Here is a 55,873-nt window from a genome sequence, read left to right on the forward strand (position 1 = left end):
GGGTACTGCATGCACGAGGGTACCTAGACACGGTATGTTTGAACCCAGCAGGGTCGGGGGGCAACCTTCGAAACTGTGGATGCCCCGGTAGCCCAGTGGTGAGAGGCACGGCGCTCAAACCGCCGACAGCGTGGGTTCGAATCCCACCCGGGGTACCTTCCTTCGATTTACAAGCCACTTAGGGCAACCTGATGGTTGGCGATCTTCATCCGTTCGGGCGGTAACCATCCCATTCGCCTGCGCGTTCGGCGCAGGGCGCTCAAGATCGCCCACATGGCAGTCCGATCCACCCGTGACGAGGCCGTTCACCTGCTGCGCCGAGGCGTTCGCAATGCCGACGTGGCCCGCCGGCTCGGAGTACCTCAGGGCACGGTCGGTGCGTGGAAGCACAAGGACCGGGCAAAGCGAGGCGAACTTCCCGGACGCAGACGCTCCACCTGCCCGCACTGCTACGGCGACCAACTGAACCGCCCGATGTACGCCTATCTTCTCGGCCTCTATCTCGGTGACGGCCATATCCTGTTGCCCAACGAATACCGCAGGACCCAGAGTCTCCAAATCACCTGCGACGAGAAGTGGCCCGGCATCATCGACTCCGCCGAACAGGCCATGCGCCAGGTCCTCCCCCACAACACGCCCTGCCGAGTCCGCCGAACCGGCTGTCGCGACGTGAAGGTCTACTCGAATCATCTGACCTGTCTCTTCCCCCAGCACGGCCCCGGCAAGAAGCACGAGCGCACCATAGCCCTGGCCCGTTGGCAGCAGGAGATCGTCGACGCCCACCCCTGGGAGTTCCTGCGCGGACTGATCCACTCCGACGGCTGCCGCATCACCAACTGGACGACCCGGGACGTCGGCGGCACCAAGAAGCGCTACGAGTACCCGCGCTACTTCTTCACCAACACCTCGACCGACATCATCGGCCTCTTCACCGCCACCCTCGACGCCGTCGGCGTCCAGTGGAAGGCCGCGGTACCCCGCCCGACCGGCCGGGTCAACATCTCCGTCGCCCGCAAGGACTCCGTCGCCCTGATGGACGCCCACATCGGCCCCAAGTACTGACGGCGGCGCGGCCCCCGGGAGGGCCGCGCCGCCGAAGGGCGGTCAGACGTCCAGCGTCCCCACGTGATGGACGCGGACGAGGTTGGTGGAGCCCGCCAGGCCGGGCGGGGAGCCTGCCGTGATGACGACGATGTCGCCCTTCTGGCAGCGGCCGAGCGACAGCAGGGCCGCGTCGACCTGCTCGACCATCTGGTCCGTGGTCGGGGCGAACGGGCCGAGGAAGGTCTCCACGCCCCAGGTGAGGGCGAGTTGGCTCCGTACGGCCGGCTCGTAGGTGAAGGCGAGCACCGGGATCGGCGAGCGGTAGCGGGTCAGCCGGCGCGCGGTGTCGCCGGACTGGGTGAAGGCGATCAGGTACTTGGCGTGCAGGAAGTCGCCGATCTCGGCGGCCGCGCGGGCGACGGCGCCGCCCTGGGTCCGCGGCTTGCTGCCGGTGGTGAGCGGCGGGAGGCCCGCGGCCAGGATGTCGTTCTCGGCGGCCTCGACGATCCGGGCCATGGTCTTGACCGTCTCGACCGGGTACTTGCCCACCGAGGTCTCCCCGGAGAGCATCACCGCGTCCGTCCCGTCCAGCACGGCGTTGGCGACGTCCGAGGCCTCGGCGCGGGTCGGCCGGGAGGTGTTGATCATCGAGTCGAGCATCTGGGTCGCCACGATGACCGGCTTGGCGTTGCGGCGGGCGAGCTTGATGGCGCGCTTCTGGACCAGCGGGACCTGTTCGAGGGGCATCTCCACGCCCAGGTCGCCGCGGGCCACCATGATCCCGTCGAAGGCGTCGACGACGGACTCCAGCTCGTCCACCGCCTGCGGCTTCTCGATCTTGGCGATGACCGGGACGTGACGCCCCTCCTCCGCCATGATCCGGTGGACGTCCTCGATGTCCCGCCCGCTGCGGACGAAGGAGAGGGCGATCAGGTCGGCCCCGGTCCGCAGCGCCCACCGCAGGTCGGCGACGTCCTTGTCGCTGAGTGCGGGGACGGAGACGGCGACGCCGGGGAGGTTGAGGCCCTTGTGGTCGGAGACCAGGCCGCCCTCGATGACCAGGCAGCGCACCCGCGGCCCGTCGACGGCGACGACCTCCAGGGTGACCCGGCCGTCGTCGACCAGGATGCGCTCGCCGCGGCTGACGTCCCCGGCGAGTCCGGCGTAGGTGGTTCCGCAGCCGTCCTTGTCCCCCACGACGCCCTTGTCGGTGGAGATGGTGAACTCGTCGCCGCGTTCGAGAAGTACCGGCCCGTGGGCGAAGGTGTCGAGCCGGATCTTCGGGCCTTGAAGGTCGGCGAGGATGCCGACGCTGCGGCCGGTCTCGTCGGCGGCCTTGCGGACGCGGCGGTAGCGTTCCTCGTGCTCGGCGTGCGAGCCGTGGCTGAGGTTCAGTCGGGCGATGTCCATCCCGGCGTCGACCAGGGACTTGATCTGGTCGTACGAGTCGGTGGCGGGCCCGAGGGTACAGACGATTTTTGCTCGGCGCATAGTGCTGAGACTAGGCATTACCGGCGCGTAACCACGACGCGGGTCCGGACTGCGGGATGACCGTTGCCGTAAGGCGAGTTGAACAATCTGACACATCCTCGGACCACCGTGCGAGCGCCCCGTTCCACGCCCCCGCCGCACCACTCCCGCGCCGCTCCCGGAGCCGCGGTCGATGCGATTCCGTGAAGGGGTGTTCACCCCCGGTTCACCGGTGCTTCCGTCACCGCTCCCCGCCCGGCGAGACGCTCGTCACCCACGGGTGACTGCCCGGGCTCGCCGGGCGACCACCCGGACGAAGTAGCGGACGAGGGGGAAGCGTTCGGCATGAAACGCGCACTGAGCGTGGTGGCGGCCCTGGCCCTGCTGGGCGGGGTGGCCTACGCGCTGATCCCCGACCCGAAGGACACCAAGACCGTCACCGTCACCGGCCTGATCGGCTCGGAGAAGCGTGACTTCTTCGACAACCCCGACGTCAAGGCCGAGTTGAAGAGGCAGGGCCTGGTGGTCAAGGCGGTGCCGACCGGCTCCTGGACGATGGACGAGCAGGCGAGGAACACCCCGAACCTGGACTTCGCCTTCCCGGCGAGCAGCGCGCCGGCGCTGGCCATCCAGCGGGACTGGCAGCAGAAGGACTCGCCGCGGGTGCAGTTCTACTCCCCGCTGGTGATCGTCACGCACCAGTCGGTGGCGGACGTGCTGAAGGCCAACGACCTTGCCGCCGTGAACGATTCGGGCGTCTGGACGTTCAACATGGACAAGTACGTGGAGGCCCTGAAGCAGGGCGGCCGGCAGTGGGAGACGCTGACGGACGCGGCCAAGCACCCGGAGCTGGCCGGCACGATGTACGTGTCGACCACGGATCCGGAGAGCTCCTCCTCGGGCGCCCTGTACCTGGCGGTCCTGTCCTACCTCGCGAACGGCAAGAAGGTGGTGTCCGACGACGCGGGCCTGAACGCCGTCAAGGGCGTCGTGTACGACGCGAACCGGTTCCAGGGGCTGCAGAAGGTCAGCAGTGACGGGCCGTTCCGGGAGTTCGGCGCGGGGGTCAACACGATGGTCTTCGCGTACGAGTCGCAGGCGGCCGCCCTGCCGATCCAGGGCAAGGAGATCGGGGACATGGTGGTGATGTACCCGACCACCACGATCAAGACGGACCACACCCTGGTGGCCAGGACGCCCGACGGCCAGAAACTGGCCGACGCGCTGGTGAACAGCCCTGAGCTGCGCAAGCTGGAGGCCAGGTTCGGCCTGCACCCGGACACCGAGCCCGACCTGTTCTGGAACGAGGTGCGGGGCAAGCAGCCGAAGTTCGTCCAGGACGTCCGGTCCGCGGGGCTGGCCCTGGCTCCGGTGCCCTCGCTCGAGTACATGAAGAAGCTCACCACCGCGGCGAAGACCGGGAGTGTGAAGTGACCCTCCGCACCAAGCGCCACAGCCGGCTCGCCGTGGCCCTGACGGCCGCTCTCGCCGCCGTGACCGCCTGCACCTCCGGCGGCGACGACCCCCGCCCCGGCCCCAGCGACCCGCCGGCCCCGACGGCCCGCGCCGGGGTGCTGCGCGTCCTGGCCGGCAGTGAACTCCAGGACCTGGCACCGGTCCTGGAGGACGCCAGGAAGGCCACCGGGGTGACGGTGCAGTTCTCCTGGACGGGCTCCGTCGACGGCGCCGACACCGTCTCCTCGGGCCGGGCCGACGGCAAGTACGACGCCGTGTGGTTCCCGTCCAACCAGTACCTGCGGCTCGATCCGGCCGGCCGGTCCAAGGTGGTCTCCGAGACCCCGGTGATGGTCTCGCCGGTGGCGATCGGGGTGCGCTCCTCGGTGCTCGGGGAACTCGGCTGGGGCGACGGCTCCAAGGTCACCTGGGCGCAGGTCGGCGAGGCGGCCGCGGCCGGCAAGCTGCCGTACGGGATGGCCGACCCGTCGCGTTCCAACTCGGGCTTCTCCACCCTGGTCGCGGTGGCCTCGGCCTTCTCCGGCGCCGGCGCGGCGCTGTCCGACGCGGACGTGCAGAAGGCCACGCCGCAGCTGAAGGAGTTCTTCAAGGGCCAGAAGCTGACCTCGGGCTCCTCCGGCTGGCTGGCGCAGGCGTACACCCGGGCCGAGTCGGGCGTGGTGGGCGCGCTGGTGAACTACGAGTCGGTGCTGCTGTCGCTGAACAGGACGCTGCCGCCGCAGCAGCAGCTGACGGTGGTGCGGCCGCTGGACGGCGTGGTGTCCGCGGACTACCCGCTCTCGCTGATGTCCGCCGCGTCGGCGGACCAGCGCGACGCGTTCCAGCGGCTGACCTCGTACCTGCTCAAGGAGGACGTGCAGAAACGCATCTCCGAGACCACGCTGCGCCGCCCCGCGACGGCGGGCGTCGCCCCCGCCGCCGGGCTGCCCTCGGACCGCCGCAGGGAACTGCCGTTCCCCGGCACCAGGCAGGTCGCGGACGGGCTGCTGGCCGCGTACCAGAACGAGCTGCGCCGCCCGTCCAGGACGGTGTACGTGCTGGACACCTCGGGCTCGATGGAGGGCTCGCGGATCGCCGCCCTGAAGTCGGCCCTGGGCCGGCTGACCGGGGCGGACGACACCCGCGGGGTGCGCCGCTTCCGGGACCGCGAGGAGATCACGCTGCTCTCCTTCGCCTCCGCGGTGAAGTGGACCAAGACCCACGTGGTGCCGCCCTCGGGCAGCCGGCCGGGCCCGGAGGCGGAGCTGGCGTCCATCGACGCGGACGTGCAGTCGCTGGCCGCCTCGGGCGGGACGGCGGTGTACTCCTCGCTGGAGGAGGCGTACCGGGTGATCGAGCGCCAGCAGGCGGCGGCCGGTGACGACCGGTTCACCTCGATCGTGCTGATGACCGACGGGGAGAGCAACGCCGGTGCCTCGGACGGCGACTTCAAGCGCTTCCACGACGCGCTGCCGGCCGCGGAGAAGCGGATCCCGGTGTTCCCGATCAAGTTCGGGGAGGCGGCGGTGGGCCAGCTCCAGGGGATCGCGGACCTGAGCGGCGGCAAGCTGTTCGACGGGACGGGCTCGCTGGACGGGGTGTTCGAGGAGATCCGTGGCTACCAGTGACGGATTCGGCTCCCGGCTGCTGCGCTACCTGGAGTCGCCCAAGAACCTGGTCGGCTGCGCGGGTGGCGCGGCCGGGCTGGGGCTGCACTTCGCCGGCCTGGGCGGGGCCTGGTGGCCGGGGGTGGTGGCCGCGCTGTACGGGGCGGGCGCGCTGCTGACGCCAGGCCCGACGCCCCCGCGGCCGCTCCCGGCCGGGCGGCCCGAGCCGCCCGAGGCCCCCGTACCGCCCGTACGGGAACCCGTGGAGCCCCCGCCTCCTGCGCCCGTTCCCGTGCCGGACCCGGAGCTGGAGGCGCTGGCCGCCTACCTGGAGACCGTGCCGCTGCCGCCCTCCGCCGAGGTGGACGCCCTGGTGGCGGCGCTGCGCGCGGCCGGCCCCGGGCCGGTGGCCGAGCGGATCGTCCGGCACCGGCTGCCGGTCGCGGTGGCCGGCTACCTGCGGGCGCGGACCTGGCAGCCCTGGGCGGGCCCGGGCACGCCGGACCCGGCGGCCGAACTGGCCGCGGAGGTCGGCCGGCTGGTGGGCGACCTGTCCTGATCCGTCGCCGGCGGGCCGGCCCATTACCACCGCGCACCTCCCCCGCCCCCGTCACGAACGAGTCGCCAAGATCTCACCTCCTGGACACGTTCGGGGGCTACCCAGCGGCCCGGCCCGCACGGCACACTTCTACGCGCGTCCTTCTACGCGCGTCGACGCGTCGCCGCGTGCACGCGCGCAAGCTCACGCGCACCTGCTCACGAACACCAGTTGACGGCCCATCCGCCGTCGCCCCACTCGGGAGAGTCGTCCATGCCCCTGAACCGCCGTGACTTCGTCACCCGGTCCGCCGCCACCGCCGCCGGCGCCGCCCTGGCCGGTGGCGCCGCCCTGGCCGCCGCCCCCTCCGCCGCGGCCGCCCAGCCGGACACGGCGGCCGCCAAGGGTCCGCAGCGCAAGCCGCGCACCCAGGCCTTCACCGTCATGGGCACCACCGACCTGCACGGCCGGGTGCTCAACTGGGACTACTTCACCGACGCCGAGTACACCGACAAGGCCCACAACGCGGTCGGCCTCGCCAAGATCTCCACCCTGGCCAACCAGGTGCGCGAGGAGAAGGGCTGGAACCGCTGCCTGCTCATCGACTCCGGTGACACCATCCAGGGCACCCAGCTGTCCTACTACTACGCCCGGATCGAGTCGATCGACACCGAGGCCGACACCGTGCCGGACCACCCGATGGCCGTCGCCATGAACCTCATGGAGTACGACGCCGCCGCGCTCGGCAACCACGAGTTCAACTACGGCATCCCGCTCCTGAAGGCCTACCAGGACCAGCTGGAGTTCCCGCTGCTGGGCGCCAACGCGCTGAACGCGAAGAACGAGAAGCCGGCCTTCAAGCCGTACGTGATCAAGGAGCTGCGGCTGGGCGAGGGCCGGCCGCTGAGGGTCGGCATCCTCGGCCTCACCAACCCGGGCATCGCGATCTGGGACAAGGCCAACGTCAGCGGCAAGATGGTCTTCCCCGGCATCGTCGAGACCGCCGCCACCTGGGTGCCGCGGATGAAGGCTGCGGGCGCGGACGTCATCGTGGTCTCCTCGCACTCGGGCTGCGACGAGGCGACCACCTGGGGCGACCAGCTGCCCTGGGCCGAGAACGCCTCGGTGGCCCTGGCGGAGACCGTCCCCGACATCGACGCGGTGCTGGTCGGCCACGCCCACAAGGAGATCGCCCAGCGCCTGGTCGTCAACAAGAAGACCGGCAGGACGGTCGTGCTCTCCGAGCCGCTCTGCTACGGCCAGCGGCTGACCTGCTTCGACTTCGAGGCCGAGTTCGCGGGCGGTGCCTGGAAGGTCTCCTCGGTCTCCTCCCGGCTGCTGAACTCCAACACCGTGCCGGAGAACCCGGAGATCACCGACGCGATCGCCGGGCAGCACAAGAAGGTCGTCGCGTACGTCAACCAGAACATCGGCAGCAGCAAGATCGCACTGTCGATCGCCGAAGCCCCCTTCAAGGCCACCCCGATCATCGACCTGATCGGCAGGGTCCAGGCCGACGCCGTCAAGACGGCACTGGCGGGCGGGCAGTACGCCGGCCTCCCGGTGCTGGCCCAGGCCGCCCCGTTCAACCGCACCGCCCTGATCCCGTCCGGCCAGGTGAAGCTGCGCGACGCCGCGGGCCTGTACATCTACGAGAACACCCTGGAGGCCCGCATCCTGACGGGCGCCCAGCTCAAGGACTACCTTGAGTACTCGGTGAAGTACTACAACCAGCTCGCCCCGGGCGCCCCGGTCGACAAGGACACCCTGACCGGCGCCGAGGCCACCCCGGACTACAACTACGACTCGGTCTACGGCCTGAGCTACGACATCGACATCGCCCAGCCGAAGGGCCGGCGGATCGTCAACCTGTCCTTCCAGGGCAAGCCGATCGACCCGGCCGCCGAGTTCGTCCTCGCCGTCAACAACTACCGCGCCAACGGCGGCGGCAACTTCCCGCACGTCGCCAAGGCCAAGATGATCTGGTCGGACTCCGACGAGATCCGCAACACCATGATCGCCTGGGTGAAGGCCAAGGGCACCATCGACCCCGCCGACTTCTTCACCGACTCCTGGCGCCTCGTCCGCGCCGGCCAGCCGGTCTTCTGACCGACGCTCCCACCGGAAGGCCGTCGCCCCCGTCGGGGCGGCGGCCTTCCGGCCTGTCCGGTGGAAGAATGGCTCCATGAGCGAGTTGCAGATCCCGGAGCGCCACGCGCGGCTGCTGGCCTACGCGCAGAGTCTGACGCCTCCCAGCGGTTGGAAGATCGAGATCTCCGGCGACGAGATCATCATGATGGCCGGCCCATCGGTGATCCATCAACGCAACCTGCTGCTTGTGCGCGAGCAGTTCGACGCCCACCGCCCCGCCGACCTGATGCCCAGCGAGAACACCGACCTCGCCTCCCCGAACGTCGGCAAGCTGCGCAACCCCGACCTGACCTACATCCCGCTTTCGGCGCTCGAGGAGGGCGGCAACCAGGTCCCCGCCGAACAGGCCGCCATCGCCGTGGAGATCGTCTCCCCGTCGAACCCGGAGAACGACCTGGTCGGCAAGGTCCGCGACTATCCGCTGATGGCCATCCCGCTGTACCTGCTGATCGACCCTCGCGAGGGCGAGCTGACGCTCTACTCCGAGCCGTCCGGCAGCGGCTACCACCGTCAGTGGAGCGGCAGGTTCGGGGACCCGGTCCCGGTCCCGGCCCCCTTCGACTTCACGCTCGCCACCGACGCCCTGGTCCGCTACCCGGCCTGAACGGTCGAGTGCCACGGGCCTCCCGGCGGCACCCGCCGGGAGGCCCGCACATTCGACGTCCCCGGATCGGAACCGGATCGGAACCGGATCAGAAGGGGAAGACCGCGCGCTCGTGCTGGACGGAGATCCACTTCACGGTGGTGAAGGCGTCCACCGTGGCCTCGCCGTTGAGGCGGCCGACGCCGGAGTTCTTCTCGCCGCCGAAGGGCACGCCCGGCTCGTCGGCGATGGTGCCGCCGTTGACGTGGATCATGCCGGTCTCGACCCGCTGGGCGACCTTCACGCCGCGCTCGACGTTGCCGGTGTGCACCGCCCCGCTGAGCCCGAACGGCGAGTCGTTGGCGAGCCGCACGGCCTCGTCCTCGCCGTCGAAGGGCACCAGCAGCACGATCGGGCCGAAGAGTTCGTTGCGCAGGATCGGCGCGTCCTCCGCGAGGCCGGTGAGCACCGTCGGCGCCATCAGGCTGCCGACCGTGGTGCCGCGCAGCAGCGCGGTGGCGCCGGCCGCGACGGCCTGGTCGACCTGGGCGTCGAGGGCGTCGGCCTGGACGGGGTTGATCAGCGGGCCGATGTGGGTGGCCGGGTCCCTCGGGTCGCCGACGACGAGCGAGGCCACCTTGGCGACGAACTTCTCGGTGAACTCGGCCTCGACGGCGCGGTCCACCAGCACCCGGTTCGCCGACATGCAGACCTGCCCCTGGTGGACGAAGCGGCTGAACACCGCCGCGTCCACGGCGTGGTCCACGTCCGCGTCGTCCAGCACGATCAGCGCGCTGTTGCCGCCGAGCTCCAGGACCGTCCGCTTGAAGTGGCCTGCGGCGACGGTGGCGACGTGCCGGCCGACCTTGTCGGAGCCGGTGAACGAGATCACCTTGGGCACCGGGTGCTCCAGGAAGGCGTCGCCGACCTCGGCGATGTCCGTGATCACCACGTTCAGCAGGCCGGGCGGCAGGCCCGCCTCCTCGAAGAGCTTGGCGATCAGCCCGCCGCCGACCACCGGGGTCTCCTGGTGCGGCTTGAGGACGACGCCGTTGCCGAGCGCGAGCGCCGGGGCGACGGCCTTGAGCGCCAGGTACAGCGGGAAGTTGAACGGGCTGATCACGCCGACCACGCCGACCGGCAGCCGGTAGAGCCGGTTCTCCCGGCCCTGGGCGGGCGAGGTCAGCAGCCGGCCCTCGGGGGCCACGGACTGGTACAGGCAGTCCCGCAGCAGGTCCTTGACCAGCGACAGTTCGAAGCCCGCCTTCAGCGCGGTGCCGCCGAGCTCCGCCATGATCGCCCCGACGATCTCCGGCTCCCACTCCTCCAGAAGCCGCAGCGCCCGCTCGAAGACCAGCCGCCGCTGGTACGGGTTGGTGGCGGCCCACTCCTTCTGGGCGCGCTGGGCCGCGCGGTAGGCCAGGTCGACCTCGGCGACGGTGGCGACGGTGATGGTGGCGAGCTTGTCCCCGGTGTAGGGATCGACGTCGACGATGTCCCAGGAGCCGCTGCCCGTGCGCCACTCGCCGTCGATGTACTGCAGCGCCAACTCGGAGAAGTACGACATCTGATCCCTCTCATGCACCGACCTGATGAGACATCATCGTACTGACGTATTACAGCTCCTGGCGCACCGCGTACAGAAGATCGCGGGTCAGTTCCGGGCTCAGGCTGTCGGCGACCAGGTCGTCCATCGCCTGCCGGTACTCGGCCACCTCGGTCGGCTTGTCGAGGTAGAGCGCGGTGGTGAACTGCTCCAGGTACACCACGTCCGCCAGCTCGGCCTCGGCGAAGCCCAGGACGGTGAACGCGCCGCTCTCCGCGCTCAGTCCGGCGTTGCCCAGCGGCAGCACCTGGAGCCGGACGTTGGGCAGCTCGCCGAGCTCCAGCAGCCGGTCCAGCTGGCCGCGCATCAACCCGGGACCGCCCCAGGGCCGGCGCAGCGCGGCCTCGTCCAGCACGGCGACCAGCCGCGGCGCCCGCTCCCCGGTGAGCACCCCCTGCCGCTTGAGGCGTACGTCGACCCTGCGCTCGATCTCCTCCGGACCGTTGGCGTGGCAGCCGGCGGTGACCACGGCCCGGGCGTAGTCGGCGGTCTGCAACAGCCCGTGGACGAACTGGACCTCGTAGCTGCGGATCTCGGCCGCGGCCTCCTCCAGCCCGAGGTAGTTCTGGAACCAGCCGGGCAGCACGTCCCCGTACTCGTGCCACCAGGAGCTGGCGTTGGCGTCGCGCAGCAGCCCGAGCACGGTGGCCCGCTCCGGCTCGGCCTCGACCCCGTACAGGGTCAGCAGGTCGGCCACGTCACGCTCCTTGAAGCCGACCCGGCCGAGTTCCATCCGGCTGATCTTCGACTCGGAGGCCCGGATCGAGTACCCGGCCTCCTCCCGGCTGACGCCTCTGGCCTCGCGGAGCTTGCGCAGCTGGGTGCCGAGCAGCAGACGCCGTACGGTGGCGCCCCCGCCTGCCTGAGTCGTGCCCATCGAAGTCACCCTCCGCACTCGCCCAGCCCCCCGGCCGTCGGCCGCAGTCTGCCACCTGGCACCGACGAACAACAGCCCGCTGCCGGGGAACCGCCGGGGCCACGGACGACTCCGGCCACTGCCGGCCACCGTACGTCCGGGCCCCGCAGCTCAGGGCCCCGAAAGTTCCCGGCCCCGAAGTTCCGGGCCTCGAAGTCCCGGACCCCGAGGTGCTCGACCGCTCCCGGCGCCGCCACCGTCAGGGCACGCGACGGCGCCCGCCCTCCAACTGGTCGGGGAAGAGGGCAGGCGCCAGGAGACCGCGTTGGCCCGGCGACACTGGCGGGGGCAGCGGGTTGAGCTCCCGGCGATGCGGCGCCGGGGGTTCGGTGGGGCCGGTCGGACCGTCGGCCGTCAGACCACCAGGGGGCGGTCCGTGGGTCGGATCGGAGCGGGAAGCGGGGTCTTGCCGCCCAGGTACGAGTCCACCGCGGCAGCGGCCGAACGGCCCTCCGCGATGGCCCAGACGATCAGTGACTGGCCACGGCCGGCGTCTCCGCAGACGTACACGCCATCGACATTGGTGGCGAACCGGCCATCGCGGGCAATGTTACCGCGCGCGTCGAGGTCCGCTCCCAGCTGCTCGACCAGCCCGTTGCGCACGTCCGTCCCGGTGAAGCCCATGGCCAGGGTGACGAGCTGGGCGGGGACGGCCCGCTCGGTGCCCGGGACGGGCTCGAACCGGCCGTCCCTGAACTCGACCTCGACCAGGTGCAGTTCCTGGACGTTGCCGTCCTCGTCACCGGCGAAGTGGGTGGTGCTGACGGAGTAGATCCGCTCGCCGCCCTCCTCGTGCGCGGAGGTGACCTTGTACGTCATCGGCATGGTCGGCCACGGCTGGTTCCCGGGCCGGTCCTCGCCGGGCCGCGGCATGATCTCCAGCTGGGTGACGGAGGCCGCCCCCTGCCGGTGGGCGGTGCCGACGCAGTCCGCGCCGGTGTCGCCGCCGCCGATCACGACCACGTGCTTGCCCTTGGCGCTGATCGGCGACTCCACGAAGTCGCCCTCCTGCACCTTGTTGGCCAGCGGCAGGTACTCCATGGCCTGGTACACACCCTTGAGCTCGCGCCCGGGCACCGGCAGGTCGCGGGCCGTCGTGGCGCCGGCCGCGACCACCACGGCGTCGAAGCGCTCGCGCAGCTGCTGCCCGGTGATGTCCTCGCCGACGTGCACGCCGGTGCGGAACCGGGTGCCCTCCGCCCGCATCTGCTCGACGCGGCGGTTGATGTGGCGCTTCTCCATCTTGAACTCGGGGATGCCGTAGCGCAGCAGCCCGCCGATCCGGTCGGCCCGCTCGTACACCACCACGGTGTGCCCGGCCCTGGTGAGCTGCTGGGCGGCGGCGAGGCCGGCCGGTCCCGAGCCCACCACGGCGACGGTCTTGCCGGACAGCCGTTCCGGCACCTGCGGGATGACCCCGCCCCGGTCCCAGGCCTTGTCGATGATGGTGACCTCGACGTTCTTGATGGTCACCGCGTCCTGGTTGATGCCGAGGACGCACGCGGACTCGCAGGGAGCCGGGCACAGGCGGCCGGTGAACTCCGGGAAGTTGTTGGTGGCGTGCAGCCGCTCGATGGCACCGGTGAAGTCGTCCCGGTAGGCCAGGTCGTTCCACTCGGGGATGAGGTTCCCGAGCGGGCAGCCGTTGTGGCAGAACGGGATGCCGCAGTCCATGCAGCGGCCGGCCTGCTTGGTGATGATCGGCAGGAGGCTGCGCTCGACGTAGACCTCGTTCCAGTCCTTGATCCGCACGTCGACCGGGCGGCGCTCGGCCAGCTGCTTGGGCGTGGTCAGGAAGCCCTTGGGGTCAGCCATTTGCCGCCTCCATCATCTTGCGCGTGGTCTCGGCCTCGGAGAGGCCGTCGCGCTCGGCGGCGTCCTTGGCGGCGAGCACTGCCTTGTAGTCGGTCGGCATGATCTTGGAGAAGCGGGAGACCCCGCTGCCCCAGTCCGCCAGGAGCTCGGCGGCGACGGTGGAGCCGGTCTCCTCGTAGTGCTGCTGCACGGTCTCGCGCAGCCAGTCGCGGTCAGCGGCGGTGGGGGCCTCGATGCCCACCATCCCGTCGTTGACGTTCGCCGGGCGCAGGTCCAGGACGTACGCGATGCCGCCGGACATGCCGGCCGCGAGGTTGCGTCCGGTCTCGCCGAGGACGACGACCCGGCCGCCGGTCATGTACTCCAGGCCGTGGTCACCCACGCCCTCGACCACCAGGGTGGCCCCGGAGTTGCGGACGGCGAAGCGCTCGCCGGCCTTGCCGCGCAGGTGGACGCGGCCCGAGGTGGCGCCGTAGCCGATGGTGTTGCCGGCGATGACGTGGTTCTGCGCGTCGTTGCCGATGGCCGCGGCCTCGCGGGCCGGGCGGACGACGAGCACGCCGCCCGAGAGGCCCTTGCCGACGTAGTCGTTGGCGTCGCCCTCCAGCCGCAGGGTCACGCCGCGCGGCAGGAACGCGCCGAAGGACTGCCCGGCGGAGCCGGTGAAGGTGACGTCGATGGTCCCCTCCGGCAGGCCCTCACCGCGGTACCGCTTGGTCACCTCGTGGCCGAGCATGGTGCCGACGGTGCGGTTGACGTTGCGGATCGGCAGCTGCACCCGCACCGACTCGCCGCGCTCCAGGGCGTCCTCGGCCAGTGCGATCAGCTGGTTGTCCAGGGCCTTGTCCAGCGCGTGGTCCTGGGTGGTGGTGCGGTGTCTGGCGGCGCCCTCGGGCAGCGCCGGCACGTGGAACAGCGGAGCCAGGTCGAGCCCGGCGGCCTTCCAGTGGTCGATCGCGGCCCTGGCGTCGATGTGCTCGGCGTGGCCGACGGCCTCCTCGATCGAGCGGAAGCCCAGCGAGGCCAGGATCTCCCGGACCTCCTCGGCGATGAACTCGAAGAAGTTGACCACGAATTCGGGCTTGCCGGAGAACCGCTCGCGCAGCACCGGGTTCTGGGTGGCGACGCCGACCGGGCAGGTGTCCAGGTGGCAGACGCGCATCATGATGCAGCCGGAGACCACCAGCGGGGCGGTCGCGAAGCCGAACTCCTCGGCGCCGAGCAGCGCGGCGATCACCACGTCGCGGCCGGTCTTCAGCTGGCCGTCGGTCTGCACCACGATCCGGTCGCGCAGCCCGTTCAGCAGCAGCGTCTGCTGGGTCTCCGCGAGCCCCAGCTCCCAGGGGCCGCCGGCGTGCTTCAGCGAGGTGAGCGGCGAGGCGCCCGTCCCGCCGTCGTGGCCGGAGACCAGGACGACGTCCGCGTGCGCCTTGGACACACCCGCCGCGACCGTCCCGACGCCGACCTCGGAGACCAGCTTCACGTGGATGCGGGCCGCCGGGTTGGCGTTCTTGAGGTCGTGGATCAGCTGCGCCAGATCCTCGATCGAGTAGATGTCGTGGTGCGGCGGCGGCGAGATCAGGCCGACGCCCGGGGTGGAGTGCCGGGTCCTGGCGACCCACGGGTACACCTTGTGGCCGGGCAGCTGGCCGCCCTCGCCGGGCTTGGCGCCCTGGGCCATCTTGATCTGGATGTCGTCCGCGTTGACCAGGTACTCGGAGGTGACGCCGAACCGGCCGGAGGCGACCTGCTTGATCGCCGAGCGGCGCTCCGGGTCGTACAGCCGGTCCGGGTCCTCGCCGCCCTCGCCGGTGTTGGACTTGCCGCCGAGGCGGTTCATCGCGATGGCCAGCGTCTCGTGCGCCTCGCGCGAGATCGAGCCGTACGACATGGCTCCGGTGGAGAAGCGCCTGACGATCTCGGAGACCGGCTCGACCTCCTCGACCGGGATCGGCTCCTGCCCGAGCCCGTTCAGCCGGAACAGGCCGCGCAGCGTCATCAGCCGCTCGGACTGCTCGTTCACCCGGTCCGTGTACTGCTTGAAGATGTCGTACCGGCGGTTGCGGGTGGCGTGCTGGAGCCTGAAGACGGTGTCCGGGTCGAACAGGTGCGGCTCGCCCTCGCGGCGCCACTGGTACTCGCCGCCGATCTCCAGCGCGCGGTGCGCGGCCGGGATGCCGGAGGCGGGGTACGCCTTGGCGTGCCGGGCGGCGGTCTCCCTGGCGAGCTCCTCCAGGCCGATGCCGCCGAGCTTGGTGGTGGTGCCGGCGAAGTAGCCGTCGACGAGGTCCTGGGAGAGGCCGATGGCCTCGAAGACCTGGGCGCCGCGGTAGGAGGCGACGGTCGAGATGCCCATCTTGGACATGACCTTGAGCACGCCCTTGCCGAGCGCCTTGATCAGGTTCTTGATCGCCTTCTCGGGCTCGACGCCCTCGATGAAGACCCCCTGGGCGACCAGGTCCTCGACCGACTCCATCGCCAGGTACGGGTTGACGGCACCCGCGCCGTAGCCGATCAGCAGCGCGACGTGGTGCACCTCGCGGACGTCGCCGGCCTCGACCAGCAGCGACACCTGGGTGCGCTGCTTGGTGCGGATGAGGTGGTGGTGGACGGCGGAGGTGAGCAGCAGCGAGGGGATCGGCGCGTGCTCGGCGTCCGAGTGCCGGTCGGAGAGCACGATGATCCGGGCGCCGTCGGCGATGGCGGCGTCGGCCTCGGCGGCGATCGCGGCCAGCCGGGAGGCCAGGCCCTCGCCGCCGGCGGCGACCTTGTACAGACCGGAGAGCGTGACGGCCTTGAGGCCGGGCTGGTCGCCGTCCGCGTTGATGTGGACGAGCTTGGCCAGCTCGTCGTTGTCGATCACCGGGAAGGTGATGCCGACGGAGCGGCAGGCGGCGGCCTCGGCGGCCAGCAGGTTGCCCTCCGGGCCGAGGTTGGACAGCAGCGAGGTGACCAGCTCCTCGCGGATGGCGTCCAGCGGCGGGTTGGTGACCTGCGCGAAGAGCTGCACGAAGTAGTCGAACAGCAGGCGCGGCTTCTCGCTCAGCGCGGCGATCGGCGAGTCGGTGCCCATCGAGCCGAGCGCCTCGCCGCCGGTCCGCGCCATCGGCGCGAGGATGACCCGCAGCTCCTCCTCGGTGTAGCCGAAGGTCTGCTGGCGGCGGGTGACGGAGGCGTGGGTGTGCGCGATGTGCTCGCGCTCGGGCAGCTTGGCGAGCTGGATCTGCCCGCCGTCCACCCACTCCTCGTACGGGTGCTCGGCGGCGAGGGCGGACTTGATCTCCTCGTCCTCGACGATCCGGCCCTCGACGGTGTCCACCAGGAACATCCGGCCGGGCTGGAGGCGGCCCTTCCTGACGACCTTCTCCTGGTCGATGTCGAGCACGCCGACCTCGGAGGAGAGGACGACCAGGCCGTCCTCGGTGATCCAGTACCGGGCCGGGCGCAGGCCGTTGCGGTCGAGCACGGCACCGATCCGGATGCCGTCGGTGAAGGTGACGCAGGCCGGGCCGTCCCAGGGCTCCATCAGGTTGGAGTGGTACTGGTAGAACGCGCGGCGGGCCGGGTCCATGGTGGCGTGGTTCTCCCACGCCTCCGGGATCATCATCAGCACCGAGTGCGGCAGCGAGCGGCCGCCGAGGTGGAGCAGCTCCAGGACCTCGTCGAAGGAGGCGGAGTCGGAGTGGTCCGGGGTGCAGATCGGGAAGATCCGCTCCAGGCCCTGCCCGTTCCCGTTGGCGGGGATGAGGTCGGTGGCGAGCTGGGACTCCCGGGCCCGCATCCAGTTGCGGTTGCCCTTGACCGTGTTGATCTCGCCGTTGTGCGCGACGAAGCGGTACGGGTGGGCGAGCGGCCAGCTCGGGAAGGTGTTGGTGGAGAACCGCGAGTGCACCAGGCCGATCGCGGACGCGTAGGTGCGGTCCGACAGGTCGGGGAAGAAGGGCTCCAGCTGGCCGGTGGTCAGCATGCCCTTGTAGACGATGGTGCGGGCGGACAGCGACGGGAAGTACACCCCGGCCTCGCGCTCGGACCGCTTGCGGGCCACGAAGGCGACCCGGTCCAGCTCGATGCCGGCCAGGCCGGCCTTCGCCAGGAAGAGCTGCCGGAACCGCGGCATCACGCTGCGCGCGGTGGCCCCGAGCAGGTCCGGGGTGACCGGGACGTCGCGCCAGCCGAGGACGGTCAGCCCCTCCTCCAGCGCGATCGCCTCGATCCGGGCGACGGCGGCCGCGCAGGTCTCGTCCTCGTCCGGCAGGAACGCGATGCCGACGGCGTAGGACCCGGCCGCCGGGAGCTCGAAGGCGACCTTCCCGCGCAGGAAGGCGTCCGGGATCTGGGTCAGGATGCCCGCGCCGTCACCGGAGTCCGGATCGGCGCCGGTGGCGCCGCGGTGCTCCAGGTTGCGCAGGACGTTCAGCGCCTGCTCGACGATGGTGTGGTCGGCGATGCCGGTCAGCGTGGCGACGAAACCGACGCCACAGGCGTCGTGCTCGTTTCGCGGGTCGTACAGGCCCTGAGCAGCAGGTCGCGCATCCGGCACGAGCGCGTACGGCCGGCGGGCGGCGCCGGCCTGGTGCTCGTTGGCGGAGTGCATGGATGCAGACAGCATCGGCTCTCCCGTCGTCGTCTTTCGGCAAGTTGATGCAAGGAGGGACGACGTTGGCCCTGATGCGATGGTGCAAGTTACATGATGCCCGTGATCCTGAGAAGCGAAATATCCCGTCCACATGGCGGAATGACGCGCAGGTCAGAGGGTGTGTGAGGGGACGCGCCACAGTGCGCGTCCCGACGATTGTGCCCAACCGTCCGCGGCCTGAAACAGCGGCGAAACCGGATCGTCATGGAAGCCGATCATGGTTGCCTGCGAATCCATCCCGGGAGCCCGTCCGCGGATGCGAATCCGCGGCGAAGGGGCTCGAATGATGAGACAGTGCCAGGCCCCGCTCGCCGTCCATGTGTGAAACGTCACGCACTGACCAGCATAGTCATGCACGCCCGCGGTTAGCCCACATGGCCGCCGATCAGCAACCCGAGCAGGTAGGTCACCCCGGCCGCGGCGCCGCCCAGCACCAGCTGCCGCAGCCCGCTGAACCACCAGCTGCGCGCCGTCACCCTGGCCACCACCGCACCGCACAGGAACAGCCCGGCGCCCGCCAGCAGCATGGCGGGCAGCAGCGTGGTCGCCCCCAGCAGGTACGGCAGCAGCGGCAGCAGCGCGCCGAGCGCGAAGCACAGGAAGGACGAGCCGGCCGCCACCAGCGGCGAGGGCAGGTCGGTCGGGTCGACGCCCAGCTCCTCGCGGGCGTGCACCTCCAGGGCCAGCTCCGGGTCCGCGGACAGCTGCCGGGCCACCTCGTGGGCCAGCTCCGGGTCCACCCCGCGCGAGACGTACAGCTGGGCCAGCTCGGCCAGCTCCCCGTGCGGGTTGCGGCTCAGCTCCAGCCGCTCGACCTCGATCTCGGCCTGGACGAGCTCCCGCTGCGAGGCCACCGAGGTGTACTCCCCCGCCGCCATCGAGCAGGCGCCGGCCGCCAGGCCCGCCAGCCCGGTGAGGATCACCGTCCCGTTGGAGGCCGCACCGCCGACCACACCCGTCATCAGCGCGAAGTTGGACACCAGCCCGTCCACCGCCCCGAACACGGCCGGCCGCAGCCAGCCCCCGTTGACGTCCCTGTGGTGGTCGGCCGCGGGTATCCGGGGCTGGTGTCCGGCGTCGGCCTCCACGGTGATCGCACTCATCGTCATTCCCCTCCGTCGTCGTTCGTCAGCCCTGAACGTAGCCCTTCTGACCTGGGCATTTCCAGCAAAGTAAGGCTGTCCGAACACCACTGAGGCCACCCTTCGCAAACCTCGCGAAGGGTGGCCTCAGTGCGGAGAAGTCCCAGGTCAGATCGGGTTCTTGGCGTCCTCGCCGGCCGTCTCCCCGTCCACGGGATCGGCCTGCTTGCGCAGAACCGGCTTCCCGTCGGCCTTCTCCTCGACGCTCTTGCCGTTCTTCTCCCCCACCGGGGCGTCCTCCGCCGGGGTGCCGTCCGCCGGCGCGCCCTCCACCACGTGCGCGGCCGGATCGACGCCCGCCGGGTCCTCCCGGCCGGGCCGGGTCCTGCCGACGATCACGAAGTACGCGACCGCGCCGAGGAACACCGCGATGGACACCCAGTCGTTCAGCCGCAGGCCGAAGTAGACGTGCGCGTCGTCGATCCGCAGCCACTCGATCCAGAACCGGCCCACCGTGTACGCGGCCACGTACAGCGCGAAGGCCCGGCCGTGGCCCAGCCTGAACCGGCGGTCCGCCCAGATCACCAGCAGCGCGACACCGACGCACCACAGCGACTCGTACAGGAAGGTCGGGTGGTAGACGCCCTTCACGACCTCGCCGTCGGGCAGCGTCTTGTCGATCTCCAGGCCCCACGGCAGGGTGGTCGACCGGCCGTACAGCTCCTGGTTGAAGTAGTTGCCCCAGCGGCCCAGCGCCTGGGCGAGCGCGATGCCGGGCGCGATGGCGTCGGCGTACGCGGGCAGCGGCACGCCCCGGCGGCGGGCACCGATCCAGGCGCCGACCGCGCCCAGCGCGACCGCGCCCCAGATGCCGAGGCCGCCCTCCCAGATCTTGAGGGCGTCCCAGGGGTTCTTCCCGTCGGCGAAGTACAGTCGGCCGCCGTCGGTGATCACGTGGTACAGGCGGCCGCCGACCAGGCCGAACGGCACGGCCCACACGGCGATGTCACCGACCGTGTGCTTGGCACCGCCCCGGGCGACCCAGCGCTTGCTGCCGAGCCAGACGGCGACGACGACACCGAGGATGATGCAGAAGGCGTAGGCGCGCAGCGGGATCGGTCCGATGTACAGGACGCCCCGCGACGGGCTGGGAATGTAGGCGATATCCATGGCAGTTCCGACGCTACAGGGTCCGACGGCCCCGTCGGACACCCCTGGGGTCACAGAAACCGAACAACGGGCCGCGCCGCCCCCTCCGGACGGGGAGGGGACGGGCGGGACCGGGATCGCGCTCAGCCGGCCGTCGGCGACGGGTTGTTGGCCTCCGAGGCGGTGCTGGTCGGCGCCGGGGTCTGCCCGTGCGAGCCCGCCGTACCCAGCTGCTTGCCCTGGTTCGCGGCGTCCACCCACTTCACCAGGTTCGCCGGGGTGATCTCCTCGCCGCCGTTCTTCGGGTAGATCGGCTGGCCGTTGAGCAGCACCGTCGGGGTGGACTTGAAGCTGGACTTGTCGAAGTCCTGCTGCACCGCGGACACCCACCCGCCGAACTTGTTGTCCTTCACGCAGGACTGGAACTCGGGCGTGTCCAGGCCGTTGACCTGCTTGGCCAGGCTGAGCAGGACGGCCTTGTCGCCGAAGGCGTCGTTGGTCTCCTCCGGCTGGTTGCGGTACAGCACGTCGTGGAAGTCCCGGAACCGCCCGGCGTCCTGGGCGCAGCCCAGCGCGTTGGCGCCCGTCCTGGACCCCTTGCCCGACACGGCCCGGTCGATGAACGACACGATGTGGTAGTTCGTGAAGATCTTCCCGGCGTCCTCCAACTGGTCGATGGTCGCCGAGAACTCCCGCTCGAAGGTGCCGCAGGCGGGGCAGCGCGGGTCCTCGTAGATGGTGAGGACGGAGGGCGCGTTGCCGGCGCCGACCGGGATGACCAGGTTCTTGTCGCCGATCGTCCCGGCCGGTACGGCGGTCGGGGTCTCCGGCTTGGAGCGCTGGTTCTGCACCACGACGCCGACGATCACCGCCGCGGCGATCACCGCGAGCACGGAGCCGCCCACGATCAGCTTCTTCCTGCGCCGGGAGGAGGCCTCATCGGCGGCCCGCTGTTCCTGCATCCGCTCGCGGGCGGTGCGCTTGCCTTCTCGGTTCTTATCGCTCATTGCCTTGACATCCACGGTCGGGGGCCTTCGTCGGGTGCGGGGATGTGGGGGTCAGCTCGCCAGCCAGCCGTCTGCCGACAGCCGGGTACGGGGCCGCCACAGCAGCCACCCGGCCAGCAACAGGAATCCGGTGTCGCGCAGGATCTCCTGGAGGTACTCCGTCCGGGACTCGTCGACGTGCCCGCCGCCGCCGAAGCAGCCGCAGTCGATCGAGATGCCACGGGCCCAGGCGGAGGCGATCCCGGCGATGAAGACCAGCAGCAGCAGCGCGGAGACCCCTGCCACCAGCCGGACACCGAGGCCCACCACCAGCAGCAGGGCCAGCGCCAGCTCCAGGAACGGCAGGCCGTAACCGATCGGCTTCACCAGGCCCTCGGGCAGGATCTCGTACGCCCGCACCGCCTGGGCGGCCTCCGCCGGATCGGAGACCTTGGCCAGTCCGGCCCACCCCCAGACCACCGCGAGACCGAGCCGGACGACGGTGCCGAGCCACTCGCTCCAGACCGGCACCGGCCGCCGCGCCATCGGCGCGGGCGCGGAACCACCGGGCTGCGCGGCCATCAGGGAACCCCCCTCGGGAAACTCGTTCACTCCCTGATGAACCGTAAGGGACGAAGGCCGGTTCCTCCGTATTCAGGAATTAAGCCGGATGAGTGACGTTCTGTCCGATAACTCGAACACTCACGCGTCACCGGCACCCCGCCCGCCACCCGGAATCGAACAGATCGGGATGCCGAGCCGCCTCCGCACAAGCCACCGCCTCCCGCTCCGCCCGCTCGGCCCCCCGCTTCGCCAACGCGTGCCCCACCTCGACATGCACCCCGACCGCCGCCCCCAGCGCCAACGCGGCCACCACCGCCCGCAGCAGAACGGCCCGCTGGAGACCCCGCACCGGCTCACCCCTTCCGCTCACCCCACAACCCCGGCACACCTCGTTCGTGCACTCCTCCCTCCACTCAACGCCGCCCACCCCCACCCGATGCGTCCCCCCACCCCCAGTTCACCCGTTCGGGTCCACCCCCACCCCCGACACCCCCTCACCCTCACCCTCACCGCGCCACCCCACCCCCAGCCCCCACCCTCCCGAAAGCCCCCCGACCACACCCCCACCCCACCCTCCCGAAAGCCCCCAGAAAACCCGACGACCCCCCACTCCCCAAGGAGTGAAGGGCCGTCAGCCACCCGCTCTACCGCGCGTCAGCGCCTCCGCACGCCCCCAGCCAACTCCCCCGCCAGCCCCCGCACCGCGTCCAACGCCCCCGCCTCATCCTGGCCCGCGGCCAGGATCCGCTTCACGAACGCCGACCCCACGATCACCCCGTCCGCGAACCGCGCGACCTCCGCCGCCTGCACCGGGTCCGAGACCCCGAGCCCGACACAGACCGGCAGGTCCGTCGTCGCCCTGGTCCGGGCGACCAGGTCCTCGGCCATGGAGCCGACCGCCGACCGCGTCCCGGTCACCCCCATGACGGCGGCCGCGTACACGAACCCGCTGCCCGCCGCGGTGACCTCCGCCAGCCGCGCGTCCTTGCTGCTGGGGGCGACCACGAACACGGTGTCCAGCCCGTGCTCGTCCGCCGCCTTGCGCCACTCCTCGGACTCCTCCACCGGCAGGTCCGGCAGGATGCACCCGGCCCCGCCCGCGGCCGCGAGGTCGGCCGCGAACCGCGCCACCCCGTAGCGGTCGACCGGGTTCCAGTACGTCATCACGAGCACCGGCGCCTCGGGGTGCGCAGCGGCGACCTCCTGGACGGTCCTCAGCACGTCCTTGATCCGCACACCGCCCCGCAGCGCGATGTCGTCGGCGGTCTGGATGACCGCGCCGTCCAGCACCGGGTCGGAGTGCGGCAGCCCGACCTCGACCACGTCGCAGCCGCCCTCGATCAGCGCGTTGATCGCCCGGATGCCGCCGTCCACGGTCGGGAACCCGGCCGGCAGGTACCCGATCAGCGCGGCCCGGTCCTCCGCCTTGGCCGCCGCCAGGACACCACTCAGCTTCGAAGTCATGATCACTTACCCCCCTCGGCGGAGCCGTTGCCGGCACCGTTCCCAGCGCCTTCGCCCGCGGACCCCGCACCCGGCTCGTCGTACAGCCCGAAGTACTCCGCCGCCGTGTGCATGTCCTTGTCCCCGCGCCCCGACAGCGAGACCAGGATGGTCGCCTCGGGCCCGAGCTCGCGCCCCAGCTCCAGCGCCCCGGCGAGCGCGTGGGCGCTCTCGATGGCCGGGATGATGCCCTCGGTGCGGGACAGCAGCCGCAGCGCCTGCATCGCCGCGTCGTCGGTGACCGGACGGTACTCCGCCCGCCCGGTGTCCTTCAGCCAGGCGTGCTCGGGGCCGACCCCGGGGTAGTCCAGCCCGGCCGAGATCGAGTGCGACTCGATGGTCTGCCCGTCCTCGTCCTGGAGGACGTACGTCCGGGAGCCGTGCAGCACCCCCGGGTCCCCCTTGGTGAGAGTGGCCGCGTGCCGCGGCGTCTCGGCCCCCTCGCCGGCGGCCTCGCAGCCGACCAGCCTCACCCCGGCGTCCGGGATGAACTCGTGGAAGATCCCCATCGCGTTGGAGCCGCCGCCGACACAGGCCACGACCGCGTCGGGCAGCCTGCCGGTCCGGTCGAGAACCTGCTGCCGCGCCTCGACCCCGATGACCCGGTGGAAGTCGCGGACCATCATCGGGAACGGGTGCGGCCCGGCGACGGTGCCGAACAGGTAGTGGGTGGAGTCGACGTTGGCGACCCAGTCCCGGAACGCCTCGTTGATGGCGTCCTTGAGCGTCCGGCTGCCGGACGTGACGGCCACCACCTCGGCGCCCAGCATCCGCATCCGGGCGACGTTGAGCGCCTGGCGCCGGGTGTCGACCTCGCCCATGTAGATGGTGCAGTCGAAGCCGAACAGCGCGCAGGCGGTCGCGGTGGCCACGCCGTGCTGGCCGGCGCCGGTCTCGGCGATGATCCGGGTCTTGCCCATCCGCCTGGTGAGCAGTGCCTGGCCCAGCACGTTGTTGATCTTGTGCGAGCCGGTGTGGTTGAGGTCCTCGCGCTTGAGCAGGACACGCGCGCCGCCCGCCTCGGCGGAGAAGCGGTGCACGTCGGTCAGCGGGCTCGGGCGCCCGGTGTAGTCCTTGAGCAGTGCGTCGAGCTCGGCGGCGAAGGCCGGGTCGGTCTTGGCCTTCTCGTACTCCTCGGCGACCTGCTCGACCGCGGCGACCAGCGCCTCGGGGATGAAGCGGCCGCCGTACGCGCCGAAGTAGCCGCGCGCGTCCGGCACCTGGGCACCGGGCAGGTAGTCCTTCTCGGACATGGTTGTTTCCCTTGACGAAGACGGAGATGAACGACGATGACGTCCGATCGGCTGGTTCAGCCGGACGTCACGCGCCATCGCCGCCCCGGCACCTGCCCGGGCTCGCAGCCGATGACGTAGCGCACCCGCCGCCCCAGCACCCGGCGTGCGGGCGCGCGGCAGCCGCGCGGGCGGCAGCCGGGGGCGAGTCGGGCGGCGATCTTCATCGGGTGGTGTCAGTCCTTGTGCCGGACGGCGGGGTGGGCCCCGGCGGCGACCAGGTCGGCGACCGCGGCACGCGGGTCCTTGCCGGTCACCAGGGATTCGCCGACCAGCACCGCGTCGGCGCCGAGGTTGGCGTAGCCGATCACGTCCAGCGGGCCGCGCACGCCGGACTCGGCGATCTTGACGATGCCGTCCGGGATGGTGTGGGCCACGTTCTCGAAGGTGTTGCGGTCCACTTCGAGGGTCTTGAGGTTGCGGGCGTTGACGCCGATGATCCGGGCGCCGGCGTCCGCCGCGCGCTTGATCTCCTCCTCGTCGTGCACCTCGACGAGCGGGGTGAGGCCGATCGACTCGGCGCGCTCGATCAACGACACCAGGGCCGACTGGTCGAGGGCCGCGACGATCAGCAACGCGAGGTCGGCGCCGTGCGCGCGGGCCTCCCACAGCTGGTAGGCGGTGACGATGAAGTCCTTGCGCAGCAGCGGGGTGTCCACCGCGGCGCGGACGGCGTCCAGGTCGGCCAGCGACCCGCCGAAGCGGCGCTGCTCGGTCAGCACGCTGATCGCGGCGGCGCCGCCGGCCGCGTAGTCGACCGCCAGGGCGGCCGGATCGGCGATCGACGCCAGGGCGCCCTTGGAGGGGCTGGAGCGCTTCACCTCGCAGATCACCCGGACCCCGTCGCCCTTCAGGGCGGCGACGCCGTCCTTGGCCTCCGGTGCCTTGGCGGCGAGCGCCTTGAGCTCGTCCAGGGAAACCCGGGCCTGCCGCTCGGCGAGGTCCTCGCGGACCCCTTCGATGATCGAGTCGAGCACACTCACTCAGGAGCCCCCATCTTTTCTGCCAGTTGGCCGGCACGAGCCGGCGGGCGACAGCCCACCGGTTCTTCGATGGTATCGGCACCCGGCGGCGGGGGGCGCACCAGTCCTCCCGGCGTCTCGCGGACCGGACGCCCGCTCCAGCGGTCCCCAGCTGCGGGTTCACCGCTTCTGCACGGCTTTCCGGCCGGCCCTCGGGCCCGGTCCCGGCGCCGGCGCGGCAGGGCGACCCAGGTGGCCGGCAGGAGTGGCACGGGTGGCACGGCGGCCGGATCGGACCGGTCCGCTCAGACCAGCGGCGGTGCCAGCCCCGCCCCGACCGACGAGTTGCGCACCACCGTGAACACCAGCACCAGCAGGCCGATCAGCACCCAGCGCCTGGCCCCGACGGTGGTCCTCGGCGGTGGCCCGCCGGTCAGCGCGGCCCAGCCCCAGCGCAGCCAGAGCACCGCCAGCACGCCGAACAGCAGGACGGCGACGGCGTTGTCGTGCAGGGCGCCGGTGAGGTCCCCGTGGGTCAGCGCGTGGACGCAGCGCAGCCCCCCGCAGCCGGGGCACCACCAGCCGGTGGCGGTCAGGAACGGGCAGTCGGGGTAGTGCCCGGGGGTGTTCGGGTCCACCACGGCGACGTACGCGGTGGGGACGGCCACCGCCGCCAGCGCGGTCAGCGGCGGGCTCAGCCGGCGCAGTACGGGCGGCGGGGCGGGGGCGGCGGGGGCGGAGGTCACGCCCCGATTCTGCCCGGGGCGGGCCCGGACACGACGGAACGGCGGGCGTGGCGCGCCCGCCGTTCCGATGTACGACAAACGTGTGGTGCGACGAGCTCGCCGTCAGGCGGTGACGGCGGCGGCCTGGCGGGCCGCGGTCTGCTCCTCGACCGACTTGTAGACGTTGGCGCTGGCCTGCTGGCCCATGCCGGCGAGCGACATCGCCTTGCCGACCACGCCGCCGGCCAGGATGACCGCCAGGCCGACCCAGACGAGCAGCACCGACGGCAGGATCATCGCGACGCCCGCGACGCCGAAACCGACGAAGGAGATGACGACGCCGGTCCAGGCGGCGGGGGTGTGGCCGTGTGCTGCTGCTGCCATCGGTGGTGCTCCTTGGCTCTCGGGGCCCGGCCGGGCCTGCGGGGCCGCCGGCGGGTTGACGGGTTCCATTGTGCCGGGCCACACACCGGTGGCCCAAAGCGGGTGGCGGGTCTATCGCGTCACACGGACGCGGCTCACACCGCGGTGGGGTCCTCGCCGCGGTCCAGGGCCTTCCACAGGTCGCCCGGCGTCTCGGTCTTCGCGGGCGCCTTGCGGGTCGGCGCCTCGTAGCGGCTGCCCATGGCCGGCCAGCCGCGGCCGTAGCGCAGGGTGAGCAGCCCGGCCAAGGCCAGCAGCAGCCCGCCGGCCAGCGCGACCCAGGGCCAGCCGGTGTGCGCGACCTCGGTGGCCGCCGAGCCGGTCAGTGCCAGCTTTCGGGCGGCCTCGGCGTCCAGCGCGGCGGTGTCGCCCGCTCCGGCCACCGAGGCGGCCGCGGCGCCGAGCCCGGCCAGCAGGGTCAGCGCGCCGACCGCCAGCCGGCCGGCGCCGCGCACCGCGAACACCGCGACGGCCGCGGCGAGGCCCACCAGGGCCAGCCCGCCCGGGAGTTCGGAGATCCTGCCGCCGGTGACGGACACGTCCAGGGTGCCGGCCCGGCCCTCGGCCCAGGTCCGCCCGGCCGCGGTCAGCACCAGGACGGCGCTCAGCACGGTGAGCAGCAGCATCACGCCGAGGGTGCGGCGGCTGGGGGTGGCGGGGGCGGGGGTCTGCTCAGCGGTCACCCGTCCACTATCCCCCGGCCGACACCTCAGGCCGTACCCGGGGTCGGGAACGGGGCCGGGTCGGGCAACGGGAACGGGGCCGGGTCGGGGAGTGGGGACGGGGTGGGGAACTCGTCGGTCCGCAGCACCACCGTGCGGCCGCCGAGCGGCAGGAACAGGTCGTTGCCGAAGGGCACCCGCTCGGCCTCCCGGTACACCCCCTCGGGGGACGGCGCGGTGTGCACGGTGCAGACCGCCGCCGCCGGGTCGACCACCACGTACAGCGGGACGCCGCTGCGCGCGTACGCCCTCGCCGCCTCCGCCAGGCCGGGCCTGGCCACCTCCAGCACGGCCTCGACCCCGGCCGCGCCGAACCGGCCCCGGGCGCCGCGCACCGCGTCCCCGGCGAGCACCGCCAGGTCCGGGGCCAGCACCGCCGCGTCCGGGGCCGGCACGGCCAGGTCCGGGGCCAGCACCGCCGCGTCCGGTGTCAGCACCGCCGGGTCCGGGGCCGGCACGGCCTCCGGCCCGGGGCCGCCGGGTGCCGCCGGGAAGTCGACCGCCACCCCGGACAGCACCCGGCCGTGGCCGGCCGGCTGCTCGCCGAGCTGTCCGGCGGCGCCGAGCACGACCGCCCAGCGCAGTTCGTCGTACGGCACCTCGGGCATCCCGGCCGCCTCCTCGCGCGTTCCGGCAGTCACCGCACCGGCCCCGCGACCGCTACGACGGTTCCGGCGTCCGCAGCGTATTGGCGGTGGCGACGGCCCGCAGCACGGCGGCTGCCTTGTTGCGGCACTCGGTGTCCTCGCCGTGCGGGTCGGAGTCGGCGACCACGCCCGCACCGGCCTGCACGTACGCGGTGCCGTCGCGCAGCACCGCGGTGCGGATCGCGATCGCGGTGTCCGAGTCCCCCGCGAAGTCCAGATAGCCGACGCAGCCCCCGTACAGGCCGCGGCGGGTGGGCTCCAGCTCCTCGATGATCCGCATCGCCCGCGGCTTGGGCGCGCCGGAGAGGGTGCCGGCCGGGAAGCAGGCGGTCAGCACGTCGAAGGCGGTCCGCCCGGGGGCGACCTTGCCGGTGACCGTCGACACGATGTGCATCACGTGGCTGTAGCGCTCGATCTGCATGAAGTCGACCACCTCGACGCTGCCCGGCTCGCAGACCCGGCCGAGGTCGTTGCGGCCGAGGTCCACCAGCATCAGGTGCTCGGCCCGCTCCTTGGGGTCGGCGAGCAGCTCGGCGGCCAGCGCCGCGTCCTCGTGCGGGGTGGCGCCGCGGTGCCGGGTACCGGCGATCGGGTGCAGCATCGCCTCGCCCTCGGTGACCTTGACCAGCGCCTCGGGGCTGGACCCGACCACGTCGAAGCCGCCCTCGGCCCCGCCGTCCGGGCCGGGGAAGCGGAACAGGTACATGTACGGGCTGGGGTTGGTGGTGCGCAGCACCCGGTAGACGTCCAGCGCGGAGGCCGGGCAGGGCGCCTCGAAGCGCTGCGAGGGCACCACCTGGAAGGCCTCGCCGGCCCGGATCCGCTCCTTGATCTCCTCCACCGCGGCCCGGTACGGCTCGCCGCCGAACGGCGAGTGCACCTCGCCGGGGCCGGCCGGGGTGAAGGTGGCCAGGCCCGGGTCGACCGGCTTGGACAGCTCGGCCTCCATCGCGTCCAGCCGGGCCACCGCGTCCGCCCAGGCCTCGTCCACGCCGCTGGCCAGGTCGTTGTGGTTGACGGCGTTGGCGATCAGCAGCACCGTGCCGTCGACGTGGTCGAGCACCGCGAGGTCGGTGGCGAGCAGCATGGTGAGCTCGGGGAGCCGCAGGTCGTCCGGGTTGAGGTCGGGCAGCTTCTCCAGCCGGCGGACGATGTCGTAGCCGAGGTAGCCGACCAGGCCGCCGGTGAGCGGGGGCAGGCCGTCGTCCTCCTGGCGCGGGGTGTGCAGCGCCTGGAGCGCGGCCCGCAGCACCTCCAGCGGGTCGCCGGTGGTGGGGATGCCGACCGGCGGGGTGCCGAGCCAGCGGGCCCCGCCGTCCGGGCCGACGGTGAGCGAGGCGGCGCTGCGCACCCCGACGAAGGAGTAGCGCGACCAGCTGCGGCCCTGTTCGGCGGACTCCAGCAGGAAGGTGCCGGGGCGCTCCTCGGCGAGGCTGCGGTAGAGGCCGATCGGGGTGAGGCCGTCCGCGAGGAGCCTGCGGGTGACCGGGATGACCCGGGTGTCGACGGCGAGCTTGCGGAAGGCTTCGAGTTCCATGACGGGCGGCACCTTCTGGAGTTGTGGGCGGAGTGGGGTCAGGACAGCGGGAGCACGTCGGCGTCGAAGCAGGTGCGGTCGCCGGTGTGGCAGGCCGCGCCGGTCTGGTCGACCTTGACCAGCAGGGTGTCGCCGTCACAGTCCAGGGCCACCGACTTGACCACCTGGACGTGGCCCGAGGTGTCGCCCTTCACCCAGTACTCACGGCGGCTGCGGCTCCAGTAGGTGCAGCGGCCGGTGGTGAGGGTGCGGTGCAGCGCCTCGTCGTCCATCCAGCCGAGCATCAGCACCTCGCCGGTGTCGTACTGCTGGGCGACGGCCGGGATCAGCCCGTCCTCGGTGCGCTTGAGGCGGGCGGCGATCCCGGGGGCGAGGGCGGTGCTGCCGGGAGTGGCGGGTGTGGTGGACATGGGCCCCATTGTGTCAGCCCGGCCCGCCGCCGCCGCGGCGCCCGCCCGCGCTACCACCTGCGGGGCGGCGCTCCCCTCGGCTTCCGCGGGACGAACCGGATCGCACCGGGCCCGCTACGGGCGCAACTGCCCGGTCAGCTTGGGGCCGCCCTGCTTGTTGCTCACGGTCAGGGTGCAGGTGTAGTCCCGCCAGCCCTGCTGGTAGTTGGCCATGGCCGGGCCGAACTGGCGGCCGTAGTAGGTCTTTCCGTCGCCCTGGCGGGCCTTGGCGGCGGCTTCGGCGTCCTTGCAGCCCTCCCGCATGGCGAGGGCGAGCGGGATCTCCCCGGTGAGGCCGTCGGCGAGCTGGAGGTCGGCGATCACCTCGCCGTCGTGCTCGCCGGCGCACGGGCGCTCCTCCGCCTTGGTGATCACCGGGCTCAGCTGGGGGTGGTCGAAGCAGGCGCCGACCGGGAAGAAGGCGTACGGCGGCGGCGGCTTGGTGGGGGTGGGCGTCGGCGTGGGGGTCGGCGTCGGCGTGGCCGTGGGGGTGGGCGGCGGCGGCGCGGCGGCCGGCTTCTTGTCGTCCGGCCACAGCACCGCGGTGGCCACCACCGCGAGCAGGACGACCAGCACGGCGGCAACGGTGAGGACCAGGCCGCGGGACGGACGGGAGTCGGCTGCGGGCGGCGGCTGCTCGGAGGTCATGGCCACGAGGATGGCCCACACCGGCCCCGCTCGGCAGCCGCTTCGCCGAACTCACCCGTACGGGCTGCCGGACTCCACGCACCGTCGCAGGCATACCCGCGGAGGGCAGCGTCTTCGTCAGGCCGCTCGCCCGGGGGCCGGGCGGGGCAGGCGGCGGCGGACCGCCCAGACGGCCGCGGCGAGGGCGAAGCCGTAGACGGAGACCAGCCCGTGGCCGTTGTCCTGGGCGATCCACATCGCGAGGCCGAGCGCGGGGACGCCGGCCGCCAGGGCGATTTCCCTGGGCAGACGGGTGCGGGTGAGGAAGGCGAGGGCGAGGCCGGCGCCGAGGAAGTAGGTGGCGCCGGAGCTGCCGGCGAAGTTGCGCGGGTCGGTGCTGGGGCCGTCGCCGAGGCCGAGCAGGGTGTCGATCCGGCCGGGCAGCAGGATGCCGGCGAGGAAGTAGCCGAGGGTGAGCGGGCCGCCCCAGTACCACTGGGCGAGCGCGGCGACGGCGGCGAGGTTCCACAGGCCGCCGAAGAGGCCGCCGTTCTGCATGAACACCGAGGTGAACTCGCGCCACCAGCCGGACCTGGCGGGGTCCGCGTCGAGCGCGTCCATGGCGCCGGACCAGACCAGTTGGAGCAGCACGCCGCCGACGGCGAGCGCGGTCAGGCCGATCGCCGCCCACGGGAGCGGCCGCCCCCGCAGGGTCTCGCGGCCGACCACGCCGAACCCGCAGTTGACCATCATGACCATCAGCGCGGCCGTGGTCACGTTGAAGACGATCGCCCCCATTGCCTGGCCCCTCCCCCCGGTTCCGACGCTTTCCAACGCCGTTCGAAAATCCGACGGCGCAAAGCTAGCACAGTTTTCGAACAGTGTTGGAATGCGTTGTACGGTAGGCCCATGAAGCTCACCAAGGACCGCATCGTCGACGCGGGCATGGCCGTCTTCGCCGAGGTCGGCTACCAGAACCTGTCCATGCGCCAGGTCGCCGACCGCCTCGACGCCCACGCGGGCAGCCTCTACTACCACGTACGCGGCAAGGACGAACTGCTCGCCCTGATGGCCGACCGGGTCTGCCGACGGGCGTACGACGCCGGCACCGAAGCCCTGGACGGCCTTCCGGCCACCGCCACCTGGCAGGACCGCGTCCGGACCCAGGCCACCGCCCTGCGCCTGAGCATCAAACAGCACCCCGGCGGCGCCCAGCTCCTCGCCGAGAGCCCCGGCACGCTCAGCACCGGCGCCCTCTCCCTGATGGAACGCCTGCTGCGCACCCTCCTCGACGCCAGCCTGCCCGCCGGCCACTGCGCGATCGCCGCCGACACCCTCCTCAGCCACGTCACCGGCTTCGTCCTCCAGGAGCAGAACCAGCCGGCCGCGCCGCCGCCCGTCACCGCCGAGCTGTACGCCGAACTGTGCGAGCGGTTCCCCCTGGTCATGGGCCCGTCGATGCCGCGCCTGAGCCAGGACGAGAAGTTCACCCGGAGCGTCCGCCTGCTCTGCGCCGGCTTCGCCGCCACCCCCGGCTGACGGCACCCGGGAAACGGGACCCCAGAGAAGGGACCCCGGAGACCCCGACCGGCCGGACCGGCCCGGCACAGGGCCGACCCCCTAGGCTGACGCCATGTCGAACCACGCCCTCGCCGAACGCCACCGGCTCGCCCGACTGCTCACCGCCGCCGGGCCGGACGCCCCCACCCTCTGCGCCGGCTGGACCACCCGGGACCTCGCCGCCCACCTGGTCGTCCGCGAGCGCCGCCCCGACGCCGCCGCGGGCATCCGGGTCGGCGCGCTGGCCGGCTGGACGCAGCGGGTGCAGGACGGCTACGCCGAGCGGCCGTACGAGGAGCTGGTGCGGCTGTTCCGGGCCGGCCCGCCGGTCTACTCCCCGTTCGCCCTGCCCGGTGCCGACGAGGCGGCGAACACCGTGGAGTACTTCGTCCACGCCGAGGACGTGGTGCGCGCGGCCGAGGACTGGACCGGGCAGTCCGTCCCGCCCGGCCGCGCCGAGGCCCTGTGGCGCCGCCTCCCCCTCATCGCCCGCTTCGAGGCGGGCCGCCGCTCCCCCGTGCGACTGGCCCTCACCCATCCGGACGGCCGTTCCCTCACCGTCGGCCCGGCCGGCGCCCCCACCGTCCACCTCACCGGCGAACCCGGCGAGCTGGTCCTCTTCGTCTACGGCCGGGGCGACCGGACCACCCTCGCCGTCGACGGCGCCCCCGACGCCGTCGAGGCCCTCCGCCACGTCCTGCCGCTGCCGTGACCGACGTCCGATCAACGCGGAGGTGCCGCACGTTGACCGGCTGTCGATCCGTTCTCGGCGGGAGCGGCTACGACGGCATCTCCTCGCCGTCCCGCACCTGGCACAGGACCGGGGGCTGAGCCCGGGACGGGCCCGCCCGGGCGGGCCCGTCGCACTCCCCTGACCGTGCTCCGGCTGCGGATGTCGGTGCCCGGGTGCAGACTCGCAGGTGGCCGGGGAGCGGGCGGGCGCGCGCCCGACGGAACCGCCCCGGTCACTTCGCCGAAGCGTCGAACCGTCGAAGGGGCACCCTCCCATGATCACCACCGACTTCCCCATCGGCTCGCCCTGCTGGATCGACCTGGGCAGCCCGGACATCCCCGCCACCGCCGGCTTCTACCGCGAGGTCTTCGGCTGGACGTTCCTGGAGATCCCCGAGACCGGTGGCTACGGCTTCGTCCAGCTGAACGGGAGGACCGTCGGCGCGATCGGCTCGCTCGACGAGGGTGCCCAGTCCACCTGGACGACGTACTTCCGCAGCGCCGACGCGGACGCCACCGCCAACGCCGTGCAGCAGGCCGGCGGCAAGGTCCTGGTCGAGCCCATGGACGTGATGCGGGAGGGCCGGCTGGCACAGTTCTCGGACCCGCAGGGCGCCCGCTTCGCCGTCTGGCAGGCGGGCAACACCAAGGGACTGGACGCCGTCTCGGAGGAGGGCGCCCTGGTCTGGGCCGAGCTGCACACGTCCGACCAGGACGGCGCCTTCACCTTCTACCGGCAGCTGTTCGGCTGGCGGGTGGAGAACTTCGAGCCGTCGCCGGGCATGAACTACCGGGTGGTCTCCACCGCCGAGGGCGACCAGCGGGACACCGGCTTCGGCGGGATCGCTCCGACCATGTCGCCGGAGCAGCCCCCCGCCTGGACGCCGTACTTCGCCGCCGAGGACGTGGACGCGGTGATCGCCAGGGCGACGGCGGCCGGCGGCTCGGTGCTGATGCCGGCCTCGGACGTGGAGAACGTCGGCCGGCTCGCCTGGCTCGCGGACCCGAACGGCGCCCCCTTCGCCCTGATCAAGGGCGAGCCCCGGGAGTCCTGAGCCCGCGAAGACCCCCGGGAGTCCTGAGCCGACGAGGAAGCGGTGCCCGTCCGCGAACGCGGGCAGGCACCGCTCGACAAGATCACCGCACCGGGTGCCCGGCCTCCCGCAGCGCGCCCTTGACGTCGCCGATCCGCAGGTCCCCGAAGTGGAACACGCTGGCCGCCAGCACCGCGTCCGCGCCCGCGTCGACGGCCGGCCCGAAGTCCGCGAGCCTGCCCGCCCCGCCGGAGGCGATCACCGGCACCGAGACGGCCTTGCGCACGGCCCGGATCATGTCCAGGTCGTAGCCGTCCTTGGTGCCGTCCGCGTCCATCGAGTTGAGCAGGATCTCGCCCGCGCCCAGCTCGGCGGCGCGGCCCGCCCACTCGACGGCGTCGAGCCCGGTGCCCTGGCGTCCGCCGTGCGTGGTGACCTCGAAACCCGACTCGGTCTCCACGCCGGAGGGGCAGCGCCGGGCGTCGACCGAGAGCACCAGCACCTGCCGCCCGAACCGCCGGGCGATCTCCCGCACCAGCTCCGGCCGGGCGATCGCGGCGGTGTTGACGCCGACCTTGTCGGCGCCGGCCCGCAGCAGCTTGTCGACGTCCTCGACGGCGCGGATGCCGCCGCCCACGGTCAGCGGGATGAACACCTGCTCGGCGGTGCGGCGGACCACGTCGTAGGTGGTCTCCCGGTCGCCGGAGGAGGCGGTGATGTCGAGGAAGGTCAGCTCGTCGGCGCCCTCGGCGTCGTAGAGCTTGGCCATCTCGACCGGGTCTCCGGCGTCGCGCAGGTTCTGGAAGTTGACGCCCTTGACCACCCGCCCGGCGTCCACGTCGAGGCAGGGGATGACACGTACTGCGAGGGTCACGGCTGTTCGCCTTCCGGGGCTTCCAGGGTCTTTGCCAGCCCGGATCGGTACGCGTCGAGCTCGACCTCGACCAGCATCCGGGAGTCGATCAGTCCGTCGACCACCACCATGGTGGCCACCGGGCGTGCGGCGCCGAAGAGTTCGCGGTGGGCGCGGCCCACCTCCTCGGCGTCGCGGACGTGGGCGATGTACATCCGGGTGCGGACGACGTCGTCCGTGGTCAGACCGTACGCGGCGAGGGCCGAGAGCCCGACGCCGAACGCGGCGAGGGTCTGCCGGTACGGGTCGCCCTCGTGCTCGATCCGGCCGTCCACCCAGGCGGTGGAGCCGGCCACGTGCACGTGGTCGCCCGCGGCGACCGCCCGGGAGTAGCCGAACTCGTCCTCCCAGGGGGAGAATCCGCCGACCCTGCCACGTACGATCCGACCGTCCGTCATCCTGAAACCGCCTCCAGGGCCTCTTCGAGGGTGAACTTCTGCTCGTAGAGTGCCTTGCCCACGATGGCGCCCTCGACACCCTCGCCGACCAGCGAGGCGATGGCGCGCAGGTCGTCCAGCGAGGAGACGCCGCCGGAGGCGACCACGGGCTTGTCCGTCGCGGCGCAGACGTCGCGCAGCAGCTGGAGGTTGGGGCCGGTCAGGGTGCCGTCCCGGTTGACGTCGGTGACGACGTAGCGGGCGCAGCCCTCCTGGTCGAGGCGGGCCAGCACGTCGAAGAGCTGGCCGCCGTCGCGGGTCCAGCCGCGGCCGCGCAGGGTGGTGCCGACCACGTCCAGGCCGACGGCGATCTTGTCTCCGTGCTCGGCGATGGCCTTGGCGACCCACTCCGGGGCCTCCAGGGCGGCGGTGCCGAGGTTGACCCGGGTGCAGCCGGTGGCGAGCGCGCGGGCCAGCGACTCGTCGTCGCGGATGCCGCCGGACAGCTCGACCTTGATGTCCAGGCTGCCGGTGACGTCGCGCAGCAGCTCGTAGTTGCTGCCCGTCCCGAAGGCGGCGTCCAGGTCGACCAGGTGCAGCCACTCGGCGCCTGCGTTCTGCCAGGCGAGGGCGGCGGCGAGCGGCTCGCCGAAGGAGGTCTCGGTGCCGGAGGCGCCCTTGACCAGGCGGACGGCCTGGCCGTCGCGGACATCGACGGCGGGCAGAAGTTCGAGGCTCATCAGTTCCAACTCTCAGGCAGTCAGAGGGTGTTGACCCAGTTGGTCAGCAGGGCGGCGCCGGCGTCGCCGGACTTCTCGGGGTGGAACTGGGTGGCCCACAGCGGGCCGTTCTCGATGGCCGCGACGAACGGCTGTCCGTGCGTGGCCCAGGTGACCAGCGGCGGGTTGATCCGCGCGCTGTGGGTCTCCAGCTCCCAGTGCCGGACGCCGTAGGAGTGCACGAAGTAGAAGCGGGTCTGCGGGTCGAGGCCGGCGAACATCCGGGTGCCCTCGGGCGCGTCCACGGTGTTCCAGCCCATGTGCGGGACGACGGGGGCGTCCAGCGGCTCCACGGTGCCGGGCCACTCGTCGCAGCCGGCCGTCTCGACGCCGTGCTCGACCCCCTTCTCGAAGAGGATCTGCATGCCGACGCAGATGCCCATGACCGGTCGGCCCCCGGCGAGCCGGCGGCCGATGATCCAGTCCCCGCGGACGGACTTGAGCCCGCGCATGCAGGCCTCGAAGGCGCCCACGCCGGGGACGAGCAGGCCGTCCGCGGCCATCGCGGTGTCGTAGTCGGAGCTGACCGTGACGTCCGCTCCGGTCCGCTCCAGGGCGCGCTGCGCCGAGCGGAGGTTGCCGGAGCCGTAGTCGAGGACGACGACGTTCTTGCCCATTGTTCAGGTGTCCAGTCTCTGTGCGGCGGGCGGCTGGCGGTGGTGGCTGGCGGCGGTCTACAGGCGCATGAGGCCGGAGGCCAGGCACATCACGGAGCCGAAGGCCAGCACCAGGATGACGCTCCTGGAGTGCTTCTGCTTCCAGAAGGAGATCACTCCGCCGCCCAGGAAGAGGCCGACGAAGATGAGGATCATCGCGGTATTGCTCACAGCGCACCCTTGGTCGACGGAAGGATTCCGGCCGCGCGCGGGTCGCGCTCGGCGGCGTAGCGCAGCGCCCGGGCCAGCGCCTTGAACTGGCACTCCACGATGTGGTGCGCGTTGCGCCCGTACGGCACGTGGACGTGCAGCGCGATCTGCGCCTGGGCCACGAAGGACTCCAGGATGTGCCGGGTCATCGTGGTGTCGTACGAGCCGATCATCGGTGCGATGCCCTCGGGCTCGGTGTGCACCAGGTACGGCCGGCCGGAGAGGTCCACGGTGACCTGGGCGAGCGACTCGTCCAGCGGCACGGTGCAGTTGCCGAAGCGGTAGATGCCCACCTTGTCGCCGAGCGCCTGCTTGAAGGCCGCGCCGAGCGCGAGGGCGGTGTCCTCGATGGTGTGGTGGGTGTCGATGTGCAGGTCGCCGTCGGTCTTGACGGTGAGGTCGAACAGACCGTGCCGGCCGAGCTGGTCGAGCATGTGGTCGTAGAAGCCGACGCCCGTGGAGATCTCGGTCCTCCCGGTGCCGTCGAGGTCTATCTCGACCAGGACGGAGGTCTCCTTGGTGGTGCGCTCGACGCGTCCGATGCGGGACATGGGGGTCACAGCTCCTTGCTGACTCTGCGGACGGCGTCCAGGAAGGCGTCGTTCTCGGCGGGCGTGCCGGCGGTGACGCGCAGCCACCCGGGGACGCCGTTGTCGCGGACCAGGACGCCCTGGTCGAGGATCGCCTGCCACACCGCGTGGGTGTCGGCGAAGCGGCCGAACTGGACGAAGTTGGCGTCCGAGTCGGTGACCTCCAGGCCGAGCCCGCGCAGCGCGTCGACCAGCCGGTCGCGCTCCTCCTTGAGCCGCCCGACGTACCCGAGGAGGGTGTCGGTGTGCTCCAGGCAGGCCAGCGCGGTGGCCTGGGTGACGGCCGACAGGTGGTACGGCAGCCGGACCAGCTGCACCGCGTCCACCACGGCCGCGTCGGCGGCCAGGTAGCCCAGGCGCAGCCCGGCCGCACCGAAGGCCTTGGACATGGTGCGGCTGACCACCAGGTTGGGGCGGCCCTCGATCAGCGGCAGCAGCGAGGGGCGGTGCGAGAACTCGACGTACGCCTCGTCCACCACCACCAGGCTGGGCCGGGCGGCCTGCGCGGCCTCGTACAGCCGCAGCACGGTGCCGGCGTCCACGGCGGTGCCGGTCGGGTTGTTCGGCGAGCAGACGAACACCACGTTCGGCCGGTGCTCCGCGATGGCGGCGACGGCGGCGTCCACGTCGATGGTGAAGTCGTCGTTGCGCGGGCCGGAGATCCACGCGGTGCCGGTGCCGCGGGAGATCAGCGCGTGCATCGAGTACGAGGGCTCGAAGCCGAGCGCGCTGCGGCCGGGGCCGCCGAAGGTCTGCAACAGCTGCTGGAGCACCTCGTTGGAGCCGTTGGCGGCCCACACCTGCTCGCGTCCGACCGGGAAGCCGGTGGTCTTCCCGAGGTACCCGGCCAGGCCCTCGCGCAGCTCGACCGCGTCCCGGTCGGGGTACCGGTTCAGCCCGCGGGCGGCCTCGGCGACCCGCTCGGCGATCCGGGCCACCAGCTCCTCGGGCAGCGGGTACGGGTTCTCGTTGGTGTTCAGCTGGACGGGCACGTCCAGCTGCGGCGCGCCGTACGGGGACTGGCCGCGCAGCTCCTCCCGGATCGGGAGGTCGTCGATCCGGGTCGTGCTGTTCGTACGGGTCACAGAAGCCTCACGAGTCACGAGCCGGGAACCGTCCAGTCGAAGCGTGCCTTGATCGCGTCCCCGTGCCCCGGCAGGTCCTCGGCGTTGGCCAGGGTGACCACGTGCGCGGCGACGTCCGCCAGCGCGTCCCGGTCGTACTCGACGACCTGGACGCTGCGCAGGAACGTCTGCACCGACAGCCCGGAGGAGTGGCAGGCGCAGCCGCCGGTCGGCAGCACGTGGTTGGAGCCGGCCGCGTAGTCGCCCAGCGAGACCGGGGTCCAGCGGCCGATGAAGATCGCGCCGGCGTTGACGACCCGGGCCGCCACCGCGTGGGCGTCGCGGGTCTGGATCTCCAGGTGCTCGGCCGCGTACGCGTTGACCACGGCGAGGCCCTGCTCCAGGTCGTCGACCAGGATGATGCCGGACTGCCGGCCGCCCAGCGCCTCGGCCACCCGCTCGCCGTGCTTGGTCCTGGCGACCTGCACGGCCAGCTCGGCCTCGACCGCGTCGGCCAGCGCCGGGGAGTCGGTGACCAGCACCGAGCCCGAGGTCGGGCCGTGCTCGGCCTGGCTGATCAGGTCGGCGGCGACGTCGGACGGCAGCGCGCTGTCGTCGGCGAGGACGGCGATCTCGGTCGGGCCGGCCTCGGAGTCGATGCCGATCCGGCCGGCGAAGTAGCGCTTGGCGGCGGCCACGTAGATGTTGCCCGGGCCGGTGACCATGTTGACCGGCGCGCACTCCTCGGTGCCGAGGGCGAACATCGCGACCGCCTGGGCGCCGCCGACGGCGTAGACCTCGTCCACGCCGAGCAGCGCGCAGGCCGCCAGGATGGCCGGGTGGACCCGGCCATCGAACTCCTTCTGCGGCGGCGAGGTGACCGCGATGCCCCTGACGCCCGCCTCCTGGGCCGGCACCACGTTCATCACGACGGAGGACGGGTAGACCGCCAGCCCGCCGGGCACGTAGAGGCCGACCCGCTCGACCGGCACCCAGCGCTGGGTGACCGTGCCGCCCGGCACCACCTGGGTGGTGTGCCCGGTGCGGCGCTGGTCCCCGTGCACGACGCGGGCCCGGCGGATCGACTCCTCCAGGGCGTCCCGCACCTTCGGGTCCAGCGTCTCCAGGGCGGCGGTCAGCTGCTCGGCCGGGACCCGGGTCGACTCCAGCCGGACGCCGTCGAAGCGCTCGGTGATCTCGATCAGCGCCGCGACCCCGCGATGGCGTACGTCCTCGGCGATCGGCCGCACCTTCTCCAGGGCGTCGGCAACGTCGAACTCGGCACGGGGCAGCAGGTCACGCGGGTCGTCCAGCGAGCCGCGGAGGTCGATTCGAGAGATCACGCCACCCAGTGTAAGGAGTGGCCGGAACCGCTGGTCCCGCATTTCAGTCCGTGATACGAAGGGCGAGACGACCGGGGGGACGGGGGAACCATGGCGGAGCGCGCTCCGGAGGGCTGGAACGGGGTCGAGCGAAGGCTCTGGGAGGCCTACCGCCAGGGCGAGATCCTGGATCTGCGAACCGGCGAGGCGGACACCGACGACCCCTTCGGCGACGCCGTCTGGGGCCCCGACCGCACCGTCCGCGCCGAGGTGCTGGCCCATCTGCTGCTGGCCGGCCCGGCGCCCGCCCCCGGCAAGGTCGCCTCGCTGCGGCTCAGCGGCGTGCTGGTGACCGGCGCGCTCAAGCTGGCCGGCGCCACCATCGACCGCTACGTCGAGGTGCACGACTGCCGCTTCGAGCAGAAGATCCTCGTCTCCGAGGCCGCGGCCCCCACGCTGCGCTTCGTGCGCTGCCTGATCCCCCGGCTGGAGGCCTCCCGGCTCTCCACCACCGGCGACCTCCACCTGGCCCGCTGCCGCGTCCCCGGCGGCATCCGGCTCACCGACGCCAGGATCGGCACCGACCTGCTGCTCAACCAGACCGTCATCGGCGGCGACCGCCACGCCCGCGCCCTGTCCGCCGACGGGATCGCCGTCAACCAGGACTTCGAGGCCGAACGCCTGGAGACCACAGGCGAGTTGAGCATCCGCACGGCCCGGATAGGCGGCCGCCTCTCGCTGCGCGGCGCCCAGCTGCGCGCCATCCCGCGGAAGAACCGCATCTGCCTCAACGCCGTCCGGATCAGCGTCGGCCACACCCTCTACCTGACCGGCTCGGCCGACCTCGGCTGGGTCGGCTCCCGTGGCTACTACGGCTCCGGCTACGGCGAGTACCCGCCGCCCGACGGCCCCGTCACCCCGTTCCGCGCCTTCGGCCGGGTGCGGCTGTCCGACTCCCGCTTCGAGGGCGCCTGCCTGATCTCCGGGGAGTTCCACCTGGAGGGTGACGACGAACTGGCGCTGAGCCGCATCCACACCCCCGAGCTGCGCTTCTCCTGCAAGTTCCGCCCCACCGGCACCGTCTCGCTCTCCCGCGCCCGGATCGGCAACCTGGTCGACGACCCGCAGGCCTGGCCGCTCGGCAGGCACCTGCGGCTCACCGGCTTCGTCTACGAGAACCTGCGCCCGATCACGCCCTTCACCGTCCGGCAGCGGATCGCCTGGCTGGAGGGCTCCTCGGTGGACTTCCAGCCCGAGTCCTACGAGCAGCTCGCCGCCGCCCTGCGCCGCGACGGCGCCGACGACGACGCCCGCGAGGTGCTCTACGCCAAGCAGCGCCGGCGCCGCCGCACCCTGCCACTGCCGGCCCGGGTCTGGGGCGCCGTCCAGGACGCCACCGTCGGCTACGGCTACCGCCCGGGCCGGGCGGGCCTGTGGCTGCTGCTCGCCTGGTTCCTCGGCAGCCTCTGGTTCGCCACCCACCCGCTGGAGCCGCTCAAGGCCGACGAGCGCCCGCACTGGAACCCGGTGCTGTACACCCTCAACCAGCTGCTGCCGATCGTGGACCTCGGCCAGGGCGGCTGGAACCCCGGCGGCCTCGCCCAGTGGATCTCCGCCGGGCTGGTCGTCGTCGGCTGGCTGCTCGCCTCCACCGTCGTCGCCGGCGCCACCAGGATGCTCCAGCGGGGCTGAGGCCGTTATCCGTGCGACAAGGGCCCGGTCCGGGGAACTACGCTGTCCGCCGTGACAGAACGGCTGCCGCTCTTCCCCCTGAACACCGTGCTCTACCCGGGCCTGGTGCTGCCCCTGAACGTCTTCGAGGAGCGCTACCGCCGTCTCGTCGCCGATCTGCTGGAGCAGCCCGAGGACGCCCCCCGGCGGTTCGGCGTGCTCGCGATCAAGGACGGCAGGGAGGTCGCTCCGGTCAGGCCGGAGGACGGCCCGGCCGGTCCGCTGGACGGCCTCGGCACCGTCACCGGGGACCCGCTGGAGGCGGTCTTCCACATCGGCTGCGTCGCCGACGTCGCCTCCGTCCAGCACCAGCCGGACGGCCGCTACGAGCTGTTGGTCACCGGCACCACCCGGTTCCGGCTGTGCTCGGCGGACGTCTCGGGGCCGTACCTGACGGGGGAGGTCGAGCAGATCGAGGAACGCCCCGGGGAGGGCTCCGGCGCGCTGGCCTCGGAGGTGGAGCGGGCGTTCCGGGTCTACCAGAAGCGCCTGGCCGGCGCCCGCGAGGCCAGCACCGTCGGCCGCCAGGACCTCCCGGACGACCCGCAGGTGCTCTCGTACCTGGTCGCCGCCGCCTCGGTGTTCGAGACCCCGGTCAAGCAGCAGCTGCTCGCCTGCCCGGACACCGCCCAGCGGCTGCGCACCGAACTCGACCTGCTGCGCCGCGAGACCGCCGTCCTGACCTGGCTGCCCTCGCTGCCCGCCACCGACCTCACCCGCCAGCGCTTCAGCCCCAACTGACCGGGGCCCCGAGGAAACCGAGGACTCCCGCATGGCCAAGAAGACCAGGAAGGGCGGCCAGGGCACGCCCGCCACCGTCGCCCTGGAAGCCGCCGCCGTCCCGTTCACCGTGCACTCCTACGACCACGACCCGGCCGCCGCCTCCTACGGCGGTGAGGCCGCCGAGGTCCTCGGCATCGCCCCCGACCGGGTCTTCAAGACCCTCGTCGCCGACGTGGACGGCACCCTCACCGTCGGCGTGGTCCCGGTCGCCTGCCGGCTCGACCTCAAGGCCCTGGCCGCCGCCGTCGGCGGCAAGCGCGCCGTCATGGCCGACCCGGCCGCCGCCGAGCGCAGCAGCGGCTACGTGCTCGGCGGCATCTCACCGCTGGGCCAGCGCCGCCCGCTGCGCACCGTCGTCGACGCCAGCGTGCTCGGTCACCCGACGGTCTACGTCTCGGCGGGCCGCCGGGGCCTCGAAGTCGAACTCGCCCCGGCCGACCTGGTCACCCTGACCAAGGCCCGCACCGCCCCGATCGCCCGCTGAGGAACCCCCGCGCCCGGCCCGCCGGCCAGGGCCCACGGCGCGGTCAGCGCTGCGTGCCGCTCTCCGTGCCGCGCTGCGCATCGCTCCCCGTACCGTCCTGCGGTCCGGTCGGCCCGGGCGGCCCGGACGGCCCGGTCTCCGGAGCGGCCCACGGCCCGGTCGGCGCCTGCGCCGCGGGCACCCCCGCCGGAACCCCCCAGTACGGCGGCGGGTCCTCCTCCCGCTTCCCGAACGCCGCCGAGAGCAGGAGCAGCACCACCATCGCCGCCATCGGCCAGACCAGCAGCGCGCCCAGCGCCCCCAGGTCGATGCTCGCGTCGAAGTGCCCGCCGTCGCCGACCCGCCGGGCCTCGCCGATCAGGTCGTTGCCGGGCCCGAGCCACCGCCCGATCCGCCAGGCCCCGATCGATCCGAGCAGCCCGCCGACGGTCAGCCCGAGCGCGACCGCGATGCCGCCCCCGCGCCGCCGGGTCACCAGGAAGGCCCCGAGCGCGGTCACGATCCCGGCGCCCAGGCCGATGAGCACGAACACCGCGTCGGCGCCGGCCCGCTGCTCCCCCTCGGGGTCCGCGTAGAGGATCCGGTCCCCGTCCACCACCAGCGGCACCTTCGGCGCCAGCCAGGCCCACAGCCCGGCGAACACCACGCCGGCCACCAGGCAGGCCACGACGACACCCGCCCCGACCCGTACCTCCGGCAGCAGCCGCCGCCCCAGCGGGGGCGCGCCGTCCTTGAGGGCGGTGGCCCCCGGCGGCGGCGCGAACGGGTCGGGCGCTGCGTCCTCCGGCACCGCCCGCGCATCGGCGTCGGCGGGATCCGGAGGTGTGTTCGGTGCGGTCACGGGCCCATCGTTTCACGACGGCCACGCGGACGGCCCACCCAGTCGGCGGCCCGCCCCCGGCCCCCTCCCCCGAGAAACGGCCCGCCCCGGATCGTCCTGCCACGAAGGACCTGCCGCGAGGGGCCCTGCCGCGAAGCGTCCTAGCGGGAGACCGCCCGCCGGTACGCCCAGGTGGCCACGGCCAGCGACACCACGCCCACGCCCGCGCAGACCGCGAGGTCCACGAGCACCCCCACCCAGTCCGGGTCCGGCGTGAACGTCCGCGCGAAGGCCTCCACCCCGTACGTGGACGGCAGCAGGGCGCGCAGCCACAGCACCGGCTGCGGCAGGTGGTCGGTCGGCAGCACGCCCAGCAGCAGTGCGGCCGACATGCCGAGCTGCCCGAGCATCGTCGCGATCTCCTGCCGCGGCGCGAGCAGCCCGCAGGCCGCCCCCAGCCCGGACAGCGCCGCCCCGGCCAGCGGCACGACCGCCAGCAGCACCCAGAGCTGCCCGAGCGGCAGCCCGAACAGCACCGCCCCGGTCGCCGCCGTGACGAGCGTCCCCGGCAGGGTGAACGAGGCGTACGCCGCGGCCGTCCCCAGCACCACCGAGGCGGCCGGCACCGGCAGCGTCGCGTAGTGGTCGAGGCCCCCGGTGGCCCGCAGCTTCCCGAAGTACTGGGCGAGCAGGTTCAGCGCGACGAACGCCACCACCAGCACGCTCGCCCCCGCGACCACCGACCGCGCCCCCGAGGACTGCCCGGCCTCCACGACGCCCCGCATCATCACCAGGATGCCCAGCGACTGGAAGGTGGCCACGAACAGCAGCGGGATGCGCGCCACCCGCGCCCGGGCGAGCTGCGCCCGGTACACGGCCGCGAGCCCGGGCAGCAGCCCGGCCGCGGGGGCGAGCGGAGCGGGGGCGGCCGTGGACCGGCGGGTCTCCGGCGGTACCGAGAGCAGCGTCACTTGGCCAGTCCTCCGTGGCGGCCGCCCAGCTTGAGGTAGGCGTCCTCAAGGCTCGGGGTGGCGAGGGTGAAGTCGTCGAGCGCGGCGAAGGCCGGTCCCGTGGTGACGGCGGCGACCAGTTCGCGGGCCTGCTCGGGGGTGGTGCGGACGGTCCAGCGGCGCCCGGCGCACTCGGCCCGCTCGCGCAGCGCGGCGACGGCGGGCACGCCGACCGGCGCCTCGTCCCGCCAGACCAGGTCGAGCCGGACGTCACCGTCCACCAACGCCTTGAGCCCGCCGGGCGTGTCGCAGGCGATCACCCGGCCCTCGTCCACCACGGCGACCCGGTCGAGCACCGTCTCCGCCTCGATCACGTTGTGGGTGACCAGCAGCACCGTGGTCTCCTGCTCGGCGCGGCGCCGGTCCACGGCGGCCCACACCGCGCGCCGGGCGACCGGGTCCATGCCGGTGGTCGGCTCGTCCAGGACGAGCAGCGGCCGGTCCCCCACCAGGGTGGCCGCGAAGCAGGCGAGCCGCCGCTGCCCGCCGGACAGCTTGGCGAGCGGCCGGGCGGCGAGCGGCTCCAGCCCGAGTTCGGTCAGCACGTCGGCGGCGACGCTCCTGGCCCGCGCCCGGGTGAGTCCGCGCAGCCGGCCGGTGGTCTCGGCGGCGAGCGCCACCGTCAGCTCGTCCAGCGCGGTGGATTCCTGCCCGAGGTAGCCGAGCAACCGGGCGGCCCGCTCCGGGTGCCGCACGATGTCGTGGCCGAAGAGTTCGACGGATCCGGAGTCGGGGCGCAGCAGCCCGGTGAGCTGGCGCACCAGCGTCGACTTCCCCGCTCCGTTCGGCCCGAGCAGCCCGAAGACCTCGCCCGGCCGGACGGTGAGGCTGATCCCGTCGTTGGCCCGGATCTCGCCGGCGGCCGCGCCGCGCCCGCTGCGGTAGGTCCTTACCAGGTCGCGCACGGCGACGCACGGCTGGGGTTCCTCGGGTGCTCGCCCGGCCGTCTCGTTCACGACCGAAGACTCTACGCGTTCATACGGGCGAACCGGACAACGGGGCCCGTCCCGGCGCCCGGGCCGTTCCTCCCGCGGTGTCCGGAGCCCGTCAGTCGTCGACGACCATCGACCCGCCCGGCACCCGTGCCGCCAGTTCCTTCCAGAAGCCGGCCCTGATGGCGTAGCGGTCGTGCTCGTCGATCTGGTCGTCCTTGTGCGCCAGCAGCCCGAAGCGGGCCGCGTAACGCAGCAGTTCGCCGTCCACCCGGTGCGGGATGCGCGGGTAGTCGGGCCAGAGCGTGGTGAGTCTCTCGGCGTCGCCGACGCGATCGCTCCAGCGGCGGGCGAAGACCTGCCCGACCTCGTGGGCGTCGCCGCCGATGGAGGTGATGTCCTCCTCGCGGTCGGCCCAGCGCTGTTCGGCGGTGGTGAGCTGGGCGAGCGTGGGCAGGCTGTCGCCGGCGGTGACGGCGGGCTCGGGGGCCGGCCGGTCCACCCAGCCGCGGTCGGAGGACCAGCGCAGCACAGGACCGGCCTGCGCGAGCGCCCCGTGCCCGTTGGCGCCGTTGGAGCCGTTCGCGCCGTGTCCGTTGGTGCCGGGGCCGACGGCGCCGTTCGCCACCGGGGTGATCGGGGTGACCGAGGAGGCCCGCCCGGCGAGGTCCTTCGGTGTCGGTACGACCTTGAGCGCGGCCGGCTGCGGCCCTCCGTCGGCGGGGGCCGCGCTCGCCGGGGCGGCGGCGGCCGGGGTGACCACCGGCGGTGCCGCGGCGGGCGGGGCGGCGAGGATCTTGGCGATCTCCTGCCTGGCCCCCGGCGCCGGGAACACGCTGGAGTGCTCCCGCAGCGAGAAGGACCCCTCGATCCACTCCCGGTCCAGCACCCGCCGCTCGTCCGCCTCGCCGACCAGGTCCTCGGACTGGTTGAAGTCGCCGTCGGCGGCCTGGAGGGCCCACAGGTGGACGGCCACCCCGTGTTCCTTGGCGGTCATCATGCCGGGCAGCAGGTCCCCGTCCCCGGTGATCAGCACGACGTCGGCGCAGGCCCGGTTGCGGGCGAGTTCGGAGAGTTCGGCGTGCATCGCGGCGTCCACGCCCTTCTGCACCCAGCGCCCCTCGGCCCGGGTGAGCGCGCCGAGCCGTACGGTGACCCTGGGCAGGACCCGCAGCCGCCGGTGCTCGGGCATCGGGCGCCGGTCGGGCGCGGCGTCGAACCAGTAGATCCGCAGGAGCGGCAGCCCGGTCTCCGCCTCGGCGCGCTCGCGCAGTGCGGTGATCAGGGCCGTGTGGTTCACGGTGACCTTGGACCGGGATGGATCTCCCGCGAGCAGGCTGGCGGCGGCGCCCAGCAGGTATCCGGCGTCCACCAGGACGACACAGCGGTCCATCGCGCACCTCTTCTCGCTCGCCCTCGGATCAGTCGGGTGGATCGTTTCGGGAACGGGCGGTCCGCCCGCCGTCCGGGCGTGCCGAGGTGAGGGGCCCCCGTCGTCCGATCGGTGGGTCACCTTTTACCCGCGGTTCGCCCGCCGAACCTCGCGTGTTGTCCCGGTACCGCAACAGCCGCCCCGGCGCGGAGCGAACGGAAGCGGGGGCGGGCCCCGTACAACGACGAGGCCCGCCCCAGGTCACGCAGCGGTGTTCCGACCGGTGGACGCCGGTCGCCGTCCCGGGGGCCTTGCGCTCCCCGGGTCCGGCCCTTCCGTCCTGGCGCGTCAGCCCTTCAGCTCGGCGGCGACCAGCTCGGCCAGCTGGACGGCGTTCAGCGCGGCGCCCTTGCGCAGGTTGTCGTTCGAGATGAACAGCGACAGACCGTTCTCCACGGTCTCGTCCACCCGGATGCGCCCGACGTAGCTCGGGTCCCGGCCGGCCGCCTGGAGCGGGGTGGGGATGTCGGACAGCTCGACACCGGGGGCGGCAGCGAGCAGCTCGACGGCGCGCTCGGGGCTGATCGGACGCTCGAAGCGGGCGTTGATCTGGAGCGAGTGGCCGGAGAAGACCGGGACGCGCACGCAGGTGCCGGCGACCTTGAGCTCCGGGATGCCGAGGATCTTGCGGCTCTCGTGGCGGAGCTTCTGCTCCTCGTCGGTCTCGTTGGAGCCGTCGTCCACGACGGAGCCGGCCAGCGGCACCACGTTGAAGGCGATCGGCCGCTGGTAGACCTTGGGCTCGGGGAACTCGACGGCACCGCCGTCGTGGGCGAGCGCGGCGGCGCCGTCCACGACCTTGGCTGCCTGGTCCTGGAGCTCGGCGACGCCGGCCACCCCGCTGCCGGACACCGCCTGGTAGGTGGAGACGACGAGCGCGGCCAGGCCGGCCTCCTCGTGCAGCGGGCGCAGCACGGGCATGGCGGCCATGGTGGTGCAGTTGGGGTTGGCGATGATGCCCTTGGGGCGGTCCGCGATGGCCCCGGGGTTGACCTCGGAGACGACCAGCGGGACCTCGGGGTCGCGGCGCCAGGCGGAGGAGTTGTCGATCACGACGGCACCGGCCGCGGCGGCCTTGGGGGCCAGGGCCTTGGAGGTGGAGCCGCCGGCGGAGAAGATCACGATGTCCAGGCCCGTGTAGTCGGCCGTGGCCGCGTCCTCGACGGTGACCTCGGTGCCCTGCCAGGGCAGCGTGCGCCCGGCCGAGCGGGCCGAGGCGAACAGCCGCAGCTGCTCCACCGGGACGTCGCGCTCTGCCAGGATCTCGCGGACCACACCGCCGACCTGGCCGGTGGCACCGACAATGCCGATCTTCATCTCCGACTACTCCTCTGAATGGTGCTGTTCACAGCCGCACTCCGCCCATCATGCCTTGTCACGCGGGTCGGGCGGCCTGGTGTTCCACGGTGTGAGAGCGCGACTACTGGTCCAGACCACTCGCCAGCGCCAGCGCGGCGCGGACCTCCGCCTCCCCGGCCGGCAGCAGCGGCAGCCGGACGTCCGGGGTCGGGATGCGGCCCTGGGCGTGCAGCACCCCCTTGGTCACCGTCGGGTTGGGGGCGGTGAACGCGGACAGCGCCAGCCCGGTCAGCCGGTGCCCGAGCGCCCGCGCCCGCGCCACGTCCCCGGCCTGCCAGGCCTCGACCAGTTCGACGAACCGGGCGGTCGCCAGGTGCGCCGAGGCGAGGATGCCGCCGGCCGCGCCGAGCGCCATCATCGGCGAGAGGAAGGCGTCCTCACCGGTGAGGAAGGCGAACCCCTCGGGGGCGTCGGCGAGCAGCTCGGCGGCCGTCTGGTCCAGCCCTCCGGTCGCGTACTTCACGCCCACCACGCCCTCGATCGCGGCGAGTTCGCGCAGCGCCGCGGTGGAGAGCTGCTGCCCGGTGCGGTACGGGATGTGGTAGACGACCAGCGGCAGCGGGCTGCTCGCGGCGAGCGCCCGGAAGTGCGCGACCGTCCCGGCCTCCCCGGCCCGGACGAAGGACGGCGTGGTGACCAGCGCCGCCGCCCGCGGCACCCGCGCGCCGAGCGCGGCCAGCGCCTCGCCGACGGCCCGGGTGTCGCCGCCGGAGGCACCGACGGTCAGCTGCGCCCCGCGCGCGGCACAGGCGGCCGCGGCGACGTCCACCACCGCGTCGCGCTCCTCGGCGGTCAGCGCGGCGGGCTCGCCGGTGGTGCCGAGCGCGACCAGTCCGGCCGCCCCGGCGTCCAGGACCTCGTGCGCGAGCTTCTCCAGCGCGTCGAGGGCGACGGATCCGTCGGCGGCGAAGGGGGTGATCAGGGGGACGTGGATGCCCGTGAGTTCCATGCCCACGATCCTGCGGCCCGGCGATCACTCAGGTCCAGTTCACATGTCCGACGCTTCTCGTAAGCTGAGCCGATGCTCGGCAGGGAATGTCCCGCGCCAGGGCCTAGGGTGGCCTGATGCTGGACGTCCGACGCCTGCGCCTGTTGCGCGAACTCGCCCACCTCGGCACCATCGCGGCCGTCGCCGAGGCGCTGTCCTTCAGCCCCTCGGCGGTGTCCCAGCAGCTGTCCGTCCTGGAGAAGGAGGCGGGCGTCCCACTGCTGGAGCGCACCGGCCGGCGGGTCGCCCTCACCCCGGCCGGTCTTGGCCTGGTCAGGCACGCCGAGGCGGTGCTCGCCCTGCTGGAGCAGGCGGATTCCGAACTCGCCCACGCCAAGCGGGGGTTGGCCGGTCCGCTGCGGATCGGCACCTACCCCTCGGCGGCCCGGGCGATCATCCCCGCGGTGCTCGCCGAACTGGCCTCCTGGCACCCGGGGCTGGAGCCGATGGTCACCGAGGTGGATCCGGCGGCCGTCGGCGCCGCGCTGCGGGCGGGCGAGCTGGACGTGGCGCTGGTGCACGAGTACGACCTCGTCCCGGCCGACCCTGAGCCGGGCCTCGCGGTGACCCGTCCGGTCTTCACCGAGCCCATGTACCTGGCCGCCCGCGCCCCCGGCACCGTCGCCGAGCAGCGCGGCGCGCCGTGGATCATGTCCCCGCGCGGCACGCTCTGCCACACCATGGCCGTCCGCGCCTGCGAGGCGGCCGGGTTCGCCCCCCGCGTCCGGCACCAGATCGACGACTTCACCACCGTGCTGGCGCTGGTCGCGGCCGGCCAGGGCGTCGCCCTGGTCCCCCACCTGGGCACCGCCGGGTCCCGGCCGGGCGTCGTCCTCACCCGCCTGCCGATGTACCGCCGCACCCGCGCCGCCTTCCGCGCCGGCGCGGGCTCCCACCCGGCCATCTCCGCCTTCGTCTCGGCGCTGCACACGGCGGTGCCGCCGGGGCTGGGCAGCGGGGCCTGAGGACCTCGCGTACGCGAAGGGCCCGGGGCGCCCGGCCCCTAGCCCTTCGTGACGGGTACGGCTAGACCACCAGGCAGCTCGGCCCGAGCAGCTGCTTCAGGTCCCCGAACAGCGCCGGGTCCGACTTCACCCGGTGCCGGTCCAGCCGCAGCACGGTGGTCTTGTTGCGGCTCTCCAGCCGCACCCGCACCTCGGTGGTGCCCCGGTGGCTCCCCAGCACCTCGCCGAGCCTGGCCACCAGCGGCGGGGTGACCTTCCCGCTCGGGATGTTGATGATGATCGGCGCGTCGGCGTGCGCGTTCGACAGGTCGGGGGCGGACAGCTCCATGCCCATCAGCCGCGGCACGTCCTCCCGCTTGTCCAGCTTGCCGCGCACGAACACGACGGCGTCCTCGACCAGTTGCGAGGACACCAGCTGGTAGCTGGCCGGGAAGAACATGCAGTCGATCGAGCCCGCCAGGTCCTCGACGGTCGCGATCGCCCAGGCGTTGCCCTGCTTGGTCATCTTCCGCTGGAGGCCCGAGATGATGCCGCCGATGGTGACGATCGTCCCGTCCGGCCGCTCCGCGAGGTCCGCCACCGCGCAGTCCGCCTTGTCGGCGAGCACGTGCTCGATGCCGTGCAGCGGGTGCGAGGAGACGTACAGGCCGAGCATCTCCCGCTCCTGGGTGAGCAGGAAGGACTTCTCCCACTCCTCCTCGGAGAAGACGACGTCCAGTCCGAAGCTCGGCTCGTCGGCGGTGGCGTCGCCGCCGAACAGGTCGAACTGCCCCTCGGCCTCCTTGCGCTTCACGCCGACCACGTTGTCGATCATCGGCTCGAACTGCGCGCTCAGGCCCTTGCGGGTGTGTCCGAGCGAGTCGAAGGCGCCGGCCTTGATCAGCGATTCGACGGTCCGCTTGTTGCAGACCACCGACTCCACCTTGTCCAGGAAGTCGGGGAACGACGCGAACTTCCCCTTGGCCTTCCGGGTGCGGATCATGGACTCGACCACCGGGCCGCCGACGTTGCGGATCGCGGTGAGGCCGAAGCGGACCAGGGTGTCACCGTGCGGGGTGAAGTCCGAGTCCGACTCGTTGACGTCCGGCGGCAGCACCTGGATGCCCATCTTGCGGCACTCGTTGAGGTAGACCGCGGACTTGTCCTTGTCGTCCTTGACGGAGGTGAGCAGGCCCGACATGTACTCGGCCGGGTAGTTGGCCTTGAGGTACGCCGTCCAGTACGAGACCAGCCCGTAGCCCGCGGTGTGCGCCTTGTTGAACGCGTAGCCGGAGAAGGGGACGAGGACGTCCCACACGGCCTGGATGGCCGCGTCGGAGTAGCCGCGCTCGCGGCAGCCCTTCTGGAAGGGGACGAACTCCGCCTCCAGGATCTCCTTCTTCTTCTTGCCCATGGCGCGGCGCAGCAGGTCCGCCTGGCCGAGCGAGTAGCCGGCCAGGATCTGCGCGGCCTTCTGCACCTGCTCCTGGTAGACGATCAGGCCGTACGTCGGCCGGAGCACCTCCTCCAGGGGCTTCTCCAGCTCCGGGTGGATCGGGGTGATGTCCTGCTGGCCGTTCTTGCGCAGCGCGTAGTTGGTGTGGGAGTTGACGCCCATCGGGCCCGGGCGGTACAGCGCCAGCACGGCGGAGATGTCTTCGAAGTTGTCGGGCTTCATCAGGCGCAGCAGCGAGCGCATGGGGCCGCCGTCGAGCTGGAAGACGCCGAGCGTGTCGCCGCGGGCGAGCAGTTCGTAGGTGGGCTTGTCGTCGAGCGGCAGCTTGAGCAGCTCGATCTTCTCGCCCTTGTTCCGCTCGATCGCCTTGACGGCGTCGTCCATGATCGTCAGGTTGCGCAGGCCGAGGAAGTCCATCTTGAGGAGGCCGAGGCCTTCACAGGTGGGGTAGTCGAACTGCGTGATGGTGACGCCGTCGGTGTGCCGGGTCCAGACCGGGATGTGGTCGGTGAGCGGCTCGGCGGACATGATGACGCCGGCGGCGTGCACACCGGGCTGGCGGATCAGGCCCTCGATGCCGCGCGCGGTGTCGATGACCTTCTTGACGTCCGGGTCGCTCTCGTACAGGCCGCGGATCTCGCCGGCCTCGCCGTAGCGGGGGTGGCTGCTGTCCGTGATGCCGGAGAGCGGGATGCCCTTGCCCATGACGTCCGGCGGCATCGCCTTGGTGATCCGGTCGCCCATCGCGTACGGGTAGCCGAGGACCCGGGAGGAGTCCTTGATGGCGGCCTTCGCCTTGATGGTGCCGTACGTGACGATCATGGCGACCTTGTCGGATCCCCACTTGTCCGTCACGTAGCGGATCACGTCGCCGCGCCGGCGCTCGTCGAAGTCGATGTCGACATCGGGCATGGAGATGCGCTCGGGGTTCAGGAAGCGCTCGAAGATCAGGCCGTGCGGGATGGGGTCGAGGTCGGTGATGCCCATCGCGTACGCGACCAGCGAACCGGCCGCCGAACCACGGCCGGGGCCCACCGCGATGCCCTGGCTCTTGGCCCACATGATGAAGTCGGCGACCACGAGGAAGTACGCCGGGAACCCCATCTGGATGATGGTGTCCATCTCGTACTCGGCGAGCTTCTTGTGCTCCTCGTCGTACCCGTCCGGGAAGCGCCAGTCCATGCCCTCCCAGACCTTGGACTTGAAGAAGTCCGCCTCGGACTCGAAGCCCTCCGGGATGGGGAAGCGGGGCATCAGGTTCTTGAACTTGAACATGCCCTCGGTGTCGACCCGGGAGGCGACGAGCAGCTGGCTGTTGCGGCAGCCCTCCTGCCAGGCGTCCGAGGAGTCCAGCGCGTACATCTCGGCGGCGGACTTGATGTAGTAGCCGGTGCCGTCGAAGCGGAAGCGGTCCGGGTCGGAGAGGTTCTTGCCGGTCTGGACGCAGAGCAGCAGGTCGTGCGCGCCGGCGTCGGCCTCGGTGGTGTAGTGCGAGTCGTTGGTGACCACCGGGGGGATGTTCAGCTTCTTGCTGATCTCCAGCAGCCCGTCGCGGACCCGCTTCTCGATGTCGAGGCCGTGGTCCATCAGCTCCAGGAAGTAGTTCTCCCTGCCGAAGATGTCCTGGTAGTCGGCGGCCGACTTCACCGCCTCGTCGAACTGGCCGAGCCGCAGGCGGGTCTGCACCTCGCCGGAGGGGCAGCCGGTGGTGGCCATCAGGCCGCCGGACAGGTCGGAGATCAGCTCCTTGTCCATCCGGGGCCACTTCACCAGCCAGCCCTCGGAGTAGGAGCGCGAGGTCAGCTTGAAGAGGTTGTGCAGGCCCTCCTTGTTCCGGGCCCAGATGGTCTTGTGGGTGTAGGCGCCGGACGCGGAGACGTCGTCGCGCTTCTGGTGCGGCTGGCCCCACAGGATGCGCTTGGTGTTGGAGCGGGACTCCGGGGCGACGTACGCCTCGATGCCGATGACGGGGGTGATGCCCGCGTCCGTGGCCTGCCGGTGGAACTCGGCGGCGCCGTACATGTTGCCGTGGTCGGTCATGGCGACATGGGTCTGGCCGAGCCGCTCGACCTCCTTGAACATCTGCTTCAGCCGGGCGGCACCGTCCAGCATCGAGTACTCGGTGTGGACGTGCAGATGCGCGAACGGCTGGTCGCTCAAGGCGGGGCCTCCGGGGGCTCTGGTGCTGGGCTGGTGGGCCGGCGAACGTGCGGGTCACAGGGGGTACCCCCGGAAATGGATGTGGTCCGGAGCGCCTCGCGGGGCCCGGACCATCACTCACACGTTCACCCGTCTACTCTAGCCCCCTCCGAACGGCTTCCCCCGCGCCGTTCGCGGCTCCCCTGGTCGGCCCGGCGAGTCGGGCTCCGGCGGCTTCGCGGACCTCCGGCGCCTCCATCGGATCGTCGCGGAGGTACGCCAGGCGGGTCCTCACCTCGGGCCGGTCGGGTGCGTGCCCGACCCCGAGGAGCCGGGCACGCACCTCGCAGTCCCACAGCGACTCGGTGTACGCCTCGGCCGTGCCGGCGGCTCCCATCGCCGCCAGCGCCTCCAGGTAGACGGGACGCTCGTACGAGTGCGGGGTCGAGAGCCAGAAGCGGCGCAGCAGGGAGACGGCGTCGGCGGCCTTCGATCCGAAGCGCGCCAGGCCGCGCGCGAGGGTGTCGGGGCCGCACCAGGTGCGGTCCACCCAGTGCCGCTCCAGCTCGGCGACGAGGGCCGGCACGTCGCTCTCGTCGCCGTGGGCGGCCAGCACTCCGAGGCCCAGCCAGGAGAGCCAGTCCTGCTCCGAGGCCGCCCACTGCCGGGCCGCCGGCACGGCCTGCCCGGCGAGTCGTGCGACCGCCCGCCCCAGGTACGGCACCTGCCGGGTGCCGTCGGCGGCGCCGAGCCGGGGTACCAGCGGGATCAGCGCGGGCTCCGGCGGACGGAGCGACAGCGCGTGGAGAGCGGTCGCCTTGGCGCCTTCGGGGGCTGCCGGATCGCGCAGCAGGGCGAGCAGGCTCGCGCTGTCGCGGTCGGGGTACGGGTCCTCCACGGGGTGGCGCGTGGTCGGCCCGTCCTCCTCCGGAGCGGATTCCGGCAGCGCCTCGCGGGCTTCCTCCGAGCCGGCGAGCGCGAGCAGTTCCAGAACGCGGGTGGCCCGGTACCGGGTGTCCTCGTCGCCGGACAGGAACTCCACCACCGGCGCGAGCGGAAGGTCCAGGTCCCGGATCAGCCGGGCGAGGTAGAGGTGCCGGTCGTCGACCAGCGAGTCCCACCGCCACTCCCAGCGGATGCAGCCGTACACCAGGTCGGCGACCGACGCCCGGTCCTCGGCGGCGATCAGCGCGCCCTGGCCCCGGCCGCGCTGGAGCAGGCCGGGGAGAGTGGTCGTCGGTGCGTAGTGGTCGGTGTGCATGGGGTCCATCGTGCCGGAGCCCCCGGCGCGTGGGCGGCGGGGGCCGGCGGGTGGTGGGTCAGGTGTCCTCGTCGGGCGGCGGGGCGGCGCGGAGGGCGGTGACGACGCCCAGGGCGACCGTGGAGACCGCGAGGGCGAGGAGGGCGGCGAGGGCCGTCCCGATCAGGTATCGCACGGGGTCCTGCGTTCGGCGTCGAGGAGGAGGGTGAGGAGGTTGAGGAGGGTCGACGCCGGCGCGGTGTTGAAGCGGACGAGGACGCGGCCGTCCATGGTCCTGTCGGTGTCGATCGAGGGGAAGATGAGGCCGAACTCGCGCCCCCGCTCCCGGACTTCGTCCAGGAGGGTGCGAATGTGATCCTCGGTGTAGTACCGGATCCGGGGGTCGGTCGGCAGCATCGGGTGGCGGCCGGGGCGGTAGATCATCAGCCGGCGTCCTTCAGCAGCTCGAACCAGACCGATTTGGCACGCTCGTGGGGGTCGACGCCCCAGCGGTGGGTGAGCGCCTCGACCAGCTGGAGGCCGCGCCCCGACTCGGCGAGCAGCGAGAGCGGAGGGGCGGAGGGCAGGACCGGGCTCTCGTCCGTGACGGAGACGCGGAGCGAGTCGTTGACGGAGATGATCTCGACCAGCGGGGCGGGGGTGTCGGTGTGGCGCCACGCGTTGACAAGCAGCTCACAGAGCGCGAGCTGCGCGTCGGAGATCGTGGCGGGGGCCCAGCCGACGCGGGTCATGGTGGTGCAGAGGGTCTGACGGGCGACGGCGATGGTGGGGGTGTTGACGAGACGCATGGAAGTTCTCCGGGGATGCG

At 72.5% G+C, this 55,873-nt stretch carries 53 protein-coding genes and 1 tRNA gene (1 of these 54 running past the window's edge); 14 read left to right on the top strand and 40 right to left on the bottom strand.

The features are described 5' to 3' along the window. Positions 1-11 carry the beginning of an ANTAR domain-containing response regulator gene (locus ACZ7C5_RS24065; RefSeq protein ID WP_401079154.1) on the bottom strand. The gene continues 676 nt to the left of window position 1, outside the view, so only the first 11 of its 687 coding nucleotides appear in the window; the start codon lies at positions 9-11; the stop codon falls past the left edge of the window. 70 nt (positions 12-81) lie between these two features. On the opposite strand from ACZ7C5_RS24065, the gene ACZ7C5_RS24070 reads away from it, so the two are divergent. Next, positions 82-155, top strand: a tRNA-Leu gene (locus ACZ7C5_RS24070). A gap of 118 nt (positions 156-273) precedes the next feature. Continuing rightward, positions 274-1,062, top strand: a complete 789-nt coding sequence (locus ACZ7C5_RS24075) for a transposase (RefSeq protein ID WP_401079152.1) — start codon at positions 274-276, stop codon at positions 1,060-1,062. A gap of 42 nt (positions 1,063-1,104) precedes the next feature. On the opposite strand, the gene pyk is transcribed toward ACZ7C5_RS24075, so the two are convergent. Further along, positions 1,105-2,535: a pyruvate kinase gene (pyk, locus tag ACZ7C5_RS24080; protein WP_401079150.1), complete on the bottom strand. Its 1,431-nt coding sequence runs from the start codon at positions 2,533-2,535 to the stop codon at positions 1,105-1,107. Between the two features lie 324 nt (positions 2,536-2,859). Between pyk and ACZ7C5_RS24085 the strand changes: the two genes are divergently transcribed. The 5 genes from ACZ7C5_RS24085 to ACZ7C5_RS24105 all read left to right on the top strand — a co-directional run bounded on the left by ACZ7C5_RS24085 (position 2,860) and on the right by ACZ7C5_RS24105 (position 8,869). Then, positions 2,860-3,948, top strand: a complete 1,089-nt coding sequence (locus ACZ7C5_RS24085; protein WP_401079148.1) for a substrate-binding domain-containing protein — start codon at positions 2,860-2,862, stop codon at positions 3,946-3,948. Continuing rightward, entirely contained in the window at positions 3,945-5,597 is a 1,653-nt protein-coding gene (locus tag ACZ7C5_RS24090; RefSeq protein ID WP_401079146.1) for an extracellular solute-binding protein, read from the top strand. Before ACZ7C5_RS24085 ends, ACZ7C5_RS24090 begins: the two co-directional genes overlap by 4 nt. Further along, the gene (locus ACZ7C5_RS24095) at positions 5,584-6,135 is read left to right on the top strand and encodes a hypothetical protein (RefSeq protein ID WP_470323449.1); all 552 of its coding nucleotides are present in this window, start codon (positions 5,584-5,586) and stop codon (positions 6,133-6,135) included. The genes ACZ7C5_RS24090 and ACZ7C5_RS24095 overlap by 14 nt, the downstream gene beginning before the upstream one ends. A gap of 252 nt (positions 6,136-6,387) precedes the next feature. Further along, entirely contained in the window at positions 6,388-8,223 is a 1,836-nt protein-coding gene (locus tag ACZ7C5_RS24100) for a bifunctional metallophosphatase/5'-nucleotidase (protein WP_401079142.1), read from the top strand. Between the two features lie 76 nt (positions 8,224-8,299). After that, positions 8,300-8,869: a Uma2 family endonuclease gene (locus ACZ7C5_RS24105; RefSeq protein WP_401079140.1), complete on the top strand. Its 570-nt coding sequence runs from the start codon at positions 8,300-8,302 to the stop codon at positions 8,867-8,869. An 88-nt stretch (positions 8,870-8,957) separates the two neighbouring features. On the opposite strand, the gene ACZ7C5_RS24110 is transcribed toward ACZ7C5_RS24105, so the two are convergent. The 20 genes from ACZ7C5_RS24110 to ACZ7C5_RS24205 all read right to left on the bottom strand — a co-directional run bounded on the left by ACZ7C5_RS24110 (position 8,958) and on the right by ACZ7C5_RS24205 (position 31,287). Continuing rightward, a complete protein-coding gene (locus ACZ7C5_RS24110) occupies positions 8,958-10,415 on the bottom strand; it encodes an aldehyde dehydrogenase family protein (protein ID WP_188296925.1) in 1,458 nt (485 codons plus the stop codon). 49 nt (positions 10,416-10,464) lie between these two features. Further along, a complete protein-coding gene (locus tag ACZ7C5_RS24115; protein ID WP_401079138.1) occupies positions 10,465-11,331 on the bottom strand; it encodes a helix-turn-helix domain-containing protein in 867 nt (288 codons plus the stop codon). Positions 11,332-11,724: 393 nt separating this feature from the next. After that, entirely contained in the window at positions 11,725-13,185 is a 1,461-nt protein-coding gene (locus tag ACZ7C5_RS24120; RefSeq protein ID WP_188296917.1) for a glutamate synthase subunit beta, read from the bottom strand. Then, complete coding sequence (gene gltB, locus ACZ7C5_RS24125) at positions 13,178-17,779, bottom strand: glutamate synthase large subunit (protein ID WP_401079785.1); 4,602 nt, start codon at positions 17,777-17,779, stop codon at positions 13,178-13,180. Before gltB ends, ACZ7C5_RS24120 begins: the two co-directional genes overlap by 8 nt. A gap of 407 nt (positions 17,780-18,186) precedes the next feature. After that, positions 18,187-18,924 carry a VIT1/CCC1 transporter family protein gene (locus tag ACZ7C5_RS24130; protein ID WP_223244298.1) on the bottom strand — a complete coding sequence of 246 codons (738 nt, stop codon included), beginning with the start codon at positions 18,922-18,924 and terminating at the stop codon, positions 18,187-18,189. Positions 18,925-19,071: 147 nt separating this feature from the next. After that, positions 19,072-20,073, bottom strand: coding sequence for a prolipoprotein diacylglyceryl transferase (gene lgt / locus ACZ7C5_RS24135; RefSeq protein ID WP_401079135.1), 1,002 nt, complete (start codon positions 20,071-20,073; stop codon positions 19,072-19,074). Between the two features lie 122 nt (positions 20,074-20,195). Continuing rightward, complete coding sequence (locus ACZ7C5_RS24140; protein ID WP_401079133.1) at positions 20,196-21,059, bottom strand: DsbA family protein; 864 nt, start codon at positions 21,057-21,059, stop codon at positions 20,196-20,198. A gap of 51 nt (positions 21,060-21,110) precedes the next feature. After that, a complete protein-coding gene (locus ACZ7C5_RS24145) occupies positions 21,111-21,620 on the bottom strand; it encodes a MauE/DoxX family redox-associated membrane protein (protein WP_401079131.1) in 510 nt (169 codons plus the stop codon). Positions 21,621-22,256: 636 nt separating this feature from the next. Next, the gene (gene trpA / locus ACZ7C5_RS24150; protein ID WP_401079129.1) at positions 22,257-23,066 is read right to left on the bottom strand and encodes a tryptophan synthase subunit alpha; all 810 of its coding nucleotides are present in this window, start codon (positions 23,064-23,066) and stop codon (positions 22,257-22,259) included. 2 nt (positions 23,067-23,068) lie between these two features. Further along, positions 23,069-24,358, bottom strand: a complete 1,290-nt coding sequence (trpB, locus tag ACZ7C5_RS24155) for a tryptophan synthase subunit beta (protein ID WP_401079127.1) — start codon at positions 24,356-24,358, stop codon at positions 23,069-23,071. Between the two features lie 56 nt (positions 24,359-24,414). Next, a complete protein-coding gene (gene trpM, locus ACZ7C5_RS24160; protein ID WP_188296911.1) occupies positions 24,415-24,564 on the bottom strand; it encodes a tryptophan biosynthesis modulator TrpM in 150 nt (49 codons plus the stop codon). Between the two features lie 9 nt (positions 24,565-24,573). Then, positions 24,574-25,380: an indole-3-glycerol phosphate synthase TrpC gene (gene trpC, locus ACZ7C5_RS24165; protein ID WP_401079125.1), complete on the bottom strand. Its 807-nt coding sequence runs from the start codon at positions 25,378-25,380 to the stop codon at positions 24,574-24,576. Between the two features lie 284 nt (positions 25,381-25,664). Beyond that, positions 25,665-26,105 (bottom strand): DUF2752 domain-containing protein, encoded by a 441-nt coding sequence (locus ACZ7C5_RS24170; protein ID WP_401079123.1) that lies wholly within the window; start codon positions 26,103-26,105, stop codon positions 25,665-25,667. A 102-nt stretch (positions 26,106-26,207) separates the two neighbouring features. Continuing rightward, complete coding sequence (locus ACZ7C5_RS24175; RefSeq protein ID WP_188296909.1) at positions 26,208-26,468, bottom strand: HGxxPAAW family protein; 261 nt, start codon at positions 26,466-26,468, stop codon at positions 26,208-26,210. A 134-nt stretch (positions 26,469-26,602) separates the two neighbouring features. Continuing rightward, on the bottom strand, positions 26,603-27,190 hold the full coding sequence (locus ACZ7C5_RS24180) for a TIGR02234 family membrane protein (RefSeq protein WP_401079120.1): 588 nt from the start codon (positions 27,188-27,190) through the stop codon (positions 26,603-26,605). A 26-nt stretch (positions 27,191-27,216) separates the two neighbouring features. After that, a complete protein-coding gene (locus ACZ7C5_RS24185; protein WP_470323450.1) occupies positions 27,217-27,870 on the bottom strand; it encodes a Uma2 family endonuclease in 654 nt (217 codons plus the stop codon). Positions 27,871-27,889: 19 nt separating this feature from the next. Beyond that, the gene (locus ACZ7C5_RS24190; protein WP_188298692.1) at positions 27,890-29,413 is read right to left on the bottom strand and encodes an anthranilate synthase component I; all 1,524 of its coding nucleotides are present in this window, start codon (positions 29,411-29,413) and stop codon (positions 27,890-27,892) included. Between the two features lie 38 nt (positions 29,414-29,451). Next, on the bottom strand, positions 29,452-29,823 hold the full coding sequence (gene hisI / locus ACZ7C5_RS24195) for a phosphoribosyl-AMP cyclohydrolase (RefSeq protein ID WP_470323451.1): 372 nt from the start codon (positions 29,821-29,823) through the stop codon (positions 29,452-29,454). 114 nt (positions 29,824-29,937) lie between these two features. After that, positions 29,938-30,510 (bottom strand): hypothetical protein, encoded by a 573-nt coding sequence (locus tag ACZ7C5_RS24200; RefSeq protein ID WP_401079113.1) that lies wholly within the window; start codon positions 30,508-30,510, stop codon positions 29,938-29,940. Positions 30,511-30,627: 117 nt separating this feature from the next. Continuing rightward, positions 30,628-31,287, bottom strand: coding sequence for a hypothetical protein (locus tag ACZ7C5_RS24205; protein WP_470323452.1), 660 nt, complete (start codon positions 31,285-31,287; stop codon positions 30,628-30,630). Positions 31,288-31,398: 111 nt separating this feature from the next. Between ACZ7C5_RS24205 and ACZ7C5_RS24210 the strand changes: the two genes are divergently transcribed. The 3 genes from ACZ7C5_RS24210 to ACZ7C5_RS24220 all read left to right on the top strand — a co-directional run bounded on the left by ACZ7C5_RS24210 (position 31,399) and on the right by ACZ7C5_RS24220 (position 33,836). Beyond that, positions 31,399-32,028, top strand: a complete 630-nt coding sequence (locus ACZ7C5_RS24210; protein ID WP_470323453.1) for a TetR/AcrR family transcriptional regulator — start codon at positions 31,399-31,401, stop codon at positions 32,026-32,028. Between the two features lie 94 nt (positions 32,029-32,122). Then, on the top strand, positions 32,123-32,761 hold the full coding sequence (locus ACZ7C5_RS24215; RefSeq protein ID WP_401079091.1) for a TIGR03085 family metal-binding protein: 639 nt from the start codon (positions 32,123-32,125) through the stop codon (positions 32,759-32,761). A gap of 295 nt (positions 32,762-33,056) precedes the next feature. Beyond that, positions 33,057-33,836 (top strand): VOC family protein, encoded by a 780-nt coding sequence (locus tag ACZ7C5_RS24220; RefSeq protein ID WP_470323454.1) that lies wholly within the window; start codon positions 33,057-33,059, stop codon positions 33,834-33,836. Positions 33,837-33,918: 82 nt separating this feature from the next. Here ACZ7C5_RS24220 and hisF read toward each other — a convergent pair whose 3' ends face one another. Genes hisF through hisD form a run of 8 tightly spaced genes read right to left on the bottom strand, consistent with a single transcriptional unit; the run spans position 33,919 to position 39,747 of the window. Then, positions 33,919-34,689: an imidazole glycerol phosphate synthase subunit HisF gene (gene hisF / locus ACZ7C5_RS24225; protein WP_401079085.1), complete on the bottom strand. Its 771-nt coding sequence runs from the start codon at positions 34,687-34,689 to the stop codon at positions 33,919-33,921. Then, positions 34,686-35,126 (bottom strand): RidA family protein, encoded by a 441-nt coding sequence (locus ACZ7C5_RS24230; RefSeq protein WP_188298706.1) that lies wholly within the window; start codon positions 35,124-35,126, stop codon positions 34,686-34,688. The genes hisF and ACZ7C5_RS24230 overlap by 4 nt, the downstream gene beginning before the upstream one ends. Further along, positions 35,123-35,845 carry a bifunctional 1-(5-phosphoribosyl)-5-((5-phosphoribosylamino)methylideneamino)imidazole-4-carboxamide isomerase/phosphoribosylanthranilate isomerase PriA gene (priA, locus tag ACZ7C5_RS24235; RefSeq protein ID WP_401079081.1) on the bottom strand — a complete coding sequence of 241 codons (723 nt, stop codon included), beginning with the start codon at positions 35,843-35,845 and terminating at the stop codon, positions 35,123-35,125. Before priA ends, ACZ7C5_RS24230 begins: the two co-directional genes overlap by 4 nt. 20 nt (positions 35,846-35,865) lie before the next feature. Then, on the bottom strand, positions 35,866-36,501 hold the full coding sequence (gene hisH / locus ACZ7C5_RS24240) for an imidazole glycerol phosphate synthase subunit HisH (protein ID WP_401079078.1): 636 nt from the start codon (positions 36,499-36,501) through the stop codon (positions 35,866-35,868). A 57-nt stretch (positions 36,502-36,558) separates the two neighbouring features. Continuing rightward, the gene (locus ACZ7C5_RS24245; protein WP_188298708.1) at positions 36,559-36,711 is read right to left on the bottom strand and encodes a hypothetical protein; all 153 of its coding nucleotides are present in this window, start codon (positions 36,709-36,711) and stop codon (positions 36,559-36,561) included. Beyond that, a complete protein-coding gene (hisB, locus tag ACZ7C5_RS24250; protein ID WP_188298709.1) occupies positions 36,708-37,301 on the bottom strand; it encodes an imidazoleglycerol-phosphate dehydratase HisB in 594 nt (197 codons plus the stop codon). Before hisB ends, ACZ7C5_RS24245 begins: the two co-directional genes overlap by 4 nt. A gap of 5 nt (positions 37,302-37,306) precedes the next feature. After that, on the bottom strand, positions 37,307-38,425 hold the full coding sequence (locus tag ACZ7C5_RS24255) for a histidinol-phosphate transaminase (protein ID WP_401079073.1): 1,119 nt from the start codon (positions 38,423-38,425) through the stop codon (positions 37,307-37,309). A 14-nt stretch (positions 38,426-38,439) separates the two neighbouring features. After that, positions 38,440-39,747 carry a histidinol dehydrogenase gene (gene hisD, locus ACZ7C5_RS24260; protein ID WP_470323455.1) on the bottom strand — a complete coding sequence of 436 codons (1,308 nt, stop codon included), beginning with the start codon at positions 39,745-39,747 and terminating at the stop codon, positions 38,440-38,442. Positions 39,748-39,837: 90 nt separating this feature from the next. Between hisD and ACZ7C5_RS24265 the strand changes: the two genes are divergently transcribed. The 3 genes from ACZ7C5_RS24265 to ybaK are packed head-to-tail and all read left to right on the top strand — an operon-like array spanning position 39,838 to position 42,724. Then, positions 39,838-41,418, top strand: coding sequence for an oxidoreductase (locus tag ACZ7C5_RS24265; protein WP_470323456.1), 1,581 nt, complete (start codon positions 39,838-39,840; stop codon positions 41,416-41,418). A gap of 51 nt (positions 41,419-41,469) precedes the next feature. After that, on the top strand, positions 41,470-42,198 hold the full coding sequence (locus ACZ7C5_RS24270) for an LON peptidase substrate-binding domain-containing protein (RefSeq protein ID WP_317620267.1): 729 nt from the start codon (positions 41,470-41,472) through the stop codon (positions 42,196-42,198). Between the two features lie 31 nt (positions 42,199-42,229). Then, complete coding sequence (gene ybaK, locus ACZ7C5_RS24275; RefSeq protein ID WP_188298713.1) at positions 42,230-42,724, top strand: Cys-tRNA(Pro) deacylase; 495 nt, start codon at positions 42,230-42,232, stop codon at positions 42,722-42,724. Positions 42,725-42,767: 43 nt separating this feature from the next. On the opposite strand, the gene ACZ7C5_RS24280 is transcribed toward ybaK, so the two are convergent. The 6 genes from ACZ7C5_RS24280 to ACZ7C5_RS24305 all read right to left on the bottom strand — a co-directional run bounded on the left by ACZ7C5_RS24280 (position 42,768) and on the right by ACZ7C5_RS24305 (position 49,226). Next, a complete protein-coding gene (locus tag ACZ7C5_RS24280) occupies positions 42,768-43,565 on the bottom strand; it encodes a hypothetical protein (protein WP_470323457.1) in 798 nt (265 codons plus the stop codon). Between the two features lie 140 nt (positions 43,566-43,705). Next, positions 43,706-44,515, bottom strand: coding sequence for an ABC transporter permease (locus ACZ7C5_RS24285; protein ID WP_188298714.1), 810 nt, complete (start codon positions 44,513-44,515; stop codon positions 43,706-43,708). Then, positions 44,512-45,510 carry an ABC transporter ATP-binding protein gene (locus ACZ7C5_RS24290; protein ID WP_401079058.1) on the bottom strand — a complete coding sequence of 333 codons (999 nt, stop codon included), beginning with the start codon at positions 45,508-45,510 and terminating at the stop codon, positions 44,512-44,514. The genes ACZ7C5_RS24285 and ACZ7C5_RS24290 overlap by 4 nt, the downstream gene beginning before the upstream one ends. A 91-nt stretch (positions 45,511-45,601) precedes the next feature. Beyond that, the gene (locus tag ACZ7C5_RS24295; protein WP_470323458.1) at positions 45,602-46,879 is read right to left on the bottom strand and encodes an NYN domain-containing protein; all 1,278 of its coding nucleotides are present in this window, start codon (positions 46,877-46,879) and stop codon (positions 45,602-45,604) included. 327 nt (positions 46,880-47,206) lie between these two features. After that, a complete protein-coding gene (locus ACZ7C5_RS24300; protein ID WP_401079052.1) occupies positions 47,207-48,235 on the bottom strand; it encodes an aspartate-semialdehyde dehydrogenase in 1,029 nt (342 codons plus the stop codon). A 103-nt stretch (positions 48,236-48,338) separates the two neighbouring features. Next, entirely contained in the window at positions 48,339-49,226 is an 888-nt protein-coding gene (locus ACZ7C5_RS24305; RefSeq protein ID WP_401079049.1) for a dihydrodipicolinate synthase family protein, read from the bottom strand. A gap of 116 nt (positions 49,227-49,342) precedes the next feature. Between ACZ7C5_RS24305 and ACZ7C5_RS24310 the strand changes: the two genes are divergently transcribed. Next, the gene (locus ACZ7C5_RS24310; RefSeq protein WP_401079046.1) at positions 49,343-50,230 is read left to right on the top strand and encodes a LysR family transcriptional regulator; all 888 of its coding nucleotides are present in this window, start codon (positions 49,343-49,345) and stop codon (positions 50,228-50,230) included. A gap of 61 nt (positions 50,231-50,291) precedes the next feature. Here ACZ7C5_RS24310 and dnaE read toward each other — a convergent pair whose 3' ends face one another. The 4 genes from dnaE to ACZ7C5_RS24330 form a co-directional block, all read right to left on the bottom strand. Continuing rightward, positions 50,292-53,825, bottom strand: a complete 3,534-nt coding sequence (dnaE, locus tag ACZ7C5_RS24315) for a DNA polymerase III subunit alpha (protein ID WP_401079043.1) — start codon at positions 53,823-53,825, stop codon at positions 50,292-50,294. Between the two features lie 133 nt (positions 53,826-53,958). Further along, on the bottom strand, positions 53,959-55,065 hold the full coding sequence (locus ACZ7C5_RS24320; RefSeq protein WP_470323459.1) for a hypothetical protein: 1,107 nt from the start codon (positions 55,063-55,065) through the stop codon (positions 53,959-53,961). Positions 55,066-55,227: 162 nt separating this feature from the next. Further along, a complete protein-coding gene (locus tag ACZ7C5_RS24325) occupies positions 55,228-55,488 on the bottom strand; it encodes a hypothetical protein (RefSeq protein ID WP_470323460.1) in 261 nt (86 codons plus the stop codon). Continuing rightward, on the bottom strand, positions 55,488-55,853 hold the full coding sequence (locus ACZ7C5_RS24330) for an ATP-binding protein (protein WP_401079031.1): 366 nt from the start codon (positions 55,851-55,853) through the stop codon (positions 55,488-55,490). The genes ACZ7C5_RS24325 and ACZ7C5_RS24330 overlap by 1 nt, the downstream gene beginning before the upstream one ends. Positions 55,854-55,873 lie beyond the last annotated feature (20 nt).

This window comes from Kitasatospora sp. NPDC036993, assembly GCF_055607525.1.

Coding starts and splice junctions, on each gene's coding strand:
- ACZ7C5_RS24075 (WP_401079152.1), top strand. CDS start 274: ATGGCAGTCCGATCCACCCGTGACGAGGCCGTTCACCTGCTGCGCCGA.
- pyk (WP_401079150.1), bottom strand. CDS start 2,535: ATGCGCCGAGCAAAAATCGTCTGTACCCTCGGGCCCGCCACCGACTCG.
- ACZ7C5_RS24085 (WP_401079148.1), top strand. CDS start 2,860: ATGAAACGCGCACTGAGCGTGGTGGCGGCCCTGGCCCTGCTGGGCGGG.
- ACZ7C5_RS24100 (WP_401079142.1), top strand. CDS start 6,388: ATGCCCCTGAACCGCCGTGACTTCGTCACCCGGTCCGCCGCCACCGCC.
- ACZ7C5_RS24105 (WP_401079140.1), top strand. CDS start 8,300: ATGAGCGAGTTGCAGATCCCGGAGCGCCACGCGCGGCTGCTGGCCTAC.
- ACZ7C5_RS24110 (WP_188296925.1), bottom strand. CDS start 10,415: ATGTCGTACTTCTCCGAGTTGGCGCTGCAGTACATCGACGGCGAGTGG.
- ACZ7C5_RS24115 (WP_401079138.1), bottom strand. CDS start 11,331: ATGGGCACGACTCAGGCAGGCGGGGGCGCCACCGTACGGCGTCTGCTG.
- ACZ7C5_RS24120 (WP_188296917.1), bottom strand. CDS start 13,185: ATGGCTGACCCCAAGGGCTTCCTGACCACGCCCAAGCAGCTGGCCGAG.
- gltB (WP_401079785.1), bottom strand. CDS start 17,779: ATGCACTCCGCCAACGAGCACCAGGCCGGCGCCGCCCGCCGGCCGTAC.
- ACZ7C5_RS24130 (WP_223244298.1), bottom strand. CDS start 18,924: ATGAGTGCGATCACCGTGGAGGCCGACGCCGGACACCAGCCCCGGATA.
- lgt (WP_401079135.1), bottom strand. CDS start 20,073: ATGGATATCGCCTACATTCCCAGCCCGTCGCGGGGCGTCCTGTACATC.
- ACZ7C5_RS24140 (WP_401079133.1), bottom strand. CDS start 21,059: ATGAGCGATAAGAACCGAGAAGGCAAGCGCACCGCCCGCGAGCGGATG.
- ACZ7C5_RS24145 (WP_401079131.1), bottom strand. CDS start 21,620: ATGGCCGCGCAGCCCGGTGGTTCCGCGCCCGCGCCGATGGCGCGGCGG.
- trpA (WP_401079129.1), bottom strand. CDS start 23,066: ATGACTTCGAAGCTGAGTGGTGTCCTGGCGGCGGCCAAGGCGGAGGAC.
- trpB (WP_401079127.1), bottom strand. CDS start 24,358: ATGTCCGAGAAGGACTACCTGCCCGGTGCCCAGGTGCCGGACGCGCGC.
- trpM (WP_188296911.1), bottom strand. CDS start 24,564: ATGAAGATCGCCGCCCGACTCGCCCCCGGCTGCCGCCCGCGCGGCTGC.
- ACZ7C5_RS24175 (WP_188296909.1), bottom strand. CDS start 26,468: ATGGCAGCAGCAGCACACGGCCACACCCCCGCCGCCTGGACCGGCGTC.
- ACZ7C5_RS24190 (WP_188298692.1), bottom strand. CDS start 29,413: ATGGAACTCGAAGCCTTCCGCAAGCTCGCCGTCGACACCCGGGTCATC.
- hisI (WP_470323451.1), bottom strand. CDS start 29,823: ATGTCCACCACACCCGCCACTCCCGGCAGCACCGCCCTCGCCCCCGGG.
- ACZ7C5_RS24200 (WP_401079113.1), bottom strand. CDS start 30,510: ATGACCTCCGAGCAGCCGCCGCCCGCAGCCGACTCCCGTCCGTCCCGC.
- ACZ7C5_RS24205 (WP_470323452.1), bottom strand. CDS start 31,287: ATGGGGGCGATCGTCTTCAACGTGACCACGGCCGCGCTGATGGTCATG.
- ACZ7C5_RS24210 (WP_470323453.1), top strand. CDS start 31,399: ATGAAGCTCACCAAGGACCGCATCGTCGACGCGGGCATGGCCGTCTTC.
- ACZ7C5_RS24215 (WP_401079091.1), top strand. CDS start 32,123: ATGTCGAACCACGCCCTCGCCGAACGCCACCGGCTCGCCCGACTGCTC.
- ACZ7C5_RS24220 (WP_470323454.1), top strand. CDS start 33,057: ATGATCACCACCGACTTCCCCATCGGCTCGCCCTGCTGGATCGACCTG.
- ACZ7C5_RS24230 (WP_188298706.1), bottom strand. CDS start 35,126: ATGACGGACGGTCGGATCGTACGTGGCAGGGTCGGCGGATTCTCCCCC.
- priA (WP_401079081.1), bottom strand. CDS start 35,845: ATGAGCCTCGAACTTCTGCCCGCCGTCGATGTCCGCGACGGCCAGGCC.
- hisH (WP_401079078.1), bottom strand. CDS start 36,501: ATGGGCAAGAACGTCGTCGTCCTCGACTACGGCTCCGGCAACCTCCGC.
- hisB (WP_188298709.1), bottom strand. CDS start 37,301: ATGTCCCGCATCGGACGCGTCGAGCGCACCACCAAGGAGACCTCCGTC.
- ACZ7C5_RS24265 (WP_470323456.1), top strand. CDS start 39,838: ATGGCGGAGCGCGCTCCGGAGGGCTGGAACGGGGTCGAGCGAAGGCTC.
- ybaK (WP_188298713.1), top strand. CDS start 42,230: ATGGCCAAGAAGACCAGGAAGGGCGGCCAGGGCACGCCCGCCACCGTC.
- ACZ7C5_RS24295 (WP_470323458.1), bottom strand. CDS start 46,879: ATGGACCGCTGTGTCGTCCTGGTGGACGCCGGATACCTGCTGGGCGCC.
- ACZ7C5_RS24300 (WP_401079052.1), bottom strand. CDS start 48,235: ATGAAGATCGGCATTGTCGGTGCCACCGGCCAGGTCGGCGGTGTGGTC.
- ACZ7C5_RS24305 (WP_401079049.1), bottom strand. CDS start 49,226: ATGGAACTCACGGGCATCCACGTCCCCCTGATCACCCCCTTCGCCGCC.
- ACZ7C5_RS24310 (WP_401079046.1), top strand. CDS start 49,343: ATGCTGGACGTCCGACGCCTGCGCCTGTTGCGCGAACTCGCCCACCTC.
- ACZ7C5_RS24320 (WP_470323459.1), bottom strand. CDS start 55,065: ATGCACACCGACCACTACGCACCGACGACCACTCTCCCCGGCCTGCTC.
- ACZ7C5_RS24325 (WP_470323460.1), bottom strand. CDS start 55,488: ATGATCTACCGCCCCGGCCGCCACCCGATGCTGCCGACCGACCCCCGG.
- ACZ7C5_RS24330 (WP_401079031.1), bottom strand. CDS start 55,853: ATGCGTCTCGTCAACACCCCCACCATCGCCGTCGCCCGTCAGACCCTC.